Source organism: Streptomyces syringium, assembly GCF_017876625.1.
GTDB classification, from domain to species: Bacteria; Actinomycetota; Actinomycetes; order Streptomycetales; family Streptomycetaceae; genus Streptomyces; species Streptomyces syringius.
The window spans coordinates 742107-799327 of the sequence record NZ_JAGIOH010000001.1 but is presented as its reverse complement, the minus strand read 5'-3'; the positions used below and the strand labels follow the sequence as shown (position 1 = coordinate 799327).

Here is a 57221-nt window from a genome sequence, read left to right as displayed (position 1 = left end):
CGCCGCGCCGGCGGAACGCCTCCCGCTGCCGGTCGGCGCCGCCGCCCAGCACACGCCGGTGCTGCCACAGGTCCCGGACGAGGGGCAGGTCGCCCGCCGCCTCCAGGGCGGGCGCGGCGCGGCGCAGAAGCCGGTCGACGGTTTCGGTGGCCGGGTGGTGGCCCCCGGTCGCCGGGTCGACGCCGCGCCCGGTCAGGCCGTCCCGGGCCGCCCGCCAGTGTGCCGCGCGCAGCAGGGCGTCGGGGACGTCGGGGGCCGGGATCCCGCGTCGTACGTCGGCCAGCAGCACCGCCGCCAGTGCGCGCGCCAGGCCGGCCAGGAGGATCACGGTGTCCACGTCGGCGTTGACGTCGGCCACCCGGATCTCCACGGTGGGGCAGTGCTCGGAGGGGCGGGCGTACCAATAGACCATCCTGCGGTCCACCAGCATGCCGGAGGTGACGAGGCAGTCCACGAGCGTGTCGTACGCCGCTGCGTCGGGGAGCAGGGGGGCGGGGCCGGCGCCCGGCCATTGGGCCCAGCGCATGGTCCGCCAACTGGCGTATCCGCTGTCCCGGCCCGCGTGGAAGGGCGAGTTGGCGGCGAGCGCCTGGAGTGCGGGCAGCCAGGGCCGGAGGTGGTTGGCGAGCTGTACGGCCTGTTCCCGGTCGGCGACCCCGACGTGGATGTGGCAGCCGCAGACGCCGGTGCCCTGGTCCCCGCTGACCAGCGGACCGTATTCGGTGGCCATCCGCAGATAGCGGCTCTTGTCGGTGACCTCGGTCGGGCCCCGGGAGGGGACGATCAGGGTGCCGGACGCCACCGCCCGGCAGCCGTACTCGGCCGCGGCCGCCGCGACGCCCGCGCGCAGCCGGTATAACTCCTTGTACAGACCGTCGAGCGTGCTGACGGGGTGGGTGCGTGTCTCGACCATGGTCGGGAAGATCTCGGCGCCGATCTGGTCGCCGAGGACGCTCTGGGCGCCCTTGATGACCACCGGCGCGCAATTGACCGCGGCTCGCGAGTGGCTGTCGACGAGGACGAACTCCTCCTCGACGCCCAGAGTGGGTATGTCGTCGGACGTCAAAAGCGGCGGATCACTCGAAGAGCCGATGTGCCGTATCGTCCCATCGCCCATCGCGCCAACTCCTCCTGCTGGTAGGTGTGATGATGGACTTGCCGGGCCGGACCGTTCCGCTGTTCCAGAGGGCGCCGTACCGTTCGCCCGGCTTCCCGGCGGCGGTCCACGCGCATCGCCCTCGGCCGGCGGAGGAACGGAATCGTCGAGCTGTTCGCCCCTGCGGGCGAGGAGTCGCAACGCGCCGACCGTCATCAGCACTCCCTCGGCGCCAGGGGGGAAACCCATGGTGATGGGCGCCGGTCAAGCCGTCAATATGGGTCGGACCCGGTCGGGACGTGGATGGAACCGGTGCCAAACGGGCAAAGCCCCGATCCGGGCGCCCGGGGCGCGCCGGTATCGGGGCCGGTGCCGAGCGCCTCTAAGCTGCGGCGACGTGCTCCTGGGCGAGCGTGCGGGCGCGCAGCCCGATGCCGTAGCGGCGCAGCAGCAGGACCGCCGTCGTGGCGAGGCCGACGAGCAGACCCAGCCAGATACCGAGGGTGTCCAGTCCCGCCGCGTACCCCAGCAGCCAGGCGGCGGGCAGGCCGACGAGCCAGTAGCCGATGAGGGTGATGCGGAAGCCGCTCTTGGTGTCGTCGAGACCACGCAGCAGACCGACGCCGATGTTCTGGGCGCAGTCGAAGAACTGGAGGAAGGCGATGACGAAGAGCAGTTGGGTGGCGATGGCGAGGGCCTTCTCGTCGCCCGCGGCGTCGGCGTCGAGGAAGGGACGCAGCACCAGGCCGGGCAGCGTGGCGTAGACGACGGCGACGACGGCCATGACGGCGGCGGCACAGGCGAGGGCGGTGTTCTTGATGCGCCGGGCGGCGTCGGGGCGGCCGAGGGCGAGCTCGCGGCTGACGTTGATGGACGCGGCGTGGGAGAGCCCGACGGCGACCTGGAAGACGATGTAGACGAGCTGGTTCACGGCGGTGTGGGCGGCGAGGGCGGCACTGCCGAAGGAACCGGCCATCAGGGCGGTGACCGAGAAGAAACCGGCCTCCGAACCGTAGGTCGCGGCGATGGGGACGCCCAGCCGGACGAGCTCGCGCACGGTCGCGCGGTCGGCCCGCACGATGTCGATGCTGAGCAGCGGGGCGAGCACGGTGTCTCTCTTCGCCGAGAGGTACAGGGCGAGGAAGGAGAGGAGGTGGACGGTCGAGGTGGCCACGCCGATGCCGGGCAGGCCCAGCTCCGGCAGCCCCCAGGTGCCGTGGATCAGCAGCCAGTTGAGGGCGGCGTTGACGGCGACCGAGGCGATGGTGATCTGCAGCAGCGCCTGCGGGCGGCGCATGCCGACGGTGAACTGCCGGACGGCCTGGAACCACAGACACGGCAGCAGCCCCGGGGCCAGCGCCAGCAGCATCGTCTGCGCGCGGGCGGCGACCGCGGCGTCCTGGCCGAGCCAGGTGAGGGCCTGCCCGATGAGGATCATGAGGACGGCCCCGGCCAGTCCGGCGAGCGTGGCCACCGCCAGACTCGCGCGGACGATTTTGACGACCTCCGCGTCCGCCGCCGCGTCGGCACCGTCGGCGCCGTGGGAGTCCGCCCGCTCGGCACGGGCCGCGGCGGCCGCGATCCGGTTGCCCACCGAGGTGACCAGGCCCACGCCCATGGTGCGCAGCTGGTTGAAGATGACGATGGCCAGCCCGCCGGCCGCCAGGGCCTGGGTGCCCAGCAGCCCCATCATCACCGTGTCGGTGGTGGTCAGCGCGACCTGGGCGAGTTGGGTGAGGACGAGGGGGACGGCGAGGGTGGCCAGCGCACGGCTGTCGCGGAGGAGGGTGAGCGGCTGTATGGAGGGCATCAGTTCCTGCGCAGCTTGGTCAGCGTTTCGTCGATCTCCCGCTCCACGGCGGGGTCGATGAGATTCCGGGCGTTCATCCAGTCGTCGTTGAAGACGGTGTCCATGTACTTCTCGCCGCCGTCGTTGACCAGCGCGACCATGGTGCTGCCCGGCGGCAGCGACGGCAAGCGGGTCAGCGCCTCGTGCACGACCCCGCCCGCGGAGCCGCCGATGAGCAGCCCGGTACGGGCCACGGCGCGGGCGGTCGCGAACGCCTCGACGTCCCCGACCTTCACGCCCTCGTCGATCAGGTCGAAGTCGACCAGCGCGCCGATCTCGGCGCCTTCGGGGGTGCCGGTGCCGGACTGGTAGTAGTCGTGGGCGGGGCCGCCGAAGGCGATGGAGCCCTTGGGCTCCACGCCGATCGTCCGCACACCGGGGACGAGCTTGCGCAGCTCCCGGGTGGTGCCGCACAGGGCGCCGCCGGTGCCGACCGCGCCGATGAGGACGTCGATGCGGCCGCCGAGGGCCTGGTGGAGCTCGTGGGCCACCGGGAAGTAGCCGACGCCGTTGCTGGGGTTGTTGTGCTGCTCGGTGAAGACGGTGTTGTCCTGGCCCCGGGCCATGTCCTCCGCGAGCTCCTCGCGGGCGGCGGTGGCGAGCTCCTCGGTTCCGTCGTCGATCACGTAGACGAGTTCGGTGCCCAGTGCCTTCATCCCCCGCAGCTTGTCCACGCAGGCGTGGTTGTCGACGACGGCGGTGAAGGTGTAGCCCCGCTCGGCGGCGATGACGGCGAGACCCAGGCCGGTGTTGCCGGAGGTGGACTCGATGATGCGGCCGCCGGGGCGCAGCTCGCCCCGGGCCTCGGCGTCGAGCACCATCTGACGGGCCATGCGGATCTTGGCGGTGCCGGTCGGGTTGTACATCTCCAGTTTGAGGAGCAGCCGGCTGCCGTTCTCGGTGCGGCACAGCTCGAACAGCGGGGTGTATCCGATGAGGTCGGATATGCGGGAGACCACGGCGGGGCGCGTCAGTGCCTCGTTCATGGGGGAACTCCTGTGGCAGGCGGGCCGGAGGGAAGTCAGCAGGCGGGCCGGCGGTCCAGGCGCCAGCGCGGTCGCCCGCCGGTGTCGTCGAGGACGACCTTGGGCGGCAGCGGCAGATCGTGGAACGGTGACTCGTTGGAGTCCATCTGGTACCCGGCGGTGTTGGGATAGACCAGCAGGTCACCGACCGAGGGACGGGCGGGGAAGGGGATTTTGCGCCAGGTGAGCAGATCCGACTCCAGACAGCTCGTACCCCCCACGGCCGCGGGGAAGGCGGCGGCGCCGGCCGGGCCGGGCAGTACCCGCCCGTCCGGGGCCACCAGCACCGGGTCCGGGACGTACTCGCTGTTGAACCACTGCTCGGACAGGCTGAGGCTCGTCCCGTCGACGGTGAGGATCCCGTACCCGTCGCGGTCCTTGACGCCCTGGACGCGGAAGACGGAGGCGCCGGCCCGGTCCAGCAGGGCCCGTCCGGGCTCCATCAGCAGGAGCGTGCCGCTCTCGCGGAGTCTGCCCGCCAGGCTGTCCCGGCCGCCCTCGGGGACGGCGGCCAGGACGGCCCGCAGGGCGTCCGCCCCGGCGACCGGCGAGTGGTACGGGTAGAAGTCGGCCTCCGCGAAGGCCTTGCGCGCGTGGTAGTGCTCGGGCCGCTGCGCCGCCAGGAAGGCGTACCAGTCGTCGGCCGCCGCGTAGTCGACGGCGAATCCGCCGCCGATGCTGATCCGGTCGGCCTGGAGCCCCATGACGCGGGCCTTGAGGCAGAGGTCGACGAGCTGCCCCGCGAGGTCGGCGCGCGGCTTTGTGGCGTAGCCGGACAGATGGAAGCCGAAGCCCTCCATCCGGACGGCGTCGCCCGCCCGTACGCACCTCTCCAGCGCCTCGGCGAGCTCGGCCTCGTCCAGGCCGAAGCGGCTGTGGGACTGTGCCGGGGGCAGCCTGCGCAACAGCAGCCGGGCGGGGCGGACCGGGCCGGCGCGCGCCAGTGCGATGAGCCGGTCCAGCTCGTCGAGGGAGTCGACGGCGGCCAGGGCGCCCTGGAGGACGGCGATCCGCAGCAGTTCCTCGTTCTTGGCCGGACCGGTCACCACGACACGCTCGCCGCGCACCCCGTGGCCGAGGGCCTCGCGGAGTTCGCCGAGGCTCGCGACGTCCACTCCGGCGCCGGTGGCCGCGCAGCGTTCGACCCACGCGGCGGCCTTGTTGGCCTTCTTGGCGTAGTACACGCGCCCGTCCACCCCGGCCTCGTCCAGCGCCGCCCGGAACGCGGCGAGGTTGTCGTCGAAGCGGTGCGGGAGCAGGAAGTGGAAGGGGCCGCCGAAGGCGTGGGCCAGCTCGTGCAGCAGACCGCTGTCGAGGACCGCGTCCGTCCGGAGGTCGGGGTGTGCGGGCAGCGTCGGCAGGGCGGGCACGGGGCGCGCGGTCACCGCCACAGCGGCACCCGCGTTCCCAGGCCCAGCTCGATGGCGAGCTGCGCGAAGCGGTGGCCGAGGGCGATGTCGGTGACGACCAGGCCGCTGTTGTAGGCGAAGATCCGCTGTTCCGGTGCGGTGCGGCCGGGCGTGGTGCCCGCGAGGACCGGGGGGAACTCGGTGTCCACGGCGGGGAAGTTGCCGTCGGCGTCCGCCATGTCGGTGCCCGTGACCTTCATCTGGGCCTCGCTGGTGGTCACGACGCGGTCGGCGCGGAGCAGGGTCGAGGGGGCCAGCCCGTGGCCGACGAGGATCGACAGCGCGCCGGGCTTCAGATCGTCGGCCTCGACGGCCGCGGGCGTGTGGGCGCCCGCCGTGGCCACGATGACGTCGGCGTCCGCCGCGGCGGCCCGCGCGTCGGTGACGACCTCGACGTCCCGGTCGGGGAAATGGGCCCGCAGTTGCGACCGAACCGCCTCGATCCCCTCCGGGTGGGTGCCGAAGAGCATCAACCGCTCCAGGCCGGGCAGCGTGGTGAGCAGGAACGGCAGGGCCAGCCGCCCTTGTGTGCCGGTGCCGATCACCAGCGCGCTGCGCGCCCCGGGGACGGCGCACTCGCGGGCCAGCAGGGCGGAGACGGCCGGGGTGCGCAGCGAGCCGACGCGGCCGCAGTCCATCATGGCCACGGGCAGGCCGGTGACGTCGTCGTAGAGCGTGAGGGCGGTGTAGTAGTGCTGCTCCTCGCGGCCCTTGTGCAGACCGTGCTTGTACGAGGTCTTGATGGCGACGACGTCGCGCGAGCCGTCGCGGCCGAGCATCGCGTACGACACGGAGTGGCCGTCGGAGGGCTTGACGGTGAGCTTGCGGGGGTTGTCCGACCGGCCGGCGGCCAGGGTGCGGTAGGCGCCCTCCACCGTCTCGACGACATCGGTGAGGGTGATGTCGATGCCCGCGAGGTCGCTGGTGGACAGCAGGCGCAGGGTCGTGTCGTCGGTGGGTGTGCCGGCCGCGTCGGATATGCAGGGGTCGCCGGTGGCGGTCGTGGTGTCGGTCATTTCTCGCTCCTCGTCTGCTGGTCGTCGGGAAGGGGGGAACGGGGGGTCAGGCGGCGTGGGCCTCGACGGCGACCTGGCCGTAGCCGTGTTCGGCGGCCTCGGCCGGGGGGCGGGTGGCCCGGCCGGGGACCCGTACGGAAGCGCGCTTGAGCCAGCGGTCGGTGCCGTCGTAGCGGGCCGTGAAGGGGACCCGGCCGTGCACGACGAGGTCGTTGTCGACGACGAGCACCTCGCCGGGGGTCAGGCTCAACGCGACGGAGACGCGGGCGAGTTCGGCCTCCAGGCGCCGGTAGGCGGCCCGGTACTCGGGCGTGGCCCGCTCCAGCGGGGTGTAGGCGGGGTCGAAGCGCAGGGTGAGGCCGTCGGCGGACCGCCACAGGGTGGGGGCATCGGGCGGCAGCCCCTCGAATCCGCGCGCCTCGGCGTAGGCGTCGTCGGGGAGGATCGGCAGCGCGGGGCGGGTGAGCGCGTCGACGTCGGCGTCGTCCAGCCGGACCTTGCGGATGCTCGCGGCGGTGGTGGCGATGTGGTCGTGGTTGCGCATGCAACCGAGCATCAACAGGTGGGCGCGGCCGGGGTGGAAGGCGTCCTCGGTGTGCGGGCTGAGGAGGACGTCGCTGCTGGCACCGGTCTGCTCCCGCTCGTGGCCGGGGGCCGGGACGATGTTGTGGACGAACCGTCCGTTCTGCTGACCCGGCCAGGCGATGGGGTCGCCCATGACCGTGGCGAGCAGCAGCATCACGATGTCGTGGACGGCGCCGCTGTCCCCGGCGGTGGCCCACCCCGCGGGCGTCGGGCCGATGCCGGTGTCGTCGACGCTCAGGCCGCGCAGCACGAACAGGCCGTCGTCGGTGTCGACGGGCCGCAGCTCGTGCCGGATCGGCTCGCTCCGGTCCGCGGCCGATTCGGCGACGCGGGCGAGGAGTTGGGGGGACGTGGCGGAGGTGCCGAATTCGGTGAGGATCTTCGCGGCGGCCCGGTGCAGTTCGGCGGCCGAGGCGGCATCGAGCAGGCGGACGGGTGCGGCTCCCGTGCTCATGGCGAATTCATCCGTTTCGTGAGGTGGGGGATGCGTCGGGCAGGAGCGAAGGTTCCGTTTCCGGGCATGGCGCAGGAGGTGCCGTAGAGCAGGGCGGAGCGCGCTTGACGCCCTGAGAAGGGGGGTGCGGCACGTGGCGGAAACGTGGCGGTCGGCGTCGGCGTTTGCCGAGGAAGCTACCACCGAAATTAGGTAAGGCAAACCTTACCGAACAGTAGTCCACTTCGCCCGAATTTCAGCAATTCATGGGCGTGAAGCGGAGGTTGGGGCTGATTCGTCTTTCGTTTCAATGCTCACGCACAGTTGCGATCAGGGCTTGTTTTAGGGTAGCCAAACCTAAGTAGGTACAACTTCAGAGGAACGAGGACCACGTGAATTGGACAAGGCGCCAAGCGCTGTGGGCCGGCGGGAGCGTGGGCACTGCCGCGCTGCTCGCCGCTTGCGGGGGCGGCAAGGACGACACGGCCTCCTCATCGGCGGACTCCGCCGGTGGCACACCCCAAAAGGGCGGCACGCTCCGCATAGGCGCGCTCGGCCGCGCCTCCGCCACCACTCGGGACCCGCACGGAGTCCAGGGGAACGAGAGCGACTACCTCATCATCGCCCTGGTCCACGACACCCTCACCGCACCGGGCCTCAAGGACAACACCGTCGGCCGCCTCGCCTCCGGCTGGAAGTCCTCCGACGACCTCAAGACCTGGCGCTTCACGATCGCCAAGGGCGCCACCTTCCACGACGGTTCGCCGGTCACCGCCGACGACGTGGTGTGGTCGCTGCGCAGACTCCGCAACACCCCGGCGGGCGCGGGCCGGCTGCCGGGCATCAAGGCGGAGAACATCACGGCCGACGGCAAGGACACCGTCGTCCTCGTCTCCGACGACGCCAACGCCGAACTGCCCCTGCTCACCCGCCTGGCGACCTTCGTCCTCAAGAAGGACACCCCCGACAAGGAGATCGCCAAGGCCCCCGGCACCGGCCCCTTCAAGCTCGACTGGTTCCGCGGCGGCAACGCCCGCCTGCTGCGCAACGACAAGTGGCACGGCGGACCGGTGCACCTCGACGCCATCGAGGTGACCATGTTCGAAAGCCCCCAGGCCATGGCCAACGCGCTGCTGGGCGGCCAGATCGACGTCGCCTCCAACGTGGGCGCCGTCGCGGCCCGGACCGCCGCCTCGCGCAAGGACATCCAGGTCACCCGCCGCCCCAACGACATGGCGATGCCCATCGTCATGCGGACCGCCGAGGGCCCCTTCGCCGACCCCAAGGTCCGCGAGGCCATGAAGCTCGTCGTCGACCGCGAGGCCATGGTCAAGCAGGTCCTCTCCGGCTACGGCACCGTGGCCAACGACATCCTCGGCACCGGCGACCCCGCCTACGCCAAGGACATCCCCCAGCGCCGGCGCGACCTGGACAAGGCAAAGAAGCTCCTGGAAGAAGCCGGCTTCGACCTCGCCACGACCTACGAGCTCGTCACCACCGAGGACATCGCGGGCCTCGCCGAGTCCGCGACCCTGTTCGCCACCCAGGCCCGCGAGGCCGGCATCAAGATCAAGGTCGTCAAGCAGGAGTCCGGCACCTTCTACGAGAAGACCTGGCTCAAGGGCGACTTCTACACCAACTACTGGGGCACCAACGACTCCGTCGTCTTCTTCGCCTCGAAGACCATGGTGACCGGTGCCGGACAGAACGAGGCCGGCTGGTCGGACAAGAGCTTCGACGACACCTACCGCAAGGTCATCGGCACCGCGGGCAAGAAGGCCCGCGCCACGTCCCTGCGCGAGCTCCAGCAGATCGTGCACGAGAAGTCCGGCTATCTGCTGTGGGGCATGGCCGACGGCATCGACCTGGCCTCCGCCAAGGTGCGCAATCTGCCCAAGCTGCCCGGCTACGGCCGGGTCCAGCTCGAGAACGTCTGGCTGGCGCGTTGAGCGAGGCGGAGACAGCACGGGCCGAGGCCGCCACCGACGAGGTGGCGGCCTCGGCCCCGCGCCGTGCCGTGTCGCTGGCCGCCCGTATCGCCGTCGTGCTCGCCAAGCGCGCCGTGCTGCTCAGCGTCCTGCTCGCCGTCGTCTTCGCCGCGATCGAACTGCTCCCCGGCGACGCGGCGTCCGCCGCCGCCGAGCGGGGCGAGAGCCCCGCGGACACGGCGGCCCGCCGGCATCTCCTCGGCCTGGACCGGCCGTTGTGGGAGCGGTTCGGCGACTGGATGACCGCGCTGCCCACCGGCGACCTCGGCACCTCCGCACGCGGGGAGCGCGTCACCGACCTGCTGTCCGCCCCCCTGCCCAACACGCTCCTCCTCGGCGGCGCCGCCTTCGCCCTGACCCTCGCCTCGGCCCTCGCCCTGGGCTGCTGGGCGGCGGCCCGGCCCGGCGGCCCGGCCGACCGCCTCATCGGCCTCGCCTCGACCGTCACCCTGGCGCTGCCCGAATTCGTCGTCTCCGTGGGACTGTTGCTGCTCCTGTCGCTGTGGACCGGCTGGCTGCCCGCCGCCACCATGACCACCTCGGACGGCTCACCCGCGTCCTGGACCATGCTGATCATGCCGGTCCTCGCCCTCGCCGTCCCGCAGACCGGCTGGAACGCCCGCATCGTCCGCGGCGCCCTGGCCGACCAGGCCGCGGCGCCGCACGTGATCGCCGCCCACCTCGACGGCCTGCCACCCCGCCGCGTGCTGCTCCGCCACGCCCTGCCCGGTGCCTGGCCCGCCATCGCCACCGGAGCCGCCACCTCCACCGGCATGCTGCTGGGCGGCGCGGTCGTCGTCGAGACCCTCTTCAACTACCCCGGGCTCGGCACCGTCCTGGCCGGATCCGTCGCCGACCGTGACACCCCCGTCATCGCCGGGGTCGTCGCCTGCACGGGAGCCGTCATCAGCCTCGTCCTGCTGGGCGCGGACCTCGTCCGCGCCCGCACCCTGGGAGCCCGCCCATGAGCGCCGACGCCCTCGCCGCGCCCCGGCCCCGCCGCCCCCGGGCGCGCGTCCTCGTACGGGTGGCGCCCGGCCTCCTGCTGACCCTGCTCGCCCTCGCCGGACCACTGCTCGCGCCGCACCCCCTCGACCGGCCCGTCACCGCCCCCTACGCCGACCCCGGCGGCCCGGCGCCCCTCGGTGGCGACCAGCTCGGCCGCGACGTGCTGAGCCGCATGCTGTACGGCGGCAGCGAACTCATCGGCGGTGCGCTCCTCGTGGCCCTCCTCGTCACCGCCGTCGCCACCGTGCTGGGCTGCTTCGCCGTCCTGCGGCCGACCCTCGGCAGGCTCCTCGAGCGCGGCGCCGACCTCGCCATCCTGCTGCCCCCCGTGCTGGGCATGATGCTCCTCGCGCTGGCCTGGCCCGGTGGCGGACGCCTCGCCGTGATCGTCGCCGCCGTCGCCCTGGGCATCCCCTACGCGGTGCGCGTCGTCGCGAGCGCCGCCGCCCCCGTCGCCGCCTGCGGCTTCATCGAGGCGGCCACCGCGAGCGGGGAACGGCTGTGGTACCTGGCCCTGCGGGAGATCCTGCCCAATCTGCGCGCCACCGTCCTGGCCCTGTTCGGGCTGCGCTTCGTGGCCGCGGTCTACGTCATCTCCATGGCCGGTTTCCTCCAGCTGGGGCCCCAGCCACCCGAGGCCGACTGGGCCCTGATGATCCGCGAGAACGCCGCCGGCGCCCTGCTCAACCCCTGGGTCGTCCTCGTGCCCGGCGCCGCCATCGGTCTGCTGGCCGTCAGCGTCAACCTCGCCGCCGACGCCCTCGCGCCCACCGCCGGCCGCACGGCGGTGACCGCCCGATGACGGCCGACCCCACGCCCCGTACCGCGGAGGAGCCCCGCCCGGCCATGACCGACCACCCCACCGCGGTACGGGTCACCGACCTGGCCGTCCACCTGCCGGGCGGCCCCGAACTGCTCGCGCCCACCACCCTCACCCTGCGCCGCGGCCGCGTCAGCGCCCTCACCGGCCCCTCCGGCTCCGGCAAGACCACCCTGCTGCGCGCCGTCATCGGCGACCTCCCCGGCGGCGCCCGGATCGCGTCCGGCACGGTCGAGGTGCTCGGCCACGACGTCTTCGCCCTCCCCGCGGACCGGCTGCGCCACCTCCGCCGCCACCGGGTGGCCTACGTCGGCCAGGACCCCGGTTCCGCGCTCAACCCCCGTATGCGCGTCCGGCGGCTCGTCGCCGAGACCGCCGTCGACCCCTCCCCACGGGCCGTCCTGGACCTGCTGGCCGAGTGCCGCCTGCCCACCGGCACCGGGCTGACCGACCGCCGCCCGGGCACCCTCTCCGGCGGCCAGCAGCGCAGGGTCGCCCTCGCCCGGGCGCTCGCCCGCGAGCCCGAGGTGCTCCTCCTCGACGAGCCCACTGCGGGGCTCGACACCGCCCTGCGCGACGAGATCGCCGACCTGCTGTGCCGCCTTGCCGCCACCCGGAACCTCGCCGTCGTCCTCGCCTGCCACGACCCCGAACTCGTCGAGCGCTGCGCCGACGACGTGATCGACCTCGGCACGGCCCGCGCTCCGGCGGCCCGCCCGGCCGTCCCCGCGCCACGGCGACCCGGCCCGCAGCGCCCCGCCGACGGCGCGACGCCGGGCTCCGGCCTGGCCGCCCACGGCATCGAGGTGGGATTCACCCAGGGCGGACGGACCCACCGCGCCCTGGCCGGGGTGGACTTCGCGGCGGCACCCGGTGCCGCCGCCGGAATCGTCGGCCCCTCCGGCTCCGGCAAGACGACCCTGCTGCGGGTGCTGGCCGGACTGCAACGCCCGGCCGCCGGAACCCTCACGCTCGACGGACGGCCCCTGCCGGCGACCGCCCGCGCCCGCGACCGCGACCGACAGCGCCGCATCCAACTGGTCCCGCAGAACCCCCTCGGCGCCCTCAACCCCACCCGCACCATAGGAGCCACCCTCGCCCGGCCCCTCCGTCTCCACCGGACCACGCCGAAGCCGGACATCGCCGGACGCGTCACCGGGCTCCTCCACGACGTCGGCCTGCCCGCCGGCTTCGCCGGCCGCTATCCCCATGAGCTCTCCGGCGGACAGCGCCAACGCGCCTCCATCGCCCGGGCCCTGGCCGCCGGGCCCGACGTCCTGCTGTGCGACGAGGTGACCTCCGCCCTCGACCCGGACACCGCCACCGCCGTCATGGAACTGCTCACCCGGCTCAGAGGCGAGCGCGGGCTGACACTCGTCCTCGTCAGCCACGAACGTCACCTCGTCGGCGCCTACACCGACACCGTCCACCTCCTCGAAGCGGGACACGTCACTGCCACCGGCCCCACCGGGGAACTGCTGCCGGAGCACAGGTGAGACCCGAGGGAAGGTGATCGCCATGACGGGCGCCGCCACGAGGCGATGGCGCGGAACGCACCCGTGAGAAGCGGAAACCTGGTCGCCGGGCTCCGTCCCCTCCTACCATGACCGGTATCCGGGGGAGAGGTGGGGCAGTGGCGCGCAGAACCACGGATCCGGGGGGCCGGGTCGAGAAGGCCGTCTCCTGGACCATCAAGAACCTCGACGGCGTCGTCGCCACCGGCGCCGCCCTCATCATCGGTCTGCTGGACATCTTCGACCAGAACGTCGACGACAACGTCACCTCCGGCGCGACCCTGCTGGTCCTGGCCGCGCTCGTCTTCGGGACGCTGACCGAGCGACGACGGCGGATCGCGGACATCCGCGAGGCGACCACCGGCACCCGGCACGCGCTCGAAGACCTCACCATGGTCCGTTCGTTGTCCGGCGCCGAGCTCGAACGGGCCCTGGAGCAGGCGCGCCAGAACACCGACCACTGGATCTTCAAGGGCGGCACCGGTACGTATCTGCGCGCCGTGACCCTGCCGGTCTGCGTCCGGGAGGCGCAGCGGCAGCGCCGCTCCCTCTCCATGAAGATCGACATCGTCAACCCGGCCGACGAGCAGGCGTGTGCGGCGTACGCCCGCTTCCGGCAGACCTTCGCCCACCGGCTGGACGTCGTACCGCCCGATGCCTGGAGCGCCGACCGGACCCGCAAGGAGTCCTTCGCCACGGTGCTCGCCGCCTGCTGGTACCGGCAGCGGCTGGACACCCTGGAGATCGGTGTCCACCTCTCCTCCGTCGTGCCCACCCTGCGCTTCGACCTGTCCGCGTCCTGCCTGATCATCACTCAGGACGACCCCCGCCGGGTCAATCTGCTGGTCGAGCGGAACCGGCCGCTCTACGACTACTACGTCACCGAACTCCACCAGAGCCGGGAGCAGGCGGTCACCCTCGACCTGATCCGCACCGAACCCCTCGGCGAGGAGCCGACGGTCGACGAGGTGTACCGGCTCTTCGACGGGCTCGGGCTGCCCCTCCCCGCCGCGTTCACCGACCGGGACGTCAGCGACATCATCGACAAGGCGCTGCACCCGGAGAATCCGTACCGGAGGTGAGCCTCGAGTGCGCAAACCCGTGGACTACCGGCTGTTCGAACGGACCGTGGACAGAAGCGTGGCGGTGGCGGGGCTGTTCGACGCGGCCGCCTCGGCCCTCGACGAGATCGCCTCCGGGCGGCGCGAGCTGTACGCCGTCCGCCACCCGCTCGGCTTCCTCTGCCTGCCCGTGGAGCGCGACGGCGACCGCGGCGTCTGTCTGCACGTCTTCGGTACGAACGTCCCCGGCACGACGACCGGTCCGGACCCGGCACCGACCGCCCCGCCCGTCCACTCGCACAGCTGGGAACTGACCAGCTGTGTGCTGTACGGGAGCGTGGGCAATCTGCGGGTGCGGGTGCGCGAGGACCCGGAAGTCCCCACCCACCGGGTCTTCGAGGTGCGCAGCGATCCCGCCGGGGTGGACGACATCAGGCCGACTTCGCGCCTGGTGAGCTGCGAGCCCGGCCCCGAACAGACCCTCGTCGGAGGGGAGATCTACACCCTTCCGGCAGGGGAGTTCCACACCTCCGTCATCCCGCGCGGCAGCACCGCCGCCACCCTGCTGCTCGGCCGTTCACGACCCGGGCGCTTCGACCTCTCCCTCGGGCCGGTGCATGGCCGGGGTCACCGGGTGGTACGACAGACATGCGACGCCGCTCAGACGGCCCGGACAGCCCGCACTGTCCTCAGGAGGATCGATGCGCCTCATCACCGATAGCACCGAAGGCCGGGCCGCGGCCCACGGCCCGGACGCCCTCGACGGGGAGTTCGCGGGGCCGTTCACGGCCGAGCGGCGACTGGCCGTCGCCGCCGCGCGGGAAGCGGGCGCGCTGCTGCGCTCGCGCTTCCAGGACGACTACGGCATCCGGGCCAAGGGGGACCACGGCGATGTGGTCACCGAACTCGATCTGATGGCCGAGCGCCTGGTCGTCGGGCGGATCCGGGACGGCTTCCCGCACGACCGGATCCTCGCCGAGGAGGCGGGCACGCTGGACGGCGACGCCGCCGACGGGGCCCCGCGCCGCACCTGGCTGGTGGACCCGCTCGACGGCAGCAACAACGTCGTCATCGGGCTGCCCGCCTACGTCGTCGGCATCGCCCTGTGCGTCGACGACGCACCCGTGGTCGGCGTCGTGCACGATCCGGTCACCGACCGGACCTGGACCGCCCTGACCGGCCGCGGTGCCTACGGGCCGCACGGGCGGATGCGCTGCCCCGCCCGCCCGCTGTCGCCCGCCGGGCCCCTGCTCGCCTGGACCCAGGGCCACGGCGTGGCGCGCGACGACCGGGCCGCCCACGGTCTGAAGGAGGTGCTGGAGGCCCGCTCGCGGAGGTTGCTCCAGCTCTGGGCGCCGCTGCTGACGTGGTCCATGCTCGCCCGCGGCGACATCGACGGCTTCGTCGGCTATCGCGCGGAGGCCATCGACCTGCCCGCCGGCGCCCTGCTGGCCGCCGAGGCGGGGCTGGAGATCCGGGCCCTGGACGGGGGGCCGTTCCGTCCCGGTGTGACGGGCCCGGACACCGACCGCAGTTTCGTCGCGGGCCGGCCCGGGGACCTCCCGTACCTCCTGGACCTGGTCGGGCGGGCCGGGTGATCGGCGCGAGCACGGCCGACGGCGGGCGCTGAGGGGCCTCCCAGGCCTCAGGACGTGTCTGGTGGATCTTGCCGGGCTAGCTCAGCGCGTCGCCGCGAGCGCCGCCACGGATGCCAGGACGGCACAGGCCGCCAGCACCGCGCCGGTGCCGAGGAACACCTTCAGCGAGACCCTGACCCCCTGGGCATGGCAGCGCTCGAACCACAGCAGAGTGGCCAGTGAGGCCCAAGGGGTCACCACCGGGCCCACATTGGTGCCGATGAGCAGGGCCAGCAACTGATCGTGGTTGCCCACCGGCACCGCCGACTCCGCCGCCAGGTACACCGGCAGATTGTTCAGCACGTTGGACATCCCGCCGCCGACCGCCCCCGCCCGGAACAGCCCGAGCAGCCCGCCGTCCGTCCCCATCGCCGCCGACAGCGCGTCGTGCAGACCGTTGACGTTGACCGTCTCCACCACCAGGAACAGCCCCGGCACCAGGACCAGCAGCCGCCACGGGATCAAGGACACCCGCAGCGCGGACCGCTGCCGCACCGCGAAGGCCGCGGCCGCCACCAGGGCCGCCGCCGCCGACGCCATCCACAGCGGGATGTCGGCGAGCAGTATGGCCAGCAGGAAGCCCGCACAGGCCAGAGCACAGACCCGGAAGAGCACCCGGTCGGCGGGCCGGTGCGCGGCCGGTGGCACGTAACCGTCCGCACCGCGCCTGCCGCGCCGCCAGAAGAACAGCCACAGACAGACCATCGTCACCGCGATGGAGACCAGTTGGGGCACCCACATCCGCGCGGCCAGGCCCGCCGGGGACAGCGCCACCCGGTCGGCGGCCAGCAGATTCGTCAGATTCGACACCGGCAGCAGCAGGCTCGCCGTATTGGCCAGCCAGACCGTGGTCATCGCGAGCGGCACGGCCGCGATCCCCACCCGCGAGGCCAGCGCCAGCATGACCGGTGTCAGCAGCACCGCCGTCGTGTCCAGATTGAGGGTGATGGTGGTGACCGAGGCGAACACCACGCACAGGACGAACAGCGCCGGATAGCTCCCGCGCCCGGCGCGTGCCACCGCCGACGCCACGACGTCGAACACCTGCGCCCGGCTCGTCAGTTCGGCGAGCACGATGACCGTGCCGAGGAACGCCAGCAGCGGAATGATGCGGACCATCGCGTCCCCGGCCGGCTCCGTCGGCAGCAGCCCCGTGGCAAGGCAGAGCAGACCGCAGGCCAGCACCCCCCCGGCCATCCAGTCCAACGCGTGCAGACGATGTATGGCGCGCACGGACAAGAGCATCGCACACACTTCGCACGAAAGCGGTGACCGGGAGTGACCTGACGCATAGGATGGGGTGCATGGTCCTACGCCAGGAACTCGCGGGACAGCAGCGGCCGTTGGACTTCTTCATCAGTTACTCGCCGGCCGACGAGCGCTGGGCGGCCTGGATAGCGTGGACCCTGGAGGAAGCCGGGTACCGCACCGTCATCCAGGCCTGGGACTTCGTGCCGGGGACGAACTTCGTCGACTTCATGGACCGCGGCGTCAGCGAGTCCGTCGCCGTCATCGCCGTCCTCTCCCGCCACTACGAGCGCTCCCGCTACGGCCGCATGGAGTGGCAGGCCGCGCTGCGCGCCGACCCCGACGCCCCCGAGCGCAGACTGATCACCGTCCGCGTCGAGGACATCCCGGTCGAGGGCCTGCTCGCCACGATCACCTACGTCGACCTGGTCGCCGTCCATGACACCGCCGCCGCCCGCGATCTGCTGCTCACCCGCGTCGGCCAGGCACTGGACGGCCGGGCCCGGCCCGCCGAGCACCCCGGCTTCCCCGGCGGCCCGACCGCTTCCCCCGGGGCCGGCCCCGGGGCCCCCGGTGCCATCGCGAGCATCCCGCGCCCGCTCTCCGACCGGCAGCTCGGCAGCCCCGGCTGGGCGGGCCGCCGGCGCCCCGCGAGCCCGCCCGGCTACCCGCAGGCCGCCGAGGAGAACCACCACCGGGAAGCCGTCTCCGTGCTCCACCTGGCCGGACCCGGCTTCGGCCGCGGCGCCGACCCCGCCGAACTCCAGGCCGCCGTCTGGGGCGACCTCGTCGAGCTCACCGACGCCGGCGCCCCCGCGCCCGACCTCCTCGTCGTCACCGGCGATCTCACCGCCTCCGGCAGCCCCCGCGAATGCGACCAGGCGCTGACCTTCCTGACCGGACTGCGCTCCCGGCTCGGCCTCGCCGCCGACCGGCTCGCGGTCGTACCCGGCGGGCAGGACGTCAGCCAGGCCGCCTGCCGCGCCTACTTCAGCACCTGCGAAGCCGACGAGATGCAGCCCCGGCCGCCGTACTGGCCCAAGTGGCGCCACTACGCCCGGCTGTTCCAGGAGCTCTACCAGGGCCTCGACGCCGTCTTCGACAGCGACCAGCCCTGGACCCTCTTCCCCGTCCCCGCCCTGCGCACCGTCGTCGCCGGCATCAACTCCTCGATGGCCTACAGCCACCGGCCCGACGACCAGTACGGCTGGCTCGGCCCCGAACAGGCGGCCTGGTTCGCCCAGGCCCTGCGCCCGTACGAACAGGAGGGCTGGCTGCGCATCGGCGCCCTGCGCCATCCGCCGGGCGCCCTGCGGCCGCTCGACGGCGCCGCCCCGGTCCCGGCACGCGAGAGCGGCCTCGGCCCCCGCCGGGGCCCCGAAGGCGGTCCCGGCGTCGGCGGCCGCCGCCCCGGCACCGCGCCCCTGCGCGACAGCGACGTGCTCGCCCGGCTCACCGGCCCCCGGCTGCATCTGCTGCTGCACGGCCCCGCCGGCGACCCCCGCGCCGCCGACGCCTCGCCCACCGCCGCCGCGCTGCCCCTCGCCTCCGGGGAACTCCCCGTCCTCGGCGCCGCCGCCCCCGCCCGGCACCAACTGCTTCGCCTCACCCGCGACGGCCTCACCCGCTGGCCGGAGCGCCCCGGCCGGGAACCCTGGGCCTACGCCTCCGAGTGGCGCGGCGCCCGGCGTGCCTTCGGGCCGCCGCAGCCACCGCCCGCCCCCGGCACCGAAGCACCCGCGGCCGCCGGTGCCACCCCCGGCACACCGGCCGACGAGGACGGCGCCGGACAGACCGTCGCCGGACCGGAGGCCCGCACCGTCGAGGGCCCGCTCGACGCCCTCGTCGCACGCGTCGCCGACGTCTGCCGCATCCGGCACGAGGGCGTCCAACTGCGCCGCATCCCCGGCGACGTGCCGGGACTGCTGGCCACCTGGACCGAATCCGGCTTCGTCCGCCAGCAGCGGGTGGCCGTCTGCGTCGGCACCCCCCACGCGGAGGACATCGACCGCTTCATCGACCACATCTACGCCTCCGACACCGAGCCCGACGCCGAGCTCGTCCACGACGGCCCACCACCCCCGCGCGAACTGCGCGAGCGCGCCCGCCGCCGGGGCGTCCTCATCCGCAGCTTCACCGAATTCCAAGGCCTCCTCGACCTGCGCGGCTATGTGGCCGCCCAGACCGAACGGCTGAGCACCGACCTCCAGTACCAGCCGGGCCTCTACCTCCCCCAGCGCTACCGCGAGATCGAGCGCCTCGGCGGCGCCGAGCGCGACGGACTCGTGGAGGACCTCCTGCGGCTGCTCGAAGCCGACCACGGCCGCTTCGTGCTGCTCCTCGGCGACTTCGGGCACGGCAAGACCTTCGCCCTGCGCGAGCTGGCCCGCCGCCTCCCCGAGGAACTGCCCCACCTGGTCCCGCTGCTGATCCAGCTGAGCGCCCTCGACAAGGCCCACACCCTCGACGGGCTCGTCGCCGCGCACCTGGCGAGCCACGGCGTCGACACCATCGACCTGCGCGCCTTCCGCTACATGCTCCGCCAGGGCCGCATCGTCCTGCTCTTCGACGGCTTCGACGAACTCGTCAACCAGGTCAGCTACGACCGGGCCGCCGACCACCTCCAGGTGCTGCTCGACGCCGCGGTGGACAGCGCCAAGATCGTCGTCAGCAGCCGCACCCAGCACTTCAGATCCCAGGCCCAGGTGCTCACCGCGCTCGGCGAGCGCGTCGGGCTGCTCCCGCAGCGCCGCGTCCTCGCGCTGCAGGAGTTCTCCCCGCAGCAGATCCGCACCTATCTCGTGAACCGCTACGGGGACGAGCACGCCGCCGACCGCCGGGTCCGCCTGCTGGAAGGCATCCCCGACCTGTTCGCCCTCTGCCGCAATCCCCGCCTGCTCAGCTTCGTCGCCGACCTCGACCACGAACGGCTGCGCGCGGTCGCGGGCGCGGGCCGCGCCCTCAGCCCCGCCGGGCTGTACGAAGAGGTGTTCACCTCCTGGCTCCGGTTCGAGGAGCGGCGCGGCCAGGGAAACCCCGGCAGCCCCCCGGGCCTCAGTCTGCGCGAGCTCTGGCGGGCGGTGACGACCCTGGCCCTGCGCCTGTGGGAGAGCGGCGAGGGCGCCCTCCGCCTGGACGAGCTGACCGATGTGGCGGAGGCGCTGAGCGGACTGGCGGACAGCAGGCTGTCGGTCGGTCAGGCCGCGCACGCCGTCGGATCCGGCAGCCTTCTCGTGCGCACCGACGAAGGTCTCTTCCAGTTCATCCACGGCTCCGTCGTCGAGTGGCTGGTCGCCCGTGAGGCCGCCGCCCGGCTCGGCCACGGCGACCGCGGCGAGGTCGGTCTGCTCGCCCGCCGACCGCTGAGCCAGCTGGCGGTCGAGTTCCTCTGCGACCTCGCCGACCACCGCGCGTGCCAGCAATGGGCGGAACGGACACTGGCCGACGGCACCGCCCCGGAGGCGCGGGGCCGCGCCTGCGAGGACGACGAGACCGCCCGGGCCAACGCCGTCAAGATCCTCAGCAGGCTCCGGGTGCCCGCCCACACCGACCTGCGCGGCGCCCTCCTCGCCGGCGAGGACCTCTCCTACCGCGACTTCTCCGGCGTCGACCTCACCCGCGCCGACCTCACCGACGCGAGCCTCGTCGGGGCCGACCTCTCCGGAGCCGTCCTGCGCGACACCCGCCTCACCGGCACCCGGCTCGACGACGCCCACCTCACCGGCGCCGACCTGCGCGGTGCCGACGTCCGCGGCGCCCGGCTGATCGGGACCGATCTGCGCGGTGCCCGGCTCGACGGCAGCCGCTGGCACCAGGCGGCCCTGATCAACGCCGAGTTCGACCCCGCCGCCCCGGCCACCCCCGAGCTGAGCACGGCCGCCATCGCGCCCGGCCTGTCCGTGGGCACCGGCTTCCGGCCCGCCGCGGTCGGCGTCCCGTACGGCTTCGACATGCGCACCAGCCGGCTGCCCGAGCCCGTCTCCTACAGCCCCGGCGGCGAACTCCTCGCCCTCGGCAGCGAGGACGGCGGCGTCCTGGTGTGCGACGCCGCCACCGGCACCGCCCTGCGCACCCTGCAGGGGCACATGGGTCGGGTCTACGCCGTGAAGTTCCGCGGCCGGGTGCTCGCCACCGGCGGCGCGGACGGCGTCGTCCGGCTGTGGGACCCCATTTCCGGAACGTGCCGCCACCGGCTGGAGGTCCACCCCGACGGGGTGTGGCCGGTCTCCCTCGACCCCTCCGGCGACCGCCTCGCCACCGGTGACGCCGAAGGCACCGTCACCCTCTGGGACACGGCCGACGGGACGGTGACCCACCGGCTGCCCGGCCACCGGGCCCCCGTCTACACCGCGGTCTTCAGCCCGGACGGCGGCCTCCTGGTCACCGGCGACGCGGCCGCGTCCGTCCGGCTGTGGGACACCGGCTCCGGCCGCCTCCTCGGCGAGCTCGAGGGCCACCGCGGAGCCGTCTACCGCGCCCGCTTCAGCCCGGACGGCACCCTGGTGGCCACCGGCGACATGGGCGACGACGACCACGGCACGGTACGGATCTGGGACGCCGGAACCCTGCGGCTGAGCCACGAACTGACCGGCCACACCGGCCGCGTCTACACCCTGGACTTCCACCCGGGCGGCCGACTGCTGGCCAGTGGCGACACCGAGGGCCGGGTCCACCTGTGGGACCCGGTGACCGGCACCCCCGCCGGGGCACCCCTGGAGGTCGCCGGGGCCGTGTACCAAGTGGTGTTCGACCCCGAGGGCACGGTGCTGGCGGCGGGCGGCAGCGACGGCGCCGTCCGCCTGTGGCGGATCACCCAGCGGCCCGAGGGCTGGTCGGTGGTGCCACTGCGCCAGCGCCCCCCGGACCATCAAGGGTCCGTCTGGGCCTGCCGGTTCCGCCCCGGCGACGGGACCGGCGCCCAGGAGTCCGGCCCCCTGCTGGTGACCGTCGGCAACGACGGCGTGGTGCGGCTGTGGGACACCTCCACGGGCCAGGGGCGGCGGATCCTGCGCGGCCACGGCCGCAAGGTCGCCAGCCTGGCCTTCAGCGCCGACGGCAGTCACCTGGCCGCGTGCGGCAACGACGGTCTGGTCCGGCTCTGGGATCCCGCGACCGGCCGGCGCGTGCGCGAGCTGGCCGGCCACAACGACCGCCTGGTCTCCGCCGTGTTCAACCCGGCGGGCCCCGTGCTGGCCACGTCGAGCAGCGACGGCGACGTCTATCTGTGGAACGCGGTCACGGGCGAGTACCAGCGCGAGATCGACGCCGAGACCGACCACGTCTGGGCGGAGGCGTTCAGCGCCGACGGCGAGGTACTCGCCACCGCGAACGACGACGACACCGTCCGCCTGTGGTACCGCAGCACCGGCGCCCATGTGGCGACGTTCGCCCAGCACCGGGGGCGGGTGCGGTCGATAGCGTTCCACGCGGACGGCTCCCGGCTGGCCACCGGCTGCGACGACCGGTTCGTCCGGCTGTGGGACCTGACCGAGCACCGTCTGACCGCCGAGCTCGACGGCCACACCGACCGGGTCTACGCGGTGGTCTTCGGGCCCGGTGACGACTGGCTGGCGAGCGCGTCGTGGGACGGGCAGGCCATCGTCTGGCGGGACGGCAGGCCCCGGCACCGGCTGACCGGTCACACGGGCCGGCTGTGGACCGCCGCGGCCCACCCGAGCCGCCCGCTGCTGGCCACGGCCGGCGACGACCGGGTCATCCGGCTGTGGAACCCCCTCTACGGCTTCGAGACCGGCCGCCTCTCCGGCCACACGGGCCGGATCCTCGCCGTCGCCTTCAGCCCCGACGGCTCCCTGCTGGCCAGCGGTGGCGAGGACGGCACCGTACGGCTGTGGAGCGTGCCCGCCGAGGGCGAGCCGACACCGCGCGCCACACTGATCGGCGTGCCGGGCGGCTGGGCGGCGCTGGCGCCCTCGGGCGGATACAAGTACGACGGCGACATAGCCGGTGAGTTCTGGCACGTCGTGGGGATGTGCCGGTTCGAGCCCGGCGAGCTCGACGATCATCTGCCGGGCGTCCGGCGGCTGGCGACGGACGACCCGATCTGAGGGGCGCGCACCGTTCCTCAGCGGCGCAGAAGATACAGCCGCCAGAACATGTGCTCGATCGGCAGGACCTCGATGTCGTCGTAACCGGCCCGCTGGGCGTACTCGCGGAAGAGGGGTGTCCGCATGACCGTGCCAGTGGCGGCCGACGGCTGCTCGGCCATGCCCGTGGGCAGGCAGTACAGCAGGCTCGCCCCGTAGAAGAACCGCTGGATCTCGTCCGCCGGCGCCTCGAAGGTGTCCGGCACCCGCTCGTCGGCGATGAGCGCCACGCCGCCCTCCGCCGTGATCCGCCGGATGGTGCTGAGCACATCGACCGGGCGGGCCATGTCGTGGATCGCCTCGAAGACGGTGACCAGGTCATACCGCCCGGCGATGTCCGGATCGGCGGCGTCGCGCGCCCGGAAGTGGACCCGGTCCGAGACGCCCTCCGCCCTGGCATTGGCGTGGGCGTCGTGGATGGCGGCGGCGTCCAGGTCGTAGCCGTCGACGGTGGCCTTGGGGTAGGCCTTGGCCATCACGATGGTCGACCAGCCGGCGCCGCAGGCGATGTCGGCGATGCGCGCCGGGGGATCGGCGAGCAGCCGGGCGTGCACCTCGGGGACGGCGGGCAGCCATTCACCGGCCAGCAGATGGAGGAACTGGGGCCGGTTGCCCGCGGCGATCATCTCGCGGATGTCGCTGCCGTACACGGCGGCCGGCACGCCGCCGCCGGTACGGAAGGCATCCATCAGCAGACCGGTGCGCGGCTGCATCATCCCGCCGACCAGCCATCCGAGGAAGCCGAGGTAGTTCAGGCTGTCCCCGTCGAGCAGCACCTCGGCGTGCTCCGGCGGCAGCGTGTAGCGCCGCTCCCCGGCGGGCCGGGCCGGGTCGTCGACGTCCAGGATGCCCGCGGTGGCCTCCTGCTCCAGCCACTCCCGGGCGTACCGTTCATGGACCCCGGCGGCGTCCGCGAGCCCGCGCGTGGTCAGCGGGCCGTGGTCGGCCAGCGCCCGGTACAGGCCGAGCTTGTCACCGAGGTATACGCAGACCAGCTCCAGTGAGCCGATCCCCGCGTCGAACAGTCGTCCGACGAAGGCGTCCCGCCGATCGGTGTCGACCGGCGCCGATTGGATGGTCATGTCCCGTCACACTCCCGCCGCACGGGCCGCGCCCATCGGCCGGCGCCGCGCGCCGGAGGGCGCGACAGGGGCTCTCTCCATCGTCTGCCCGTCGCGGACGGGTGTCCACCGGCCACCCGGACGGTCGGGGCCGCCGGGCCCGTCGTCACCGCCGCCGGTGCCTCACGGCCGCCGGCCCAGAAGGGCCACGAGACGGTCCTGCGCGGGGGAGTCCTCGGGCACCGCCACGGGCGGGTCGAAGATGCCCGCTCCCTGCCAGCTCTTCGCCTGGGGTTCCACGACGGCGTACACGGCCCGGGTGAGTTCTTCGTCGAGGCGGTCGTCGCCGCCGATGCCGCGTGCCAGGTCCCAGGCGTGCACCGTGAGGTCGCAGACCATCTGCCACGCGTAGTCGCGCGCGGGGCCGGCGCCGGCACTGGTGTGTACCTCGCCGTCCAGCGCGCCGGGCGCGTGGAAGGCCTCCCGGGACGCCGCCGCGGCCCGGTCCCAGGCGCGTCGGGGGTGGTCCCCGAGCACATCACCGTCGAAGCGGTCCCCGACCTCGGCCAGGGTGGCGCCGCGCAGCAGCCACGGTGCCCAGAGATGTTCGGCGGTCAGATGGTTGACCAGGTCGCGCACCGACCACTCGGTGCACGGCGTGTCCGCCGTCCACTGCGCCTTGTCCACCTCGTGCACCCGGCGGTCGAATTCCCTCATCGCCCTGTCGTACGCGTCGAGAAGTCGCATGTCTTCCAGTAGAACACCGGGGTCTTCCCGCAGGACACCGGAAGGTGCGCCGCCCGGGCACCGGAGGGCCCGTCGGCGCGGTGTGCGGGGCTCTCCTCCCGCACACCGCGCCGACGGGGGATGCGGGCGCTACTTGCCGGCCGGGTCGGTCAGCGAGCGGAGGTCGTGGGCGTAGATGCCGACCGCGTGCGCGATGACGTCGATGTTGGTGTCGAAGACCTTGAGGTCCAGGTTCTCCAGGGTGTCACCGGCGTGGTGGTAGTTCGGGTCGTACGCGGTACCCGCCGTGCCGCCGTACTTCGCGGCCTGCTCCGCGGTCTTGATGCCCTCGGCGCCGGTGAAGGTGCCACCGGCCGGGATACCGACCTCGATGAAGGGACCGTAGTCCGAGCGGCCGGTGAAGTCGGTGCCCTCGTGCGGCTTGCCCTTGCGGTCGAGGAAGCCGTTGATCAGCCGCTCGATCTGCGCGGAGCCCTTGGGGCCGGGGCCCGCCCCCGTGTGGTCGGAGTCGTCGCCGTCGTAGACGAACTGGGCCGCGTTCGGAGAGGCGATCATGTCGAAGTTGAGGTACAGGGCGATCTGCTTGCGCTGCTTGTCGTCGAGCTGGGAGACGTAGTGCTTGGAGCCCAGCAGCCCGCCCTCCTCGGCCGACCACCAGGCGAAGCGCAGCTTGTTGGTGGGCTGCTTGCCGGACTTGCGGGTCTGCTCGGCGAGCTTCAGCGCGACCTCCAGCAGACCGGCGGAGCCGGAGCCGTTGTCGTTGATGCCGGGGCCTTCGGGCACCGAGTCGAGGTGACTGCCGAGCGCGACGACACGGTCGGCGTTGCCGCCCCTGGTCTCGGCGATGACGTTGCGGGTCTTCTTCTTGAAGTGCTCCTGATCGAGCGTCAGCGAGAGCTTGACCTCGCCCTTGGCGGCAGCGGCGGCCAGTGCCTCGCCGTCGGCCAGGGTGACGCCCGCGCTGGGGATCACGCCGTCGGACGGCTTGTCGAAGCCGCCGCGGACGGGGGTGGTGCCGCTGTGGTTGTAGACGACGATGCCGATCGCGCCGGCCGCGGCGGCGGCCCGCTGCTTCTCGACGAAGGTGCAGGACCCGCGCTTGACCAGGGCGATCTTCCCGGTGAACGTCTCGGACCGGTAGTCATCCGCCTCGCAGCCCGGGGTGGCGTCCACCCGGGCCGTGGCGATGGGCGCCTGGATGCCCTCCTTCGGTGTGGAGGGGGTGAACGTGAACGCCGCGACGTTCAGCGTGCGCGGGTCCGGGGAGACGACGGACAGCTTCTCGGTGTGCGTCTTGGCCTCCCAGATGTCGAAGTCCTGGTAGGAGACCCGGTATCCGGCCTTCTTCAGCAGTTTGTGGACATAGGCGGAGGACGCCTCGTGGCCGGCGGTGCCGGCGGCACGGTTGCCGCCGTTGTCGTCGGCTATTTCCTGCAGCTTCTCGAGATGACGGTAAGCGCTCCTGCCCGAGGACTCCTTGACCAGTTTCCTGGCGAGCTGTTCCGCCTGTCTCTGCTGCCGGTCGGGGTGTGCGGGCGTCGCGTCGGCGGGAGCCGCCGCGAGCAGGACGGGGGTGGCGAGGGTGGTGGCGATGACGGCCGCCATCGCCCGGTGGCGGGGGTGTACGCGCACGGAGGTCCTTCCGGGCAGGGGCGGGCCCTTCGGTGGTGGCCGCCCTGATGCGGTGATCGTGGCCGTGATCCTGATCGGGATCCTGATCGGGCAACGATCGGGGTTGAAAGGGACCGTAACGAGTTCGCGCAGGTCAGGGGAGGGGGTGAAGGGTGATTGACACAAAGTCGCCATACGCCGGTCATCGTGCTCGGGGAAGAGGGAATGAGGGGCGAACGCGGACGGACCCGGCCCGGTGGCCCTGGGGGGAGACCACCGGGCCGGGAGTCCGCCGTCAGGCTGTCTGCGCCTGTTCGTAGAGGCTCTTGACCTCGTCGCCGAAGTACGGGCCGTACGTCTTGTCGGGCAGGAAGGTGTAGCCGAAGCTGTTCACCGAAGCCTGCAGTCCGGTCCCCGTCGTCTCGCTGAACGAGTCGAACCACGGCCCGCCGCTGGAACCGCCCGTCATGTCACAGGTCATGGCGTGGTCCGTGGTGAACAGGAAGTCCTTGGTGGTGTTCCCGCTGCAGTGGATGAGCTGCTTGCCGTCGTACGGGGCCGCGGCGGGGAAACCGAAGGCGTACATGGGCCGGTTGTAACCACCGTTGAACTTCAGCCCCTGACCGCCGACGACTTCGCCGAGCTTCCGGCCGTTCAGCGGTGCGACGACGGCGGCGCCGACGTCGTAGTTGATGCTCTCGCTCGCCGCCCACAGGCCCGTGGCCAGCGTCTTGGCCGCCGCCCATGTGCCGTGCGGGGTCTGGCCGTCGTGGTAGCCGGGGACGAACACCCAGTTGGTGTGCCAGCTGTCCTTGAGCTTGACGCAGTGTCCGGCGGTGAGGATCGTGCTCATGTTGTGGCTGGTGACGGCGTTCCCCGAGCAGGACGCGGTACGCCCTTGGTGGGTGAAGAACACCCGCCCGGAGGTGGTGAGGACGGCACCGCCGCCGCTCCACGGCCCACCGCCCTGCGGAAAGCCGTTGACGGCCCCCGGGCGTTCCGCCGGTGCGGTGGGGGCGACGGTCGAGGTCTTCCCGGCCCGCTGCGGGACGCCGGGCGCGGCGCCGGGGGAGAGCGGATCGCGGGGGCCGATGACGTCGAAGGGGGCTGCCGCGCGCATCCGGCCGGGTGTCCAGAAGTCGCGGGCCTGTTGCTGTGCGGCGGTTGTGGCCGCGAGGGTACGGACGGTCGTGGGGGTGGCCTGAACTTCGGCCTGTACTTCGGCCGTCGCGGCCTGGGTGCCGGTGGTGAGCAGGGCGCCGACGGCCAAGAGGATGCCGGCTCCGAAGTGGTGGGGGCGTCTCACGCGTACTCCTTCCGCCGTGGTCGCGCGAGGGTTCGCGCGAGCCGGAGGGCCGGGCCGCGGCTGATGCGGTCCCGGGCAGGCGAGCGGTGCGGATTCGGCGCTGGGGCCGGGGAATTGGGCGTGTGGGCCAGAGTGCCACGTCCCTGACTGAATGTCAGGGTCACGTCAAGCCAATGCCTGACGGGTCTGCCGCACGCGCTGGGAGCGACGGCCGGAGCACCTCGTGATCTCCGCTACGATCCGCGTGCCCCTCCGCGCAGGCGGAGGTGAGCCGGCCGGATGGCCCAGATGGCGAAGGGACGGGCAACGATGCCGAAGAAGCGCAAGAAGAACCCCAAGGCGCCCCGCAAGCAGGCCCCCGCACGATCCATTTCCGCCCAGCGGCCAGGTCCGGAGCCGGAGGTCCGGGTGGTGCGCGTGGTGGAGAACACCGGCTTGCGCGGCAGCCTTGCCGAACGGTACCCGGCCCCCCTCGACGGAGTGAAAGCTGCGCGGACCGGCGAACCCGTGGAGTGGATCGGCAGCATCGAGGGATCGATGATGCGCCACCGTATCGTGCTCGCCGATGACGGCACCGCTGCCGTCGAACAAGCAGTCTTCGTCGGCGGTTGCCTCGAGCAGGTCCTGCTGTGCGCATGGCATCAGGCGGGGGAGCCGGGACGCGACCGGTTCGAAGCGGGAGTGCTCACCGCACTGGATGCCCTCCACACGACGCTCCGGCCGATCCTGGAGGCCGAGGTCCGCAACGTGTGCCCCGACTACAACGCCGCTGTTCTGCGGTCCTTCCGTGAGGAGCCGGAACGTCACGGAGCGGGCATGCCGCTCTTCGGATGGCGCGTCCTCCACCCCGTCGGTCCGGAAACGACGTGGGACGACACCGTCGATGCCGCCGCGTGGAACAGCTCGCTGACCATGTCCAGCTGGCCGGATCACTACGACCATGTCCCCGCGCTCCAGCCGGCCCGACTCGCCCAGTTGCTCGGCGATCACGGTGTACCGGCGGTGCTGTGCGCGGGCTGCGGCACCCCCATCACCGACCGCCACCCGCGGTGGACCGGGATCTGGATCACCCCCGACAGCGAATCCGGCCCCGTGTGCGGGGACCGCCACGCCGGCTCGGACGCTCCGGACCCGGTGCTCGGCATGTTCACCGACGAGGAGTTCGGCGAGCCGCACCGTCCCGCCTGAGACAGGCGGCTGAGACAGGCGGCCGGATCGATCAGGAATCGAGAAGCGCGGTCAGGGAGCCGCGCCTAGCATCGTCGTCATGGACATCACCATTCACACCAGCTTCCTCCCGCACGACGACCCGGACGCGTCCCTGGCGTTCTACCGCGACGTCCTCGGCTTCGAGGTCCGCAGCGATGTCGGCCAGGGCAAGATGCGCTGGATCACGGTCGGTCCCGTCGGCCAGCCCAGCACGTCCATCCTCCTGGCGCCGCCGGCCGCCGACCCCGGGGTCACCGAGGACGAGCGCCGCACCATCGCCGAAATGATGGCCAAGGGCACCTACGGCTGGATCCTGCTGGCCACCCGGGACCTGGACGGCACCTTCGAGAAGGTGCAGGCCGGTGACGCGGAGGTCGTCCAGGAGCCGACCGAGCAGCCGTACGGCATCCGCGACTGCGCCTTCCGTGATCCCGCGGGCAACCTGGTCCGCATCCAGGAGCTTCGCTGAGCGGCCCGGTCACCGGCCCGGTTGCCCGGCCTGCCCGACGCCTAAGGAGCTCACCCATGTGTCACCCCTCGTGGGGGCGCGCACGCACCTCGGCGCAGCGCCTGAGCGACCTCGCGCTCCTGCGCCGCGTCCGCGACCGGATCGACCGGGAGTACGCGCAGCCGCTGAACGTCGAGGCGCTCGCCCGGGGAGTGAACATGTCCGCCGGGCACCTCAGCCGCCAGTTCCGGCTGGCCTACGGCGAGTCGCCGTACGCGTACCTGATGACGCGTCGCATCGAGCGCGCGACGGCACTCCTGCGTCGTGGCGACCTCAGCGTCACCGAGGTCTGCTTCGCGGTCGGCTGCTCATCGCTCGGCACGTTCAGCACCCGCTTCACCGAGCTGGTCGGCATGCCGCCCAGCGCCTACCGGCGCCGCGCGGCGGGCGCTGTGGAGGGGATGCCGCCGTGCGTGGCGAAACAGGTGACCAGACCGGTCAGGAACCAACAAGCGCCGACCGCCGGTCCGCACCTGGCGTGATGGCCCTGGCCTTCATCGAATCCGTCACCTCGACGTGGGCGACACGGCGCTGAAGCCGGTCGAAGTCGCTCCGGGGCTACGGCGGTGTCGTACAAGCCCCGGACGGGGCCCGCGCGTCCGGCTAGAAGGGGCGGTCGTACGGGTGGTCCTTCACCTGGTCGTAGATCTGGCGCAGCCACGGCTGCCGGACGGCGGGCAGTCGCGCCAGCGTGTGGAGGAACACCCTGGAGTCGGGCCGGAACAACCCCCATGGATGCCGGGGCAGTGGTTCGTCGCGGAGGACGCCGTCGGGCATGCGCCCTGTCACGGGAAGCGGCAGTCCTTCACGGGGGAATGCCAGATGCGTCCACACGTCGGCGGCCAACGGCACGGTCTCCATGGTGGTGGACGGTCGCCAGGTCTGTCCCGTCCGCGGATGCAGCGGAACCAGGACGATGTCGGGGGCGGGGTCCGGGGCAGGCAGGCCCGGACCTGCCAATACCGCTCGCTTCGCCGGCGGCCCCGGCGGCAGCAGCACGTCGAGCACGCGGCCGAAGACATCCAGGGCGAGGCCCTCGGGGACGGCCACGGGTGCGCCCTCGGAGGCTGCCAGCAGGTGCGCCAGCGCCGCCCCGATCGCAGCCTCCCACCGGGGGCTCCACGCCCCGGGAGGCTCGATGGGCGGCGTGCCCTGTTGCTGTGCCGGGGTCTCCCGGTCGACAGCCGGGCGGGCGGGGCCGTCGGCGGCCAGGCGGCGCACGGCGTGCGGGACGAGCCATACCGCTTGCCAGTAGGAGCAGTCGTCGATGCGCGTCGCCACCTCCTGCCCGCAGTGCGCGCACGCCAGGTTCGGGCCGTCTCTCCCGTCCAGTCCCATGCAGTAGCCGTCGCATCGCTCGGGGATCAGGACGGTGCCGCGGGTGTCGCCCGGTGCGACGACGATCGCTCCCGGTGGCCCGAAGGACAGGGCGTGCACGGGAGCGAAAATACCGCGGGCTTCCGCTTCGTCCGCTGCGATCTCGCTCCAGGCCCGCCATGGCGGCCCGGAAGGCTCCGGGTCGACGGCGTACGTTCCCGGGTCCATGAGCGGGGGCAGCAGTTCGTGTCCGTAGCTGTGGCGGGCATGGACCGGAAGCGCGATCCGCGTCACGGGGGCGGTCAGCACAGCGTCGCACCGCGCACACGTGAAGACCGTCATACATCCTCCCCCGCCCCTGGTCACGGGAATACGTCGGCCTTGGCCGGAGGCCGCACGTCCAAGGGCTTGTCGAAGGCGCTGAACGAGGTGGTGCTGTGGAATTCGGTGCCCTTGTAGACGACCTTGAGGATGTACGGCTTGCCCTCGGTGGCGACGTAGAAGGTGTACGAGCCGCCCTTGTCCGCCTCGTCGGTCACCGTCAACGGCACCGCCGGGGTGCCGTCGACCACGGTCCGTTCGCCCTTCGTGGCCACGCCGAAGGAGACGAATTCCCACGTGCACTCGGCGAGACCGTCTCCCGCCTTCGCCTCGCCGGCTGGGACCTTGGCCCAGCGGCTCTGGTCCTTCGAGCCGGTCATGGACCGGCCTGACCACTGCTTGAGGTACGTGCGATTCGGGCGGACGTAGTCCGTCGCGCCGATCCGGACCTGTTCGAGGGCGGCACCGGTGGTGGCCCAGGTCGTCCTGGACGCACACCGGTCCTTGAGGTCGGTCGTCAGATGGTTGGAGTAGCCACCACCGGCGGCCTTGGTGGTGTTCCCGTCGATGGTCACTGACGTGAGTGCGTTCATCGTGTCGTTCGCGTCGTCGAGCATCCGCTCGGCGGAAGGCTCCTTCGTGGTGGTGGCGCCGTCGGTGCAGCCGGCCACGGTGGCACCGACCACCAGACATGCCAGTGCAGCCGTCACAACATTCGCCATCGTTCGCACGAAACCCCCAGGTCAGAACGGTTCAGACTACCGGACAAGCTTCTGATGTGAACCGCCCCGAGTCGCCCGCCCACCCCGCGCCCGCCATCATGAGGCCGTAGCGGGCCCGTACGGCCCGCACAGCCGCCAGGCCCGCCCATCGGCCGGGCTCGTACGAGGAAGGCTCCCTCGCCATGGCCGACGACGCCGCGCCCGCCCCGACCCGTGTGCTGGTGCTCAGTGCCTCGCTGCGGGCCGACTCGCTCAACACCCGACTGGCGTCGCTCGTCGCCCACCTGGTCAGGGACACGGGTGCCACCGTCGAACTCGCCCGTATGGGGGAGTTCCCCATGCCGCTCTACGACGCCGACGCCGAAGTCGCCGAAGGGCTCCCGGAAGGCACCCGTGCGCTGCGGGACCGGCTGGCGGCGTGCGATGCCTTCGTGATCGCCTCCCCGGAGTACAACGCCTCGTTGCCCGGCGGCCTGAAGAACGCCATCGACTGGGTCTCCCGGGCCGGGCCGCAGCCGTTCAAGGACAAGCACGCCCTGCTGGTCTCCGCGTCGCCCTCCCTGGTCGGCGGCAACCGGGGGCTGTGGGCGCTGCGGATCCCGCTCGAACACCTCGGCACCCGCGTCTACCCCGACATGTTCAGCCTCGCCCGGGCGCACGAGGGGTTCACCGACGACGGGGCGCTCGTCGACACCGGACTCCAGGAGCGGCTGGCGGAGGCGGTGACGTCGTTCCTCCGGCTGGTCGAGGCGGACACCCGCTATGTGTGTCTGCAGCGGCGCTGGTACGAGTTCCTCGGCGACCGCACGGACGCTCCCGTCACCCAGCGCGCCCAGGACTGAGCGCCCCGCCCGCCGGGCCTCGGGCCCCGCCGCCCGCCGGACAGCCGCCGAGGGCGGCGCGGGACGGGTGGCCGAAGCCCTGGAACGGCTCACTCCGGTGCGTTACTGACGGTCCGAGTGGCGTAGATCTTGCGTCAAGTGGCTTTCGGGACAGCAAGATTGGCGGCCGGCGGCGTTATGCGGCGCGGGCGCGGGCGACTAGAACGTGATCATCACGTCGTTCCACGCCGTCAGCGCCATGCCTGTGCCCCACAAGGGAGAGAACATGAAGCGGATCAGTGCGGCCGTCATCACGGCCGCTGCTGTCTTCGCCCTTGCCCAGCCGACCACCGCCCTCGCGGCGGGCTCCGCCGCCTGGGCGGCCCCGTCCTGCGCCCGCGTCACCGGTGACGGCGCCGTCACCTTCACCCGGGACGACGGCGCGCACCTGACGCCGACCAGCGTCCCTCTCAAGCCGACGAGCTACACCTTCGGCCTCGTCGCCCTGGACACGCCCAACACGCTGCTCGCCACCCGCAACAGCGAGCTCCAGCGCTCCACCGACGCCGGCTGCACCTGGAATCGGATCGCGACCCTCGACACCGGCCTCACCCACCTGACCGCCGCCCCCGGCGGCCGTGCCTTCGCGTGGGAGCGCAACGGCGGCTATCTCGCCCGCGTGGACGGCAAGAAGGTCACCCCGCTCACCGCGCCCACCACCGCCATCATGGGCCTGGGCACCGACCGGTCACGCCCCGGCCATCTGCGCCTGGCCGGCGGCGACGGCACGCTGTACGACTCGACGGACGCCGGGGCGAGTTGGCAGCCCGTCGGTACGCCCGCGTTCGAGGCCGGGACCGGTGTCTACACCGTCGCCTTCGACCCCGCAGACCTCGACCACGCCGTCGCGGGCGGCATGGTGCGCGGCGGGGCGGTGACCACCGACGGCGGCGCGACCTGGACCGCGTCGACCGGCCTGACCGGCGCGGGCAGCCCCGCGAACCTCTTCGACGCCGTCGTCTCGCCCGCCTCCTCCTCGGTCGTCTACGCCCTGGGCCTCGACCTCGCCCAGGCCACCCCCGGCTCGCCCGCCGAGGGGCGCCACCTCTACCGCTCCTCCGACGGCGGCCGGACCTTCACCAAGGTGGTCGACGACTCGGCCGAGACCAAGCTGACCAACGGCACCCTGCTGGCCCCGAGCCCGGTCGACCCCGACGTGCTCTACTTCGAATACGGCACCTACTTCCAGGGCTACGGCACCGACCTCTTCCGGCTCGACGCCGCCACGGGCAAGGTCACCAAGACCCACAACGCCTACGACGGCATCTCCGCCATCGCCTTCAACCCCGCCCAGCCGAAGGTGATGTACCTGGGCCTGGAAGAAGTGCGGGTCGACTGACCCGGGCCGGCCACCGAAGGCACGCGCGCCCCGCCGGAGAACCCTCCGGCGGGGCGCGCGCCGCTGCTCGACCTCGAACTACCGCCGGGCGCCCGCCCGGCAGCGCGCCCGCCCGGTCACCTCCTCGGGCACTCCTTCCAGGAGAGCCGGTAGACGGTGTTGATGGCACCGTCCGTGGAGTCCATCGCCAGGAAACTCGTGGTCTTCTTCGGGTCCGAGGTGCCGGCGGAGACGGTCAGCTCGGTGTTGATGTTGAAATTGCGGCGCTCCCCGCACGGCGCCCACACCTGCGCGGCGATATCGGTGGTGTCGGTGGCCTGCCAGCTGTCGTGGAACGGGCCCTTGTGGGGGTGGACATTGGTCGTGGTCTGGGACTGCCCCTGGAAGTAGTACGACGCCTTCTGCTGGCCGGTCGCGCCCTCCTCGAGATGCCCGAAGCCGCGGTAGTCGGCCTGGGCGATGGCGTAGGTGAAGCCTTGGGGAACGTGCACGATCAGATTCAGCTGACAGTTCTTACGGAAGTCGGTCGGCTTGGCCCCGACGCCGACCTGGGCGAGATACTGGCTGTAGGTCACGGTGAAAGCGGTGTTGTCGGGCGAGACGGCCACCGCGGCGGTGCCCGCCGGACAGCCCGAGCCGTTGACGGTGGCGATCTCGATCACAATCTTGTCGGGCGGCGCGGGGAAACCGGCGGCCGATGCCGGCGTGGACAACGCCGGGGTGCATAACGCCGGGGTGCATAACGCCGCTATCGCGCTGCACGTGACAAGCACTCTGGACATGGCGCTCCCAGGGGGTAGGCGTGGGCCGTGCTCCGGCGCGCGGGACCTGCCGGGCCGATTTTCGGGCGGAGGGGTGCGGAGGGGGTGCGGAGAGGATTCGGATACGCGGCAGTGCGGGTGCGCGGGAGTCCGCAGACGAATGTGCTATCAATTCCACAGGGCGATACAGAAGTCAATACAAGCCGTCCGGGCCACAAAGGGAAATCAGCCGCTCTGCCACGGGCGGCCGACCGCCGAAAATCGGCGTAGACATCCGGCCGGGCCCGCCGTGCCGCTTTGTGGGAACCGCACAGAGCGGCCCTCGGGGTGCTGGCCGGGGTCACCGTCGGCCGGACGGCGGCGATGGGCGAGGATGAGCGGGTGCCCGACGCCCTGAATCCCGCAGATCCCGCCTTCGCGCGCGACCCCTACCCGTACTACGCGCGGCTGCGCGCGGAGGGCCCGGCGGCGCGGGTGGCCCTGGCCAACGGCACCCATGCCTGGCTGGTCACGGGCTACCGGCAGGCCCGGGAGGTGCTCGCCGACCCGCGCTTTTCGAACGTACCCCCGCGTGCGGCGGGCCGTCCCAAGCCCGACTCCCCGGCGCAGCGCGCCCGCGGCTGCCTCGCCCGGCACATGCTCAACACCGACGCCCCCGACCACACCCGGCTGCGTCGTCTGAGCACCGCCGCCTTCACCCCGCGCCGGGTCGACGCGCTCCGGCCGCGCATCGAGCGGCTGACGGCGGACCTGGTGGCCGAGGCCGGTGCGCGGCTCGCCCGGGACGGGAGCGTCGACCTGGTGGACGCCTTCGCCTTCCCGCTGCCGGTGCTGGTGATCGGAGAGGTACTGGGAGTACCGGAAGCCGATCGCGCGGACTTGCGTACCTGGACGTACCGGGTCGGATCACCCGCCGACGCGCTCGCGCCCGGTGCGGTCGACGAGGCGTGGACCAGCCTGCACGCCTACTTCACCGAGCTGATCGCGCGGAAGCGGCGGGCCCCCGGCGACGACCTCTTCAGCGCGCTGGTCCGCGACGCGGGGGAGGGCGGGCTCGATGACGGCGAGCTGCTGGCCATGGCCTTCCTGCTGCTGTTCGCGGGTTACGAGACGACGATGAACCTGCTCGCCTCCGCGTCGCTGCTGCTGCTGACGCATCCGGAGGAACTCGCCGCCGCGCGGCGGGAGGGGCCCGACCGCTGGGCCGCGGTGACCGAGGAGGTGCTGCGGCACGCGAGCCCGCTGGAGGGGACGACGTGGCGGCGTACGACGGAGCGGGTGGAGCTCGGCGGGGGACTCGGCAGGGGAGTGGTCATACCGGCCGACGCCTCCGTTCTCGTCGTCCTCGCGGCCGCCAATCGCGACCCGGAGTACTTTCCGGCGCCGGACGCGTTCCGCCCGGGGCGTTATCTGTCCGACGGCGGCCGGGCGGCGGCCCATGTGGCCTTCGGGCACGGTCCGCACTTCTGTCTCGGTTCGCGGCTGGCCCGGCTGGAGGCGGCGATCGCCCTCCCGCTGCTGTTCGCGGGGCTGCCCGGGATGACCCTCGCCGCGGACCCGGCGGCGCTCGACTACCGCCCCGGTCTGCTGGTCCGCGGTCCGCGCGTCCTGCCGGTCCGCGGCACGGCCTGAGCGGGGGCGGCGGCCCAGGGCCCCCGCATCGCGGTCGCGCCTACATCTCGACGACGCCGACCTGGCGCATCACGCGCAGCAGATCGTAGGTCCACCAGCCTTCCCGGATCCTGCCGTCGCGGAAGCTGAAGATCGTGACTCCGGTCATGTCCGTGGTCCGGCCCGTGGCGGGGAGGCCCATGAAGACGTCCTGGTGCGTGCCGCGCCAGGTCCAGCGGGTGACGACCTGATCGCCCTCGGCCACCTGGCTGTCGATCGTGAAGTCGAAGTCGAACGCCTTGCGCCAGCCGGTCACGTCCGCCTTGATGACGTCGGACCCGACGGTGGTCTCCTCCTCCTTGGAGATGTCGTGGTCGCGGTAGTCGTCGGCGAACAGTTCGTCGACGAGGCCGAGGTTGCCCCCGACGGCTATCTCCTCGAAGAAACGGCGGGCCGTCGTCTTGTTGAGCTGTTCGTCGCGTACTACGTCGAGGTCGGTGAACGTCGGCATTCCGTCGCAGAGCGCCACCATTTCTTCGAAGATGCGATTGGTCTCCGGCAGTTTCGAGTTCTCCATCGCCTGCTCGTACGACGGGAACTCGATGATTTCCACGTAGTGGTCGCTGTCGGAGCGGTCCCGGCCGACGACCGAGTGGGTGGCCGTGCGCTTTCCCTCGGTCAGTTCGAGCCAATTGTCCATGAGCCGGTTCATGTCGTCGTACCTACGGGTCTTGCAGTCGACTATCTGTACGAATGTCATGGGGCATCGCCTCCGGGGTGATATCTCCATGTTAGGCCCCCTACCAGGGGGTAGCCGGGGCGGCGGGAGCGGCTCGGGTTGGCGGTCGATTCCCGGCGGGCCAATACTGAGAGTGACGGGAAAACGGTGCGGTGGGGGCGCGGGAGGCACGATGCGACCCAGGATCGTCTACGTCCACGGCAACGGGAACAAGGTCCGTCCGGAACTGCTCAAGTCCCAGTGGGACACGGCGCTTTTCGGCGAGGACATGGCCGACGTCTCCCGCATGGCGTACTGGGCCTCCCTCCGGTACGAGGCGCCCCTGCCCGACTTCCAGCCCGACCCCCTGGACGGGGCGCCGGACGCGGAGCTCGAGGCGCCCGTCACCGCACTCGTGGAGCCGACCGAGGAGTTCGTGGCGAAGGTGCGCGCCCAGGCCCGGTCCGAGGCGGGCCCCGGGCTCGAGGGCATGCCCGGCGCCGACGCGGCCGGGGAGGAAGCCCTCGACGCATGGCTGCGCGGCATGACCTATTTCGCGGACACCCTCGCCGAGGGCACGGCCGAGGACGCCGGAGCGGACACCGGGCCCTTCTCCCCGCTCGAAGCGCTGCCGCTGCCGCGCATCGTCCGCGACCCGGTGTTCCGGCTGCTCGTCAAACACACCTTCAAGGACGTCCACGCCTACTTCTTCAGCGAGGCCGGACAGGCGATCCGCGCGGTGGTGAAGGACGCGCTGGACGGCCTGGACGGCGCGCCCCTCGTGGTGGTCGGCCACAGCCTCGGCACCATCGTCGCCTATGAGGTGCTGAGCGAGGAGAAGACGGACGTCGATCTCTTCGTCACCGTCGGATCGCCGCTGGCGATCACCGAAGTGCGCGACCGGCTGGCCCGGCCGCCGGCGGTCCCGGCCGGCGTGGTGGCCTGGCGCAACGCCTCCGACCTGCGGGACGTGGTGGCACTCGACCATACCCTCGCGCAGGAGTACGCGCCGTCGGAGCGGGTCACCGATCTGCTGGTGACCAATGACAGCGCCAACCACCACGGCATCAGCCAGTATCTGAGCGCCCCACCGGTCCGGGAGCCGGTCCGCCGGTTGTTCGAGTCCTCCGCGGGTGGGTAGGTGTGGCATGCCGCTGGCCGAAACGGAATGGGACCTGGTCACGACGTGGGTCCGGGAATACCTCCTGGACACCACCGACCCCCATGCGCAGCTCACCCTGTACGACTTCTCCCCGGAATTCATTGGCGCGCTACCGCTGGCAGCGGTCAGTGGGGACAACGCCCGGGCCCTGGTGGCGGCGTCGCGCAAGGGCATCGAGCGGCAGGTGAAGCTGCTCGAGGTCGTGGCCGCCATCGACGAGCTGGCCGTTCTGCCGGAGGCCGTCAAGGCCGCCGAGTTCCGGGACCGGCTGCGCGAGGACGCCCGGGCCCACGCCTCCCAGGACCACTTCCGCACCTGCGTGCTGAAGAACGGGACCGAGGCCTTCATCGACCGCCAGCAGCTCCGCCGGACCCTGCGCGAGTTCGTCGAGGACCCCGAGAAGCGCGTCCTGCTCGTCGACGGCGAACAGGGCAGCGGGCGTTCGTACACCTACAACCTCATCCGGCACGTCGGCCAGCACTGCGGCTTCAGGCCCGCGCGCGTCACCCTGTCGCGCACGGCCACCGCGGACAAGGTGATCCGCCGTCTCGCCGAGTTCGTCGCGGATCCCCGCTCGGGCATCTCCCCCTTGAACCCGACGGAACTGAACGACCTCCTTCCCTCGATCGACGACGCCGTGCACTGGGTGATCAGCCGGGCGACCGCCGCCGACGACCACTTCTGGCTGGTCCTGGACGAATGCGACGAGCTCGATGTCAACTCCGACGTCTGGGACTGCATCGGGCAACTGGCCCTCGCCATCTACGAACACGCCGCCGTGAGCGGGGACGAGTCACCGCGGATGGTGCTCCTCGGATACGGGCCGACGATGCGTCAACTGCCCTACGAGCTGAGGGGAAACCTGTGCCGGGACACGGCACGCGCCGCCGAACCCGCCGATCTGCGGGCCTTCTTCGACCAGTACTTCCACGACTTCCCCCCGCCGCGCCCCGAGGGCGGCCCGGCCGAGGACCCCGACATCACCGGGCTCGTGGACGTGGCCGTCCAGGAGGTGCTGCGCGCGGCGGAAGCGGAAACCTGTGAGGGCGCCTGCTACATGCGGAAGGTCTGCACGGCGACGGAGGAGGCCATCCGTGTCTACCAGTCACTCTAGGACCCGTGAGGTGTTCGCCGCCCGGCTGCGGCAGGAGCTGCACGCCACGCGGACGCACCCGCGCGAGATCTCCGGCGCGCGCCGGGCCTACCGGGAAGCCGCCTGCCTGCTCACCCAGTTCGACCCCACGCGACTCAGACGGCCCGACGAGGAGGGGCCCACCGGCGGGGCCACCTTGGAACTCGTCGACGACTGCACCGCGCTGGGCATGAAGGACAGGACCCGCTGGGCCCTCAAACCCGAGGCGCGGCGCACCGCCCTGCGCGGGCTGGACGGCCCCGAGGCCGCCCGGCTGGCCCTGGAGCGCAACCTCGGACAGTGCCCCGAGGGCCCCGGGCCCGAACGCACCGCCCTGGCCTACCTCACCGGCGAGCACCCACCGCTGGGGGAGCAGCACGCCCAGGAACTGGCCGACACCCTCCAGGCCGTCCTGTGGCTGTCGGAGATCCCCGGGATCACGGGACTGCCGGACGTCGGTCATGTGCAGCACGCGCTGGAGCGCGCCAGGATCCTCCAGCCACTCGAACGCCTCGTGCAGGACCCCTTCCAAGGACGCACCCGCGAACTGGACGAACTACGGGCCTACGTCGGCGTGCCCACCGCAACCACCCGCGCCCGGATCGAACAGGCGGGCCGGCGCATCACGGCCTTCACCGGGCGCGTCCGGGAACCCCCACTGGTGATCCACGGGCCCGGCGGCATCGGCAAGAGCACCCTGCTCGCCAAGTTCATCCTCGACACCCTCCACGACCCCGAACGCGACCTCCCCTTCGGCTACGTCGACTTCGAGCGGCCCACGCTCTCGGTCCACGAGCCGGTCACCCTCATCGCCGAACTCGCCCGGCAGCTCCGCGTCCAGTACCCCGGATACCGCGCGGAGCTGGACGCGCTGGCGGGCGAGTGCCAGCGCAGAGCCGCCACCCAGCGGGAGGAACGGGAGCGGACGGCCCAGCTGAACCGGCTCTCCACCACCCGGCCGACCCTGGGCCGCAGCGCCTCCCGGGAATTCCAGACACTGGCCACGACCGACGAGACCGACCTCATCCGGCGGCTCGCCGACATCCTCGTACGGGCGGTGGCGGCCCCGGCCGGGGAGAGCGGACCGCCGCTGCTCATCGCCCTCGACTCCTTCGAGGAGGCCCAGTACCGCGGCTCGCCGGTGATGGGCAGGATCTGGGCCCTGTTCACCACGCTCCAGAAGGCCTACCCGCGGCTGCGGGTCATCGTCTCCGGCCGCGCACCCGTCGCGCACCCCGCCCGGACGGTCACCCCCCGCACCCTCGAACTCGTCGACCTCGACCCCGAGGCCGCCGTCGGGCTCCTGGTCTCCTGCGGCGTCGAGGACCCGGACGTGGCACGGGCCCTGGCCGACCGGGTCGGCGGCCACCCCCTCAGCCTGAAACTGGCGGCCAGGGCGGCCGTACTGGCCGGCAACGAGACCGCCCCGATGGGCGAACTGATCCGCAGCCTGCCCGCCCGGCGCCGGTACTTCTACCGCAAGGTCGACCAGATGCTCGTCCAGGGCATCCTCTACGACCGCATCCTCAACCACATCGCCGACGAGCGGATCCGCCGGCTCGCCCACCCCGGCCTCGTGCTCCGCGTCATCACCCCCGACATCATCAAGGACGTGCTCGCGGAGCCCTGCGGACTGCGGGTCGAGACCCCCGAGGAGGCACGCCACCTCTTCGACGAACTCTCCCGCCTCGACCTGGTGGAACCGGCCGGGCCCGACGCCGTGCGGCACCGCGCCGACGTCCGCGCCATCATGCTGCGGCTGTCGGGCAACGACCGGACCGCGCTCACGCGCACCGTCGAGCGCCGGGCCGTCGACTACTACGCGGCCCGGGACGGGCTGGAGGACCGCGCCGAGGAGATCTACCACCGGCTGCGGCTGAACGAGAACCCCCGCTCGGTGGAGGAACGCTGGCTGCCCGGCGTCGAGCGGTTGCTGGCCGGCGCCCAGCAGGACATGTCACCGAGAGCCGCCGGCTTCCTCGGCGCGCACCTCGGCGGCGACACCCCCGACCACGTCATGGCCGACGCCGACCAGGAGGACTGGGAGCGGATCGCCGCCCGCGAGGTCGAGGACCTCCTCGCGCAGGGCTTCGCCGAGGCGGCCGCCGCCCGGCTCGCCGAACGCCGCCCCTGGACACCCTGCAGCCCCCTGCACCCGTTGCTCCTTGAAACCCTGAGCCGCACCGGGCGCGGGGACGAGGCACGACGGGAGGCCTCGGAGGCGATCGACCGGGCGGAGGACGCCGGCTGCGCCGAACAGCGGCTCGAACTGCTGCTGCTCTCCGCCCGCCTCGCGGAGGAGGACGGCGACCGGGAGAGCGCCGACCGCGACCTCCAGGTCGCGGAGGGCGTCGCGGCCGGCCTGGGACAGGACCTCGAAGCCATGGGCGCGCTGCTGGCCCGGGCCCGGCTCACGTCCGGCACACCCGTGGACCCCGAGGTCGACAACCAGCTCGCCCGGCGGCTGCGGCAGTTGCCCGACGCGACGCTGATGGACCAGCCGGTGCTGGTGCGGGCCGTCGCGGCGGAAGTATACGAACGGGACCCGCGCGCCCTCGACCACGCGCTGGAGGTCGTCGGGCTGCCCGCCACCGACGACGGCGTGCTGGAGGACATCGGCACGGCGATCAACCGCGCCGTGTCCCGGCAGCCCCAGCTGCGCGGCGCGCTGATGACGATCCTGGGCACCGCCGTCGGCACCCCACGGCCGTGCAGCGAGCACTCCAGCATCATCGGAATCCTGCGGGAGGTCCGCGACCGCGGCTCCCTGGACGACCTCGCCCGACGGCTGCTGGTGCTGCGCGACGACAGCGGAGAACTCCTCGCCGGAGTGGCGTCCGCCATGCGCAGGGGCACGGCGGGCCCGTCGGTCAGAGCCCCCGCCACCAGCGCACTCATGGCCCGGCCGGGCACCCCGGCGGAAGGGAACGGCCCCCAGCGGCCTGATGAAGCATGAACGCGTACCTCGCGCCCGACGAAGTCGTCCAGCTGCGCGACGCGGCGATGGAGGCCGGACTCGCCGACCCCATGGTCCGGGAGCTGCTGTTCGACGGCATCATGAACAAGTACCGCGGCACGCTGCCGCTCGTCGCGGCCCCCGGCCGTCAGCTGCACTCGGACCTGAACCAGATGAACCGCGTCGAGCGGCTGATCGACGGATCCGTCCCCCTGGAGACATGGCTGCGCAACGCCGTCGCCCAGACCGCCGAAGCGGGCCCGCTCGCCGTCATCCAACGCGCCCTGGACGACGTGGCCCGCACCGCCGCAGGCGAGCCGGACGTCAGCGCCGCGCTGCCCACAGCGGAGACCAAGGAAGAGATCATCCACCGGGACGACACGGTGCCCTACGAGTTCCTCCGCTCCGGCAACGCGGCGGGGGCGGCGGTCGCCCGCATCAAGGTCCCCCCGTACCAGCAAGGCGCGCCCCTCCAGCCGAACGGCTTCCCGCACTCGGGAACGGGCTGGCTCATCGCCCCCACGCTGCTCGTCACCAATCACCACGTGGTCAACGCCCGGTCCGGGACCGGCGCCGGGCGCGCGCTGGCCGACCCCGCGGACCTGCGACTACAGGTGCAGCACTCGCGGTCCCGCTTCGACTACGACGCGGACGAGGTGGAGACCGACGAAGCGACCGCCAGTGACCTCGTCGCCTGGGACGAGGAACTCGACTACGCCATCCTGCGGCTCACCGCCGAGCCGTCCCGGCCCGTGCTGCGGATCTGCGCGCAGCCGCTGACGGTGGCCAAGGGCGAGTACGTGGCGGTCAACATCATCCAGCACCCCGGTGGGCAGCCCAAGCGCGTCGCCCTGCGCAACAACCTCGTCTACGAAGCGGACGAGCGCGACGTGCGCTACTTCACCGACACCCGCGGCGGCTCCTCCGGTTCGCCCGTCTTCACCGACGACTGGCAGGTCGTCGCCCTCCACCGGGGCACACGGCGCGTGGAGGACGTGAACTTCCAGGGCCGGAACACGGCCTTCGTCAATGTCGGCACCCAGATGAACGTCATCATGCGTCACCTCAAGGAGCACTACGGGGAGGTCCACGCGGAGATCGAAGCAGCGCAGTCGGAGCCGGCGCGGGTCAGCGCGCCGCAGGAGGTGTGACATGCGACCGAAGTCACCGGTGGCGACCGGCACCGAGCAGGTCTTCGGCGATCTGAGGGAAGTCGCCGACCGCGTCCGCGCGGGCCTGGAGGCCGAACGCCCCGAATCGACGGAGGAACTCCCCCCGGACGAGGTCCCGGCGGGGCAGATCGCCCAGTTCGCCCAGTCGGAGCGCGACCGGGTCCTCACGGCGGGTGCGGACGGGCTGGAGAAGCTCGCCGCCGGCCGCACGGACGAGATCAGCGACGACGAATCCTTCGGGATGGAGGCCATCGTCCTCCTCGAAGGCAGACCCGCCATCCTGGTGCAGAACCAGGACTTCGCCTCCCAGCAGGGCGACTGGGCGGTGCTCGACGGGCAGCGGGCCGCCATCCGCGACTCCCTCGCCCGCGTCGGCCGGGTGGAGGTCTCGGGCCACACCAGCCTGGACTGGCTGGGCACGGCCTTCCTGGTCAGCCCCGACGTGGTGATGACGAACCGTCATGTCGCCGTGGAGTTCTCCCGCACCGACGGCACCGGCTGGACCTTCCGGCAGGGCATGGGCGCCCGAGTCGACATCGCCGAGGAACTCGGCACACCGTCCACGGGGGGCGAACCGCTCGCCTTCGCCGTCACGGAGGTGCTGGGCATCCACCAGGACGTCGACATGGCCCTCCTGCGCGTCGACCCGTCCTCCGGCACCCAGGCCCTGCCGCTCCCCCTGGCGGTGGCGGCCGACGCACCGCCCGATGTCCCCGGCCACCCCGTCTACGTGATCGGCTACCCGGCGTGGGACGGCCGCCGCAACGAACCGGAGTCGATGCGCCGCATCTTCATGGACGTCTACAACGTCAAACGCCTCCAGCCGGGCACCACGACGGAGCTCCTCCCCGAGGAGTTCACCGTCAAGCACGACTGCTCCACCCTGGGCGGCAACAGCGGCTCCCCGGTCTTCGACCTCACCGACCACCGCGTCCTCGGCCTCCACTACGGCGGCCGCTACGGCATCGGCAACTACGCCGTCCCCCTGTGGCAGATGGTCGACGACCCACTGCTGAGCCGCGCTGGGGTCAATTTCGTGTGACTGCCGGCATCACCGGCTTTCCGGCCGGTCCCGGGTCCGTTCGCTGCCCACGGGGCCCGCCGGGGCGGCCCGGGCCGGTTGTTTCCCTCGATCTGCCGGTCCGGTTCTGACATGGGACGATGGGAGAAGGAGGCCGCCGATCGGCCTGCTCCGGTCAGCGACGAAGCTCACTCTGTGAAGGAGCCCGACAATGACCACTCACGCAGGTGGGACGAACACGGCCACCCGGGATTCCGGCCACGGTCTCGTCTCCGGCTGGACCGCGTTCGCCGCGGTCCTGATGGTATTCGGCGGGCTGATGGCGATATTCCAAGGGATATCCGCCATAGCCAAGGACAACGTATTCGTCGTCACACGCGACTACTCCTACGAGTTCAGCCTGACGGGCTGGGGCTGGTTGCACCTGATCCTGGGCATCGTGGTCCTGCTGGCCGGCTTCGCGCTGTTCAAGGGCGCGATGTGGGCCCGTGTCACCGGTGTTCTGCTCGCGGGCCTGAGCATGATCGCGAACTTCATCTGGCTGCCCTACTACCCCCTGTGGGCACTGGTGCTGCTCGCGATCGACGTCTTCGTCATCTGGGCGTTGTGCGCCGGACCACGGCCCACCACCTAGCGCGCGGCCGAACCGCCCACGCCCGAGCCGTCGCCTCCGGCGCGTGAGGAACCGCCGGGGGCGGGGGCGGGTTGGAGCCGCACCGAGACCACATACGCGATGACGACGGCCACGATGACGAGCGGCATCACGGTGAGCCCCTCGGAGCCCAACAGCAGGGTGGCCAGCAGCACGGACGTCATCGGCAGCCTGAGCATCGCGACCGCCATGGCCCCGACGCCCATCGCGAACCCCGCGGTGAGGGTCAGCCCGGGCAGCTCGGACAGCAGGATGCCGCCCGCCGACCCGACGAACATCGCGGGGAAGATGGGGCCGCCCCTGAAGGCGCTCAGCGACACGCAATAGGCGAGTGCCTTGCAGACGACGAGGGAGACCAACGCGGCCGAGGAGTAGGTGGCGCTGTGTGCCAACAGCCCTTCCAGCGCGGTCTCTCCCGAATACATCACCTCCGACGGCTCCCGCCCCGTGCCCGCCCCGTAGCCGATCGCGAGCCCCGCGACGGCCAGGCCCGCCACCACCGTGCCCGCCACCCGTCGCCGCTCGACGCGTCCCTTCAGCAGCAGGGCGAGCCGGCGGACTCCCGCCCCCGCGAAGGCTGACGCGATGCCGATGGCCAGCGCCCAGCCGAACTCCGCGACGGTGGGGGCAGTCGCCTCGGGGATGTCGTGCAGGGCCAGCCCGTACGTACCGAGCCCCGTCCAGTCACCGAGCCCCGTGAAGATGAGCGCGCCGGTCCCCGCGGCCAGCAGGCCGGGCGCCAGCACCGTTCCCAGCAGCGGCCCGGCGAGCCCCGAGACCTCCATCAGCAGGAAGGCACCGAGAAGCGGTGAGCCCAGCAGCGCGCTGACGGCCGCGAAGCTGCCCGCCGCGCCCACCACGGCCACCGCCCGGGCGTCGGGGTTCCGCGCGGCCAGGCGCAGCGCGCCCACCGCCAGCCCGCCGCCGATGGCGATGAGCGGCGCCTCCGGGCCGAGTACCGCGCCGAGCCCCAGCGAGGCCAGGGCGGCGCAGACGATGCCCGGAAGCTCGGCCAAGGAGGGGGCGCCGCCCGCCGAGAAACCGTACGCCGGTTCATGCCCGCCGTGCCCCGGGAGGTGACGTACCGTCCATCCCACCGACGCGCCCGCCAGGGCCAGCATCGGCAGCGGCCACCACAGAGGTGTGCCGTGGAAGCCCAGGGCCACCGGCAGGTCGGTGTAGACCAGTGGTTGCAGCTCGGTGACCAGCGCGAGAAAGCCGAAGGCCACCGCGCAGACCGGCGCCCCGATGAGTGCGGCCAGGGCCAGCAGGCCCAGATAGCGCCGGGTTCGCAACGGGGCGTAGGGGTCCTCCGGCATCGCCGCCGGTGCCGCTCCGGGTGCGCCGACCGACATGCGTGCCGCCTCCTCGCCGGGGTGAACGCCGGGGTCCTCGAAGATCCGCGCGCCCGGCACGAGCCGGACGATCATCCGTCAGTAAACCACCCGAAGACGGTATAAATACCGCATGGCAGCTCAGGGCAGCCGGGTGGGCTCCCTCCACGGCACCGGCGCACCGGCATGACCGTCGCACGGCATGGCCCCGCCGGGCGACAGGAGCGCCGCCGGGTGGTGCTCCGTCACTTCCTGCGATCGGCGGCAGCGGTGACCCTGCTGGTGGTGCTCTACTACCTGGTCCCGCTGGACCACCCGCCGGGCGCCTGGGCGGCGCTGGCCCTCGCCGCGGGGCTGTCGCTGTTCCTCGCCCTCGTCGTCCACCAGGTCAGGGCGATCGCACGCTCCCCGTATCCGCGGCTCCGGGCCCTGGAGGCGCTCGTCACCGCCGTGCCGCTGCTCCTGCTGCTCTTCGCCGCCGCCTACGTGCTGATCGAGCACGGCCACCACGGGTCCTTCTCCGAGGCGTTGAGCCGCACCGACGCCCTGTACTTCACGGTGACGGTGTTCGCCACCGTGGGATTCGGCGACATCGTGCCCCTGTCGAAGAGCGCCCGCGTCGTGACCACGGTGCAGATGCTCTTCGACGTCGTGGCGCTCGGCCTGCTGGCGAAGAGCATTCTCGGGGCCGCCGAGGCCGGGGTGCGACGCCGCTCCGGACAGGACACCGGGGAGCCGGGGCCCACGGGGGACGGGGCCGCGGAATCCTGACCGGCACGTGTCCTGCCCGCTCGGCCGTGGCGTTCAGGCGCACCAGGCGCCGCGGCAGGACGCGGCGACGAAACCGGGCCCGAAGGCGAGCAGCAGCCCCTCCTCACCGTCGCCGGGCGGGTCGTCGTGGGTGCGGGCGAGTACGTCGAGGACCGCGACGCCGCCCAGGTTGCCGTTCTCCTCCAGGCTGCTCCAGGAGTGCCGGAGCACCTTGGGCTCGAAGCCGAGCCCCGAAGCCACGTCGTCGAGGATGCGGGGCCCGCCGGGGTGGACGGCCGCCCATCGCGGCGGTGCGGTCGCCGACTGTCCGGAGCGCAGCCAGTCGTGGAGGGCGGGCATGACGTCACCGGCGGCGTTCGCGGCCTTGCGCGTGGAGTCGAAGTGCAGGCCCGCGTCGTCGAGGCGGCCCCAGTAGCGGTCGTGACTGTCGGGGAGCCAGTACTCCCAGGTGTCGTCGATGCGCAGCCCCGGACCGCGCGGGGTGCCGGTGACGACGCAGGCGCCCGCGCTGTCCCCGAACAGCGCTTTGTAGATCATGCTTTCCAGGGTGGTGTCCCCGTGGTGGTAGATCGTGCTGATCGTCTCGGCGGCGACGACCAGGACGCGGCTGCCCGGCTCGGCCCGGACCTCGCGGGCCGCGCGGACGAGGGCCTGGGCGCCCCCGACGCAGCCGAGGGTGGCCATCGGGATCCGGCGGACGTCGGGCCGCAGTCCGAGCGCGCCCGTCAGGTGGACGTCGAGGCCGGGCACCGCCCACGAGGTGGTGTGACTGGTGACCACGCAGTCGACGTCGGCCGGCGTCAGCCCGGCGGTGGCCAGGGCCGCGCGGGCCGCCTCCTCGGCGAGGCGGGCGGAATCGGCGAAGGCCACCCGGTTGCGCTCCCCGATCGTGGCGGTGCCGGCGACGGTGGGGGAGCGCAGCGGCCGGGTGAAGCGCCGGGTGTGCACCCCGGTGGCCCGGATGACGCGCAGGATCGAGCCCAGCCGTGGGTTGTCGCCGTGGTGCGCGCTGATGTCGGCGCAGATGTCATCGGTGGTGACGACGTGGTCGGGCAGGGCTATCGAAGGCATCGAGACGTAGGAGGGCACGAGGGCTCCACGAGGTAGGCGGGCGCGGTGTGGCTCAAACCTATGTGTAAAGGTGTCGCAAATTCGCCTACAGGTGCCATGGGATGTGCTCTGCCGGTACCGAGTCTCACGGGGGTGTCACCGAGACGTCACCGGGCGTGCAGCATGGGCTGACGAGGCCTCTGCTCTCCGCGGTGGAAGACGAGGATCATGAGGCGGGCCCGGGGCGAGGCGAGGGGCTCGGCCGTGCACAGCGACACCCAGCCCGGTCCCATTTGCGCGTGGTCGAGAGGACGCTCGTCCCCGTCGGGGTGGATGTACGCGCCACCGCCGGCCTCGTAGAGCGGGCCGACCACCGGGTCGGCGAGGATGTCCGCCTCCAGTGCGGTCAGCGTCTCGTCGTGGGGCAGCGCGGCCACGGCGGCCCGCATCTGGGGCAGGACGAACGGCAGCCAGTACTCGGTCCACCCGGTGAGCACGTCGCGGGCCTCCGGCGCGAGCGTCATCCAGCGCATGGTGTTGGCCGGGACCTCCCCGCTGGGGAACATGGCGGCGAACGCCTCGTTGTAGGCGAGGACGTTCCAGGACTGGTCGTTGAGATACGCCATGTGGGACATGCTGTTGACGACCTCCTGCCACGCCCCGGGCACCTCGGTGCCGGACCGGGGGTGCAGCGGGTACGGCGGGTCGCGGTGCACGGTGTAGAGCCACAGCAGCGTCCACTCGTGCTCATTGAACGCGAGCAGCCGGGCCACGTCCCGCAGCAGATCCTCGGGCGGGTTGGGGTGATTTCCGGTCTCGAGCCGATTGAAGGTCCCGGGCGCCCGGTGCAGCAACTGGTCGATCTGTGACTGTGCCAGTCCGGGGGCCCGCCGCCCCTGCCGGGCCGGGCGGGCGAGGCCGTGCTCTTCCGGGGCTATGAGAGCCCGGCGCGCACGGAGCAGCTTCTGCAGTGCTTCCTTGTCCACGTACGAATCCCTAATATCACGAGCGGCACCGCCAGGGGAAGGCGATTTCATTGGACAGTTTTTCCACCGAAAATCTCGGGGAAGAAATGATCGCATCCCTCATGCATGATCGACGTGCGGGTCCGCGTCATGAGAGCGGCGCTGACCTGGGCACCTCACCCTATGTGAGGCCCAATCAGGGAGGGTACAATTCACTCGTCGACCGATCGAAACGGGAAGCAGAGGGCGGCCGCCATTCGCCCGCAGCTGCCGAGATCCGCGTTACGTGCCCCGCTTTCGGGTCTGTTCCCCGTGCTCATCGATGCCGCCCCGGCGGGCATCCGCGGTGAAGTCTCGCAGAGACAGTCCGCGGCATTGCGACCGCCTCTCGGCCGGCTCCATGGGTACGGAATCCCTTTGCGGTTCCCCTCGCGGTTCCTCCGCGAACCGGCCGGACGGATGGCATCGGCGCCATCGCCCGCCGGAAGAGGTTCGTCCCAGGATGCGACGCTGTTCCGCGGCGTCCGGGTGGCTGAACTTCGACGGTAGCGAGGGCTGTCGGCAACCGGCCGACGGCCCCGCTCGCCCAGGAGCCGACGCCGTCGGCTACCGCCCCGTTTCACCCCGCCCGGCCCGGGGCGCGCTCAGCGCGCGGCCGGCCGGCCGGGCATCCCCCGGAACCACCGCGCCTTGCAGAGATGGTCCCCTCAGACGGTGCCAGGCCGATGGACGGCGTGTGCCGGAGAGAGTGTGCCCGGCGTCCGCGCTCCCTGTGAGCTGAAGGCCCCGGACGGCTCCCGGAAGCACCGGAGAAGACCGCCGGCAGACTGCCGGCATGGTGTGAACGGCCTGTGGTGAAGCGGCTGAACGTCTACGGGGTCGTACCGGTAGGCCACCAGGAGGCCGTGGACGGCGGGGGCGTCGGCTCCCTGCTGCGGTCGGCGGTCCGTACCGACCGCCCAGAGAACCTTCGTGGTCTTGTCCCACAGCAGCCCGTGGGACGGGGGAACCCCGCCCCCGGCCCGCCCCCTGGGCGACCGCGTCGCCCAGGGGGGCGGCACATACCCCGCGTCGACTGAACCGTGCCGACGCGGGGTGCGACCCGTGCGTCAGACCTCCAGGTCCGCCTCTATCCGCCGCAGCTGGTGCCGTGCCATCGCCAGGTTGGCCCGCTTGCCGTCGAGCACCAGGTAGAGGAAGAGGCCGGTGCCGCCACGGCCGGTCAGCAGCCTGATCAGGTGATACTGCGAACCGAGGGTGATCAGGATGTCTTCGATGCTGTCCTGGATGCTGAGCATCTCCATGGCCCGCAGCTTGGCCCGTACCACGTCGGTGTTGGCCGCGGCCGCGACATTGAGGTCCAGCGTCTGCGACCCGCCGAGAGTGCCGAGCGCCATGCCGCTGCCGTAGTCGACCAGAGCGACGCCGAGGGCGCCCTCGATCGACGTCATCGCATCCTGCAGGGCCGCTTCGGTGTTCGCCATGAGAATCCCGCTTTCGTCAGTGGTGGTCATCAAGGGGTTCGGAGGAACAGGGGAAAAAGAGGTGCCGTGGTCACAGCTGCCGTCGACGCTCCAGTGCGCTGTCGACGAGCTCCGATATGCGTGTCCCGGCCCTGCGGGCCTCCAGGTTCAGCCGGCCCACATTGGCGTCGGCCGCCGCCAGGAGCGTCAGGACGCAGGACGAACCGGCCGCGTACGTCGCCACATAGCCGCGCTCGCCGCGCACCAGCAGTTCACGGAACCCGCCGTGGCCCACGGCGTCCGTCAGCCGCGCGCCCACCCCCAGGGCCGCCGCGGTCAGCGCGGCCACCCCGTCGGGCTCCATGTCGGTGACGAGATGCGCGATCACCAGCCCGTCGGTGCTCGCCACCAACGCACCGGTCAGATGCGGTACGCGGACCCGTAACGCCTGGAGCTCGGTGAGCACCTCGGGTAGGGCCGTCATCGACTGTCTCCTTCCTGTCCATTGCCTCAAGGCGCGTCTCATCATGGGAGCGGGGCATCCCGACGGGGGAACGGAACGGTCACAGGGCCTCCAACGCGTCACGGATCCTGAGCAGCAGGGAGGTATCCGGGACGCCCGGCGCCTCGGGCAACGGCGGGCCGTCCTCGGGCACCCCGGGGTCCGGGGGCCGGACCAGGCCCAGCGCCGTCAGCCGCCGGACGTCCAGGAGGGTGGCGAAGGCGGGGCGTCCGAGCGCCCGGGCGATCTGTACCGGGGTGCGTACCCCGTCGGCCGCGTGCAGCACCGCCCGTCGGCCGCACGCCGTCTGCGCGCCGTGCCCGCGGCTCCGGCCGGCGTCGGGCACCGGCACGACGGGGGCCGCGTCCACCGCCGCGCCCGGCCATGCCTGTTCCAGGAGCCGGCGTCGTCTGCGCACCTCCCGTCGGAGAACGGGGACCGGCACCGGCCGTACCGGGCCGAGCCAGTGCCGGGCCTCGCGGAGGAACCGTTCGGGCGGGCGCTGACCGTCTCCCAGGGGGTACAGAACGAAGTAGGCGGCGTCGAACAGTGCGCTCAGATGGCACAGTTCGAGTTCGCCCTGGCTCAACCGGCCGTGTTCGACGAGGAAGTCACCGGCCCGGTAGCCCGGGCCGCCCTGGGCCACGGCCTCCTCCCAGGTCTCCGGTGACAGCCGCCCCCGGGCGGTCAGCCGCCATCCCACATCCGGCGCGGCCGGGCTCTCCGCGTGCACCACCGCCCCGTCGCACAGATAGAGCGCACCCACCGGCCCGTGCAGCGCTCCGGTGGCACCTTCGCAGGCCAGCCGGGCCAACGGGTCCTCGGCGACCCGGTCCGGGGCGGCCGGCGGTGCCGGAGTCGTATCCGCGGCGCCCGCGGCTCCCGCGGTCACGACAGGACCAGCGCGGCGGTCAGATCCCTCAGCCGGAAGCGGGCGACGGCCAGATTGGACTCGGCGCGGTCGAGCCAGAGGTAGAGGAAGACGCTGCTGTCGAAGGCGGTCTCCACGAAGCGGATCAGATGGTATCCGCCGCGCGCGGTGACGATGAGGTCCTCCACAGGCCCGTCGGCCTGTCCGGCGCGTCCGTCCCGTACCGCCCGTTCGGGCTGTTCGGCCTGGGCGAAGGCGCTGCTCTCGAAGATGAGCCGGGCCAGCTCGGCGGCCTCCGCGGCCGCCGTCTCGTGGTCGTGGTGCGGGCCCTCGCCCGCCACTCCCAGGGCGAGTCCGGTCGTCCAGTCCACCAGACTCGCTCCCCGGACACCGGGGATCGCCAAGGCCTCGGATAAGCACGCGTCGATACCGGACACACAGACCTCTCCAGCCGTGTCGCGGCAGCGCACCGCCGCGACTCGTCGGACACAGACAACAGCTACCAACGGCATGTCGGCTGCGACGGAAGGTAATCGAAAACGGAACCGCGCGTGGTGGTTTTGGCAAATTCAAACGGCATAGGTCGAGCGGGGTAACGGACGCCGACGGGCCGCCCTCGCCGGGGCGCCCACGGCCTGCCACGCGTGCCCGCGCGGCCACTCGCCCACGCGTCAGCGCCGTCGTGCGCGCTCCGGGGCGAAGGGCAGGCCGCTCGCCAGCCCGCGGTAGCCGACGACGAGTGCCTCACCGAGGAATCCGACACCGGTGGACAGCTGGACCGGCCGCGCGTTCTCGTGCATGCCGAGCCGTACCGCGAGGAAGCCGTAGCCGGCCATGACCGCCAAGGACCCGAGGACGACGAGAAAGGTGCGGCCGGTGTAGCGCTGCCACAGCACCCCGTCCTTGCCGAAGACCTGCACGGTCGCGCCGCGCAGCGCGCCGAGCGCGATGCCGAGGATGCAGCCCACGACGACCCAGACGAGGTCGGTCCCGGTCAGGCCGTCGGCCTTGCACAGGGCCCAGACGCCGAGGCCCGTGAGGACGAGGGGCGGCGCGAACACATCACGGACGTTGAGGGGTTCGCCCCTCAGCCGCTTGGCCACCACAACGATCGCGACGACGGCGATGAGAGCCGCGAGCACCCAGACGTTCATGACCCACCCTTTTATAGCTCGACCATGCTAAAAAAGTAATTTAGCTTGCCCGTGCTATAAAGACAACATGCCGAAGATCGTCGACCCCGAGGCCCGCCGCCAGGCCGTGGCCGCCGCCGTTCTGCGCGTCATCAGCCGGGACGGCCTGGAAAAGGCATCACTGCGCAATGTCGCCGACGAGGCGGGGCTCGCCATCGGGTCGGTCCGTCACTACGTCACCGACCAGACCGACCTGATGACGCTCGCCCTGCGCGAACTCGGCCGCCGCGTCGACCGGCGGATCCAGGCCCACGCCGGGCAACTGCTCGACCCGGACGCCGGCATCGACCGCCGTGCCCGCACCGAGGAACTCCTCGCGGAGCTGCTCCCGCTCGACGGGACCCGCCACGAGGAGGCCGTGCTCTGGCTCGCCTTCACCACCGCGGCGCGCACTCGGCCCGAACTGCGCGCCCGCGCGGACGCGTTGCACGAGGGCCTGCACGCGCTGGTGGTGCGCGTCCTGCGGGAATGGCAGCGGGCCGGCGGCCTGCCGGACGCCCTCGCCGTCGAGACGGAGGCGCTGCGGCTGTCCGCGCTGCTCGACGGCCTCGCGCTCCAGGTGGTGCTGCAGCCCGCCCACGTCACGCCGGACGACGCCCGAAGGGTGTTGCGACACCACCTGGACGCGCTCAAGGCAGGTTCCTAAGCTCCGCAGTCCCACCACCCCGCCCGCGTCTGCACGCCTCGGGCGGACGCGGGCGGGGTGGTGGTGGCCGGTCAGGCAGCCGCCGTCTGCTCCACCATGCGGCGCAGCAGCTTCTTGTCCGGCTTCCCGGCGTCGGTCAGCGGCAGCGCGTCGAGGAACTCGATGCGCGCCGGTTCGTACATCGTGCCCCGCTCGGTGCGCACCAGCTCACGGAGGCCTCGCTCGTCGACGCCGCCGTCCCGCGCGGGTACGACGACGGCGTGGACCTGCTCCATGCGGTTGGCGTCGGGGACGCCGAAGACGGCGCTCTGCAGGACGTGCGGGTGGGAGTTCAGCAGGTCCTCGAGTTCCGTGGTGTACACATGGCCGCCGACCACCACGATCATGTCCTTGAGCCGGTCGACGATGGTCAGATAGCCCTCGTCGTCCAGGTGCCCGATGTCGCCGGTGTGCAGCCAGCCGTCCCGCAGCACCTCGGCGGTCAGCTCCGGCTGCTTCCAGTACCCCTGCATGATGCCCGCCGAACGGACGCAGATCTCGCCGTGCTCGCCGGGAGGCAGATCGCGGCCGGACGCGTCGCGGATGGCCACCTCGACGCCTTCCAGGGCCTTCCCGACGGACCAGAGGCGCTCGGGGTGCTCCGGGTCGTGGTCCTCCTCGGTGAGCACGCTGATGCCGCCGGCCTCGTTCTGTCCGTAGAACTGGTTGAGGACAGGGCCGAAGCGCCGTACGGCCTCGGCGATGCGGGTCGGCGAGGACGGGCAGCCGCCGTACGAGATGCGGCGCAGGCTGGAGGTGTCGGTGCGGGCGGCGTCCGCGTGGTCCATCAGCTGGTACAGCAGCGGCGGCAGCAGGAACAGGTGGGTGATGCGTTCGCGCTCGATCGCGGCGAGCACGGCCGCCGGCTCGAAGTCCTCCATCAGCACCACGGCTCCGCCGGTGCGCAGGGCGTGATCGGCCATCATGCCGGCGGCGTGGGCGAGCGTGGTGCACACCAGTTGCCGGATCGGCTGCCCCGTCCTGGCCATGATGTCTTCGGGTATGACGTCGTGGAACCACCGCACCTGCTCGAAGGAGGTGCAGATGGCCTTGGGGTGGCCGGTGGTGCCGCCCGTGTGACGGATGGTGCAGGTGTCCTGCGGCCGGGCGGGGCTGGGGAAGGGGTCGGCGGACTCGTCCGCGGCGAGTTCCAGCAGGTCCGTGCCCACCTCGGCCGGGCCGAGCGTGAGGACGTTCTTCACCGGCGCCTGCCCGGTCACCTCACGGGCGCGGTCCGCGTACTGCGGGTCGACGACCAGGGTGTGGGTCTCGACGTCGCGCACGATGGTGGCCTGCACCTCGGCCGCGAGCTTGCTGTAGAGGTGGTTGACCCGGCAGCCGATCAGGTTGGCGGCGTAGCGCACGGCGATGGTCTCGGGCAGGTTCCCGCTTAACAGGGTGACGGTCTGGCCGTGGCGTACTCCCTGGGTGCGCAGTGCGCGTGCCATGCGGTGGACGAGGTCCCGGAGCTCGCGGCCGGTGACGCGTCGGTCTCGGTGGATCAGGACGTGCCGGTCGGGTGCGGCGGCGAGGACGTCGAGGGCGTGTTCCACATAGGTGCGGAAGTCGGTCGCGTTGAGGGGCATGCGCAGTTCCTGGATTCCCTGGGTTCCTGATTCACGGTGTGCGGTGCCCGGGAGCGGCGGAGGCCGCGTCGGCCGGTGGTGGCCCACGTACCGGCCCGGATCCCGACGACTTTGGTAGCCCGGGGCAACTAAAGTGATCTTATCTCTTCACCTTCAAAGGCTCCAGGCCGGGCCGGTCGACGCCTGGATTTCCTTGCCTGAAACGTCGATATCCGGTCAGTGGCCTCGATGGCTCGGGCCCGGCGCACCGCGTCGTAGGGTGGCTTTTCCATACCGACGGGGGGAAGCGGCATGAGCAGCGGTACGCCACAGGCGACGGATACGGCGGCCGAGGGCCGCAACGGGCCCGCCCGCGTCGCCCTCTGGGCCGCCGTCATGGGTATTGGCCTGATCCTGGGCATCGTGGCGACGCCGGTGTTCTGGCTGATGTGGGGCGGTTGGTACACGCTGTTCGTGTTTCTGTGTGCCTGCGTCGCCATCCCGGCCGGGCACCTCGGCCGCAGGCGCGGCAAGCGGCTGGGCGGCCGCGACCGTGGTGCGGCGCTGTTCGCCGTCGTCGCCGGCTGGCTGCTGATGCTCTGCTGCCTGCTGCTGGTGGTCGCCTATGCCGGGCTGGTGACGGGCCTCGCGGTCCTGGTGGACTCGGCCCGCTGAGGCGATGAGTGTGACGCCCGCTCTACTCCGCCGGTTCCCCGAGCGGCGGGAGGACGCCGAGCTGTTGCAACAAACCGAGTGTGTCCTTGTCGGACCACTTTTCCGCCAGCTTGCCGTTCTCGATGCGGTGGACGACCGTCGCCGTGATCTCCAACTGGTTGCCCGTGGCGGGAATGCCCGGCAGATCGCGCTCGTGCGCACCCCGGCACAGCAGCCGCGTGGCGACCTTGTCGCCCTCCGCCACCTGGTCCTGGATCTCGTGCGTGCCCGGCGTCGCCTCCCAGAACAGGCGGAAGATCTGCTTCAACCCCTCGAGACCCGGACCGAAGCCCGGGAAGGGCGGGGGAGAGTGGTCCAGATAATCCTCGGCGACGAGGTCGTCCAAGGCGTCGATGTTGCCCTGGTCGATCTCCGCGTAGAAGCGGCGGACGAGCTTCTTGTTCTCTTCTGCGGACACGCCCGCAGTGTGGCCGGACGCGCCGCACCCCTCGGATGTGACGCGCCCGGCCTCCGTCGGGTTTCACTCCTGTGGGCCCGGGACCGCGTGCGGTTCCGGGCGGCCTTCAGGTGCTGAGCAGGCGGTTGAAGAAGGAGCGGTAATGCTGGAGGGCGACGCGTAGGTCCTCGGTCGCGACTTCCCCGCCCTGCTGCCACTGGTCCTCGAGGCCTCGCTTGTGCTCGGAGAAGGTCGTGGCGAGGGCCTGCATCGTCTCGGCGACGAGCTGGTCGGCCGCGTTGACGGCGTCCTTGGGATCATCGACGAAGTCGCTCTGGATCTTCTGCCACCTGGTGCGGAATTCCTCCTCTTGCTCGCCGAGCAGGGGTTCGTTCTCCTCGGTCGGCTCTGTTTCCCGGCGGTCACCGGCGGATGTCCCGCCGCCGGCCTCCCGGTCCTCCTGCCCTTCCCGGTCCTCCTGGCCGAGGCCGGTGGCTTCCCCGGGGAACTGCGGCGGCGCGTCAGACCGGTCCAGCGCCCCGTCCCTGGTCTCGCCGGTGCCCTGCCGGGCACCGGCCAGGTCTTCCGTGGAGAGAACACCCTCGTCGTCCCGGGGTGTGTCGTGGTCGCGCATTTCCTCGTCACTTCCGTCCGTCATCGTGGTCCGTCCGGACACCGACGGGGCCGGCTCACCGCCTGGGGGGCTGCCGG

General features: G+C 72.1%; 49 protein-coding genes (1 of these 49 only partly in view). 23 read left to right on the top strand and 26 right to left on the bottom strand.

Annotation, left to right across the window (positions count from 1 at the left end):
* The 6 genes from JO379_RS03625 to JO379_RS03600 form a co-directional block, all read right to left on the bottom strand.
* Positions 1–1066, bottom strand: the 5' portion of a protein-coding gene (locus tag JO379_RS03625) for a carboxylate-amine ligase (RefSeq protein WP_245381366.1). It extends 50 nt beyond the left edge of the window; only the first 1066 of its 1116 coding nucleotides appear in the window; it begins with the start codon at positions 1064–1066; its stop codon lies off the left edge, out of view.
* A 412-nt stretch (positions 1067–1478) separates the two neighbouring features.
* On the bottom strand, positions 1479–2906 hold the full coding sequence (locus JO379_RS03620) for an MATE family efflux transporter (protein WP_209513832.1): 1428 nt from the start codon (positions 2904–2906) through the stop codon (positions 1479–1481).
* A complete protein-coding gene (locus JO379_RS03615; RefSeq protein ID WP_209513831.1) occupies positions 2906–3931 on the bottom strand; it encodes a cysteine synthase family protein in 1026 nt (341 codons plus the stop codon). The genes JO379_RS03620 and JO379_RS03615 overlap by 1 nt, the downstream gene beginning before the upstream one ends.
* 35 nt (positions 3932–3966) lie before the next feature.
* Positions 3967–5361, bottom strand: a complete 1395-nt coding sequence (locus tag JO379_RS03610) for a type III PLP-dependent enzyme domain-containing protein (protein WP_209513830.1) — start codon at positions 5359–5361, stop codon at positions 3967–3969.
* On the bottom strand, positions 5352–6395 hold the full coding sequence (locus JO379_RS03605; protein WP_209513829.1) for an ornithine cyclodeaminase family protein: 1044 nt from the start codon (positions 6393–6395) through the stop codon (positions 5352–5354). The genes JO379_RS03610 and JO379_RS03605 overlap by 10 nt, the downstream gene beginning before the upstream one ends.
* 46 nt (positions 6396–6441) lie before the next feature.
* Positions 6442–7434 carry a TauD/TfdA family dioxygenase gene (locus JO379_RS03600; protein WP_209513828.1) on the bottom strand — a complete coding sequence of 331 codons (993 nt, stop codon included), beginning with the start codon at positions 7432–7434 and terminating at the stop codon, positions 6442–6444.
* A 371-nt stretch (positions 7435–7805) separates the two neighbouring features.
* Between JO379_RS03600 and JO379_RS03595 the strand changes: the two genes are divergently transcribed.
* From JO379_RS03595 to JO379_RS03565, 7 genes are all read left to right on the top strand, one after another.
* Positions 7806–9362: an ABC transporter substrate-binding protein gene (locus tag JO379_RS03595; RefSeq protein ID WP_209513826.1), complete on the top strand. Its 1557-nt coding sequence runs from the start codon at positions 7806–7808 to the stop codon at positions 9360–9362.
* Positions 9359–10369 carry an ABC transporter permease gene (locus JO379_RS03590; RefSeq protein WP_307841887.1) on the top strand — a complete coding sequence of 337 codons (1011 nt, stop codon included), beginning with the start codon at positions 9359–9361 and terminating at the stop codon, positions 10367–10369. The genes JO379_RS03595 and JO379_RS03590 overlap by 4 nt, the downstream gene beginning before the upstream one ends.
* On the top strand, positions 10366–11211 hold the full coding sequence (locus JO379_RS03585; protein WP_209513824.1) for an ABC transporter permease: 846 nt from the start codon (positions 10366–10368) through the stop codon (positions 11209–11211). Before JO379_RS03590 ends, JO379_RS03585 begins: the two co-directional genes overlap by 4 nt.
* The gene (locus tag JO379_RS03580) at positions 11208–12725 is read left to right on the top strand and encodes an ABC transporter ATP-binding protein (protein WP_245381365.1); all 1518 of its coding nucleotides are present in this window, start codon (positions 11208–11210) and stop codon (positions 12723–12725) included. Before JO379_RS03585 ends, JO379_RS03580 begins: the two co-directional genes overlap by 4 nt.
* 137 nt (positions 12726–12862) lie before the next feature.
* Positions 12863–13825, top strand: coding sequence for a hypothetical protein (locus JO379_RS03575; protein WP_245381364.1), 963 nt, complete (start codon positions 12863–12865; stop codon positions 13823–13825).
* Between the two features lie 7 nt (positions 13826–13832).
* Entirely contained in the window at positions 13833–14525 is a 693-nt protein-coding gene (locus JO379_RS03570) for a hypothetical protein (protein WP_209513820.1), read from the top strand.
* The gene (locus JO379_RS03565) at positions 14506–15402 is read left to right on the top strand and encodes an inositol monophosphatase family protein (RefSeq protein WP_209513818.1); all 897 of its coding nucleotides are present in this window, start codon (positions 14506–14508) and stop codon (positions 15400–15402) included. The genes JO379_RS03570 and JO379_RS03565 overlap by 20 nt, the downstream gene beginning before the upstream one ends.
* An 81-nt stretch (positions 15403–15483) precedes the next feature.
* On the opposite strand, the gene JO379_RS03560 is transcribed toward JO379_RS03565, so the two are convergent.
* Positions 15484–16686 carry an ArsB/NhaD family transporter gene (locus JO379_RS03560; protein ID WP_209513816.1) on the bottom strand — a complete coding sequence of 401 codons (1203 nt, stop codon included), beginning with the start codon at positions 16684–16686 and terminating at the stop codon, positions 15484–15486.
* A 59-nt stretch (positions 16687–16745) separates the two neighbouring features.
* Between JO379_RS03560 and JO379_RS03555 the strand changes: the two genes are divergently transcribed.
* On the top strand, positions 16746–22754 hold the full coding sequence (locus JO379_RS03555; RefSeq protein ID WP_209513813.1) for a WD40 domain-containing protein: 6009 nt from the start codon (positions 16746–16748) through the stop codon (positions 22752–22754).
* A gap of 17 nt (positions 22755–22771) precedes the next feature.
* On the opposite strand, the gene JO379_RS03550 is transcribed toward JO379_RS03555, so the two are convergent.
* From JO379_RS03550 to JO379_RS03535, 4 genes are all read right to left on the bottom strand, one after another.
* Positions 22772–23875 (bottom strand): methyltransferase domain-containing protein, encoded by a 1104-nt coding sequence (locus tag JO379_RS03550; RefSeq protein WP_209513811.1) that lies wholly within the window; start codon positions 23873–23875, stop codon positions 22772–22774.
* Positions 23876–24037: 162 nt separating this feature from the next.
* Complete coding sequence (locus JO379_RS03545; protein ID WP_209513810.1) at positions 24038–24601, bottom strand: TIGR03086 family metal-binding protein; 564 nt, start codon at positions 24599–24601, stop codon at positions 24038–24040.
* A 129-nt stretch (positions 24602–24730) separates the two neighbouring features.
* On the bottom strand, positions 24731–26206 hold the full coding sequence (locus JO379_RS03540) for a M28 family metallopeptidase (protein WP_209518489.1): 1476 nt from the start codon (positions 26204–26206) through the stop codon (positions 24731–24733).
* Positions 26207–26507: 301 nt separating this feature from the next.
* On the bottom strand, positions 26508–27518 hold the full coding sequence (locus JO379_RS03535) for a trypsin-like serine peptidase (RefSeq protein WP_209513809.1): 1011 nt from the start codon (positions 27516–27518) through the stop codon (positions 26508–26510).
* Between the two features lie 309 nt (positions 27519–27827).
* Here JO379_RS03535 and JO379_RS03530 point away from each other — a divergent pair, with 309 nt between their 5' ends.
* From JO379_RS03530 to JO379_RS03520, 3 genes are all read left to right on the top strand, one after another.
* On the top strand, positions 27828–28706 hold the full coding sequence (locus JO379_RS03530; RefSeq protein ID WP_209513808.1) for a hypothetical protein: 879 nt from the start codon (positions 27828–27830) through the stop codon (positions 28704–28706).
* A gap of 79 nt (positions 28707–28785) precedes the next feature.
* Positions 28786–29196 (top strand): VOC family protein, encoded by a 411-nt coding sequence (locus JO379_RS03525; RefSeq protein WP_209513807.1) that lies wholly within the window; start codon positions 28786–28788, stop codon positions 29194–29196.
* Between the two features lie 56 nt (positions 29197–29252).
* Complete coding sequence (locus JO379_RS03520) at positions 29253–29717, top strand: helix-turn-helix transcriptional regulator (protein WP_209513806.1); 465 nt, start codon at positions 29253–29255, stop codon at positions 29715–29717.
* A 121-nt stretch (positions 29718–29838) separates the two neighbouring features.
* Here the strand turns inward: JO379_RS03520 and JO379_RS03515 are convergent, their stop codons facing one another.
* Together JO379_RS03515 and JO379_RS03510 are read right to left on the bottom strand one after the other, a co-directional pair.
* Positions 29839–30894 (bottom strand): hypothetical protein, encoded by a 1056-nt coding sequence (locus JO379_RS03515; protein WP_209513804.1) that lies wholly within the window; start codon positions 30892–30894, stop codon positions 29839–29841.
* A gap of 20 nt (positions 30895–30914) precedes the next feature.
* A complete protein-coding gene (locus tag JO379_RS03510) occupies positions 30915–31595 on the bottom strand; it encodes a hypothetical protein (RefSeq protein ID WP_209513802.1) in 681 nt (226 codons plus the stop codon).
* Between the two features lie 182 nt (positions 31596–31777).
* On the opposite strand from JO379_RS03510, the gene JO379_RS03505 reads away from it, so the two are divergent.
* Positions 31778–32437: an NADPH-dependent FMN reductase gene (locus JO379_RS03505; protein WP_209513800.1), complete on the top strand. Its 660-nt coding sequence runs from the start codon at positions 31778–31780 to the stop codon at positions 32435–32437.
* A 265-nt stretch (positions 32438–32702) separates the two neighbouring features.
* A complete protein-coding gene (locus JO379_RS03500) occupies positions 32703–33815 on the top strand; it encodes a WD40/YVTN/BNR-like repeat-containing protein (protein WP_209513798.1) in 1113 nt (370 codons plus the stop codon).
* 116 nt (positions 33816–33931) lie between these two features.
* Here JO379_RS03500 and JO379_RS03495 read toward each other — a convergent pair whose 3' ends face one another.
* Complete coding sequence (locus tag JO379_RS03495; RefSeq protein ID WP_209513796.1) at positions 33932–34597, bottom strand: DUF4360 domain-containing protein; 666 nt, start codon at positions 34595–34597, stop codon at positions 33932–33934.
* A gap of 276 nt (positions 34598–34873) precedes the next feature.
* On the opposite strand from JO379_RS03495, the gene JO379_RS03490 reads away from it, so the two are divergent.
* Complete coding sequence (locus tag JO379_RS03490; protein ID WP_307841886.1) at positions 34874–36208, top strand: cytochrome P450 family protein; 1335 nt, start codon at positions 34874–34876, stop codon at positions 36206–36208.
* Between the two features lie 40 nt (positions 36209–36248).
* Here JO379_RS03490 and JO379_RS03485 read toward each other — a convergent pair whose 3' ends face one another.
* On the bottom strand, positions 36249–36947 hold the full coding sequence (locus JO379_RS03485) for an ester cyclase (RefSeq protein ID WP_209513794.1): 699 nt from the start codon (positions 36945–36947) through the stop codon (positions 36249–36251).
* Between the two features lie 151 nt (positions 36948–37098).
* On the opposite strand from JO379_RS03485, the gene JO379_RS03480 reads away from it, so the two are divergent.
* The 6 genes from JO379_RS03480 to JO379_RS03455 all read left to right on the top strand — a co-directional run bounded on the left by JO379_RS03480 (position 37099) and on the right by JO379_RS03455 (position 44982).
* Positions 37099–38046 carry an alpha/beta hydrolase family protein gene (locus tag JO379_RS03480; RefSeq protein WP_209513792.1) on the top strand — a complete coding sequence of 316 codons (948 nt, stop codon included), beginning with the start codon at positions 37099–37101 and terminating at the stop codon, positions 38044–38046.
* Positions 38047–38053: 7 nt separating this feature from the next.
* A complete protein-coding gene (locus JO379_RS03475) occupies positions 38054–39181 on the top strand; it encodes a hypothetical protein (RefSeq protein ID WP_209513791.1) in 1128 nt (375 codons plus the stop codon).
* 10 nt (positions 39182–39191) lie between these two features.
* The gene (locus tag JO379_RS03470; RefSeq protein WP_209513789.1) at positions 39192–42155 is read left to right on the top strand and encodes a P-loop domain-containing protein; all 2964 of its coding nucleotides are present in this window, start codon (positions 39192–39194) and stop codon (positions 42153–42155) included.
* On the top strand, positions 42152–43306 hold the full coding sequence (locus JO379_RS03465) for a trypsin-like peptidase domain-containing protein (RefSeq protein WP_209513788.1): 1155 nt from the start codon (positions 42152–42154) through the stop codon (positions 43304–43306). Before JO379_RS03470 ends, JO379_RS03465 begins: the two co-directional genes overlap by 4 nt.
* A gap of 1 nt (position 43307) precedes the next feature.
* Positions 43308–44369, top strand: a complete 1062-nt coding sequence (locus tag JO379_RS03460; RefSeq protein ID WP_209513787.1) for a trypsin-like serine peptidase — start codon at positions 43308–43310, stop codon at positions 44367–44369.
* A gap of 190 nt (positions 44370–44559) precedes the next feature.
* Positions 44560–44982 (top strand): DUF7144 family membrane protein, encoded by a 423-nt coding sequence (locus JO379_RS03455; RefSeq protein ID WP_209513786.1) that lies wholly within the window; start codon positions 44560–44562, stop codon positions 44980–44982.
* Here JO379_RS03455 and JO379_RS03450 read toward each other — a convergent pair.
* Complete coding sequence (locus JO379_RS03450) at positions 44979–46355, bottom strand: chloride channel protein (protein ID WP_209518485.1); 1377 nt, start codon at positions 46353–46355, stop codon at positions 44979–44981. The two genes, JO379_RS03455 and JO379_RS03450, sit on opposite strands and share 4 nt — an antisense overlap.
* 213 nt (positions 46356–46568) lie before the next feature.
* On the opposite strand from JO379_RS03450, the gene JO379_RS03445 reads away from it, so the two are divergent.
* Positions 46569–47105 (top strand): potassium channel family protein, encoded by a 537-nt coding sequence (locus JO379_RS03445; protein ID WP_307841885.1) that lies wholly within the window; start codon positions 46569–46571, stop codon positions 47103–47105.
* 33 nt (positions 47106–47138) lie between these two features.
* Here JO379_RS03445 and JO379_RS03440 read toward each other — a convergent pair whose 3' ends face one another.
* From JO379_RS03440 to JO379_RS03410, 7 genes are all read right to left on the bottom strand, one after another.
* A complete protein-coding gene (locus JO379_RS03440) occupies positions 47139–48194 on the bottom strand; it encodes a beta-ketoacyl-[acyl-carrier-protein] synthase family protein (RefSeq protein WP_209513784.1) in 1056 nt (351 codons plus the stop codon).
* A 128-nt stretch (positions 48195–48322) separates the two neighbouring features.
* Positions 48323–49141, bottom strand: a complete 819-nt coding sequence (locus JO379_RS03435) for an MmyB family transcriptional regulator (protein WP_307841884.1) — start codon at positions 49139–49141, stop codon at positions 48323–48325.
* Positions 49142–50229: 1088 nt separating this feature from the next.
* Positions 50230–50604, bottom strand: coding sequence for a hypothetical protein (locus JO379_RS03430; protein ID WP_209513780.1), 375 nt, complete (start codon positions 50602–50604; stop codon positions 50230–50232).
* A 70-nt stretch (positions 50605–50674) separates the two neighbouring features.
* A complete protein-coding gene (locus JO379_RS03425; protein WP_209513778.1) occupies positions 50675–51109 on the bottom strand; it encodes a roadblock/LC7 domain-containing protein in 435 nt (144 codons plus the stop codon).
* A 37-nt stretch (positions 51110–51146) separates the two neighbouring features.
* Entirely contained in the window at positions 51147–51977 is an 831-nt protein-coding gene (locus tag JO379_RS03420) for a transcriptional regulator (RefSeq protein ID WP_307841883.1), read from the bottom strand.
* A complete protein-coding gene (locus JO379_RS03415) occupies positions 51974–52393 on the bottom strand; it encodes a hypothetical protein (RefSeq protein ID WP_209513776.1) in 420 nt (139 codons plus the stop codon). Before JO379_RS03415 ends, JO379_RS03420 begins: the two co-directional genes overlap by 4 nt.
* A 234-nt stretch (positions 52394–52627) precedes the next feature.
* Positions 52628–53110: a DUF1453 domain-containing protein gene (locus tag JO379_RS03410; protein ID WP_209513774.1), complete on the bottom strand. Its 483-nt coding sequence runs from the start codon at positions 53108–53110 to the stop codon at positions 52628–52630.
* Positions 53111–53177: 67 nt separating this feature from the next.
* Between JO379_RS03410 and JO379_RS03405 the strand changes: the two genes are divergently transcribed.
* Positions 53178–53795, top strand: a complete 618-nt coding sequence (locus JO379_RS03405; RefSeq protein WP_209513772.1) for a TetR/AcrR family transcriptional regulator — start codon at positions 53178–53180, stop codon at positions 53793–53795.
* Positions 53796–53866: 71 nt separating this feature from the next.
* Here the strand turns inward: JO379_RS03405 and JO379_RS03400 are convergent, their stop codons facing one another.
* Positions 53867–55420, bottom strand: coding sequence for an AMP-binding protein (locus tag JO379_RS03400; protein ID WP_209513770.1), 1554 nt, complete (start codon positions 55418–55420; stop codon positions 53867–53869).
* A 291-nt stretch (positions 55421–55711) separates the two neighbouring features.
* On the opposite strand from JO379_RS03400, the gene JO379_RS03395 reads away from it, so the two are divergent.
* Positions 55712–56074, top strand: coding sequence for a hypothetical protein (locus JO379_RS03395; protein ID WP_209513768.1), 363 nt, complete (start codon positions 55712–55714; stop codon positions 56072–56074).
* Between the two features lie 22 nt (positions 56075–56096).
* On the opposite strand, the gene JO379_RS03390 is transcribed toward JO379_RS03395, so the two are convergent.
* Together JO379_RS03390 and JO379_RS03385 are read right to left on the bottom strand one after the other, a co-directional pair.
* Positions 56097–56531, bottom strand: a complete 435-nt coding sequence (locus JO379_RS03390) for an ester cyclase (protein WP_209513767.1) — start codon at positions 56529–56531, stop codon at positions 56097–56099.
* A gap of 106 nt (positions 56532–56637) precedes the next feature.
* Complete coding sequence (locus JO379_RS03385) at positions 56638–57168, bottom strand: hypothetical protein (RefSeq protein ID WP_245381362.1); 531 nt, start codon at positions 57166–57168, stop codon at positions 56638–56640.
* Between the last annotated feature and the right edge of the window lie 53 nt (positions 57169–57221).

Bases quoted from the DNA above. Each gene is read 5' to 3' on its own strand.
- JO379_RS03480 (WP_209513792.1), top strand. From the start codon at position 37,099: ATGCGACCCAGGATCGTCTACGTCCACGGCAACGGGAACAAGGTCCGT.
- JO379_RS03600 (WP_209513828.1), bottom strand. From the start codon at position 7,434: ATGAGCACGGGAGCCGCACCCGTCCGCCTGCTCGATGCCGCCTCGGCC.
- JO379_RS03495 (WP_209513796.1), bottom strand. From the start codon at position 34,597: ATGTCCAGAGTGCTTGTCACGTGCAGCGCGATAGCGGCGTTATGCACC.
- JO379_RS03540 (WP_209518489.1), bottom strand. From the start codon at position 26,206: ATGGCGGCCGTCATCGCCACCACCCTCGCCACCCCCGTCCTGCTCGCG.
- JO379_RS03620 (WP_209513832.1), bottom strand. From the start codon at position 2,906: ATGCCCTCCATACAGCCGCTCACCCTCCTCCGCGACAGCCGTGCGCTG.
- JO379_RS03525 (WP_209513807.1), top strand. From the start codon at position 28,786: ATGGACATCACCATTCACACCAGCTTCCTCCCGCACGACGACCCGGAC.
- JO379_RS03555 (WP_209513813.1), top strand. From the start codon at position 16,746: ATGGTCCTACGCCAGGAACTCGCGGGACAGCAGCGGCCGTTGGACTTC.
- JO379_RS03505 (WP_209513800.1), top strand. From the start codon at position 31,778: ATGGCCGACGACGCCGCGCCCGCCCCGACCCGTGTGCTGGTGCTCAGT.
- JO379_RS03615 (WP_209513831.1), bottom strand. From the start codon at position 3,931: ATGAACGAGGCACTGACGCGCCCCGCCGTGGTCTCCCGCATATCCGAC.
- JO379_RS03430 (WP_209513780.1), bottom strand. From the start codon at position 50,604: ATGGCGAACACCGAAGCGGCCCTGCAGGATGCGATGACGTCGATCGAG.
- JO379_RS03515 (WP_209513804.1), bottom strand. From the start codon at position 30,894: ATGACGGTCTTCACGTGTGCGCGGTGCGACGCTGTGCTGACCGCCCCC.
- JO379_RS03530 (WP_209513808.1), top strand. From the start codon at position 27,828: ATGCCGAAGAAGCGCAAGAAGAACCCCAAGGCGCCCCGCAAGCAGGCC.
- JO379_RS03520 (WP_209513806.1), top strand. From the start codon at position 29,253: ATGTGTCACCCCTCGTGGGGGCGCGCACGCACCTCGGCGCAGCGCCTG.
- JO379_RS03585 (WP_209513824.1), top strand. From the start codon at position 10,366: ATGAGCGCCGACGCCCTCGCCGCGCCCCGGCCCCGCCGCCCCCGGGCG.
- JO379_RS03510 (WP_209513802.1), bottom strand. From the start codon at position 31,595: ATGGCGAATGTTGTGACGGCTGCACTGGCATGTCTGGTGGTCGGTGCC.
- JO379_RS03425 (WP_209513778.1), bottom strand. From the start codon at position 51,109: ATGAGACGCGCCTTGAGGCAATGGACAGGAAGGAGACAGTCGATGACG.
- JO379_RS03545 (WP_209513810.1), bottom strand. From the start codon at position 24,601: ATGCGACTTCTCGACGCGTACGACAGGGCGATGAGGGAATTCGACCGC.
- JO379_RS03560 (WP_209513816.1), bottom strand. From the start codon at position 16,686: ATGCTCTTGTCCGTGCGCGCCATACATCGTCTGCACGCGTTGGACTGG.
- JO379_RS03605 (WP_209513829.1), bottom strand. From the start codon at position 6,395: ATGACCGACACCACGACCGCCACCGGCGACCCCTGCATATCCGACGCG.
- JO379_RS03450 (WP_209518485.1), bottom strand. From the start codon at position 46,355: ATGTCGGTCGGCGCACCCGGAGCGGCACCGGCGGCGATGCCGGAGGAC.
- JO379_RS03500 (WP_209513798.1), top strand. From the start codon at position 32,703: ATGAAGCGGATCAGTGCGGCCGTCATCACGGCCGCTGCTGTCTTCGCC.
- JO379_RS03460 (WP_209513787.1), top strand. From the start codon at position 43,308: ATGCGACCGAAGTCACCGGTGGCGACCGGCACCGAGCAGGTCTTCGGC.
- JO379_RS03410 (WP_209513774.1), bottom strand. From the start codon at position 53,110: ATGAACGTCTGGGTGCTCGCGGCTCTCATCGCCGTCGTCGCGATCGTT.
- JO379_RS03580 (WP_245381365.1), top strand. From the start codon at position 11,208: ATGACGGCCGACCCCACGCCCCGTACCGCGGAGGAGCCCCGCCCGGCC.
- JO379_RS03565 (WP_209513818.1), top strand. From the start codon at position 14,506: ATGCGCCTCATCACCGATAGCACCGAAGGCCGGGCCGCGGCCCACGGC.
- JO379_RS03550 (WP_209513811.1), bottom strand. From the start codon at position 23,875: ATGACCATCCAATCGGCGCCGGTCGACACCGATCGGCGGGACGCCTTC.
- JO379_RS03485 (WP_209513794.1), bottom strand. From the start codon at position 36,947: ATGACATTCGTACAGATAGTCGACTGCAAGACCCGTAGGTACGACGAC.
- JO379_RS03385 (WP_245381362.1), bottom strand. From the start codon at position 57,168: ATGACGGACGGAAGTGACGAGGAAATGCGCGACCACGACACACCCCGG.
- JO379_RS03400 (WP_209513770.1), bottom strand. From the start codon at position 55,420: ATGCCCCTCAACGCGACCGACTTCCGCACCTATGTGGAACACGCCCTC.
- JO379_RS03465 (WP_209513788.1), top strand. From the start codon at position 42,152: ATGAACGCGTACCTCGCGCCCGACGAAGTCGTCCAGCTGCGCGACGCG.
- JO379_RS03405 (WP_209513772.1), top strand. From the start codon at position 53,178: ATGCCGAAGATCGTCGACCCCGAGGCCCGCCGCCAGGCCGTGGCCGCC.
- JO379_RS03475 (WP_209513791.1), top strand. From the start codon at position 38,054: ATGCCGCTGGCCGAAACGGAATGGGACCTGGTCACGACGTGGGTCCGG.
- JO379_RS03455 (WP_209513786.1), top strand. From the start codon at position 44,560: ATGACCACTCACGCAGGTGGGACGAACACGGCCACCCGGGATTCCGGC.
- JO379_RS03395 (WP_209513768.1), top strand. From the start codon at position 55,712: ATGAGCAGCGGTACGCCACAGGCGACGGATACGGCGGCCGAGGGCCGC.